General features: G+C 68.2%; 54 protein-coding genes and 1 pseudogene. 26 read left to right on the forward strand and 29 right to left on the reverse strand.

The annotated features are described in order from the left end of the window. The 5 genes and pseudogenes from F1599_RS18955 to F1599_RS18975 form a co-directional block, all read left to right on the forward strand. A pseudogene (locus F1599_RS18955) lies at positions 1-608 on the forward strand (ABC transporter ATP-binding protein); the annotation flags it as partial. Continuing rightward, positions 601-1,716, forward strand: a complete 1,116-nt coding sequence (locus tag F1599_RS18960; protein WP_149317938.1) for an ABC transporter permease — start codon at positions 601-603, stop codon at positions 1,714-1,716. The pseudogene F1599_RS18955 and the gene F1599_RS18960, both read left to right, overlap by 8 nt. Before the next feature lie 26 nt (positions 1,717-1,742). Further along, positions 1,743-2,663 (forward strand): ABC transporter permease, encoded by a 921-nt coding sequence (locus F1599_RS18965; RefSeq protein ID WP_150084128.1) that lies wholly within the window; start codon positions 1,743-1,745, stop codon positions 2,661-2,663. 143 nt (positions 2,664-2,806) lie between these two features. After that, positions 2,807-3,958 (forward strand): BMP family ABC transporter substrate-binding protein, encoded by a 1,152-nt coding sequence (locus F1599_RS18970; RefSeq protein WP_150084129.1) that lies wholly within the window; start codon positions 2,807-2,809, stop codon positions 3,956-3,958. Positions 3,959-4,259: 301 nt separating this feature from the next. Further along, positions 4,260-4,553, forward strand: coding sequence for a YkvA family protein (locus F1599_RS18975; protein WP_149317935.1), 294 nt, complete (start codon positions 4,260-4,262; stop codon positions 4,551-4,553). Between the two features lie 169 nt (positions 4,554-4,722). Here F1599_RS18975 and F1599_RS18980 read toward each other — a convergent pair whose 3' ends face one another. From F1599_RS18980 to F1599_RS18995, 4 genes are all read right to left on the reverse strand, one after another. Beyond that, positions 4,723-5,697: a quinone oxidoreductase family protein gene (locus F1599_RS18980; RefSeq protein ID WP_149317934.1), complete on the reverse strand. Its 975-nt coding sequence runs from the start codon at positions 5,695-5,697 to the stop codon at positions 4,723-4,725. Positions 5,698-5,763: 66 nt separating this feature from the next. Continuing rightward, positions 5,764-6,180, reverse strand: coding sequence for a methylglyoxal synthase (locus F1599_RS18985; RefSeq protein ID WP_150084130.1), 417 nt, complete (start codon positions 6,178-6,180; stop codon positions 5,764-5,766). A gap of 8 nt (positions 6,181-6,188) precedes the next feature. Continuing rightward, entirely contained in the window at positions 6,189-6,977 is a 789-nt protein-coding gene (locus tag F1599_RS18990; protein ID WP_150084131.1) for an SDR family oxidoreductase, read from the reverse strand. Between the two features lie 85 nt (positions 6,978-7,062). After that, positions 7,063-8,004: a DMT family transporter gene (locus tag F1599_RS18995; protein WP_149317931.1), complete on the reverse strand. Its 942-nt coding sequence runs from the start codon at positions 8,002-8,004 to the stop codon at positions 7,063-7,065. A 346-nt stretch (positions 8,005-8,350) separates the two neighbouring features. Here F1599_RS18995 and upp point away from each other — a divergent pair, with 346 nt between their 5' ends. Further along, the gene (upp, locus tag F1599_RS19000) at positions 8,351-9,001 is read left to right on the forward strand and encodes a uracil phosphoribosyltransferase (RefSeq protein WP_006577223.1); all 651 of its coding nucleotides are present in this window, start codon (positions 8,351-8,353) and stop codon (positions 8,999-9,001) included. Positions 9,002-9,059: 58 nt separating this feature from the next. Here upp and F1599_RS19005 read toward each other — a convergent pair whose 3' ends face one another. Further along, complete coding sequence (locus F1599_RS19005; RefSeq protein ID WP_150084132.1) at positions 9,060-10,619, reverse strand: helicase HerA-like C-terminal domain-containing protein; 1,560 nt, start codon at positions 10,617-10,619, stop codon at positions 9,060-9,062. 349 nt (positions 10,620-10,968) lie between these two features. On the opposite strand from F1599_RS19005, the gene F1599_RS19010 reads away from it, so the two are divergent. The 9 genes from F1599_RS19010 to F1599_RS19050 all read left to right on the forward strand — a co-directional run bounded on the left by F1599_RS19010 (position 10,969) and on the right by F1599_RS19050 (position 19,541). Continuing rightward, positions 10,969-11,694: a YebC/PmpR family DNA-binding transcriptional regulator gene (locus F1599_RS19010; protein WP_149317928.1), complete on the forward strand. Its 726-nt coding sequence runs from the start codon at positions 10,969-10,971 to the stop codon at positions 11,692-11,694. A 95-nt stretch (positions 11,695-11,789) separates the two neighbouring features. Next, complete coding sequence (purD, locus tag F1599_RS19015; RefSeq protein ID WP_149317927.1) at positions 11,790-13,058, forward strand: phosphoribosylamine--glycine ligase; 1,269 nt, start codon at positions 11,790-11,792, stop codon at positions 13,056-13,058. 238 nt (positions 13,059-13,296) lie between these two features. After that, the gene (hemF, locus tag F1599_RS19020; protein ID WP_150084133.1) at positions 13,297-14,208 is read left to right on the forward strand and encodes an oxygen-dependent coproporphyrinogen oxidase; all 912 of its coding nucleotides are present in this window, start codon (positions 13,297-13,299) and stop codon (positions 14,206-14,208) included. A 9-nt stretch (positions 14,209-14,217) separates the two neighbouring features. Continuing rightward, positions 14,218-14,952 carry a nicotinate-nucleotide adenylyltransferase gene (locus tag F1599_RS19025; RefSeq protein ID WP_150084134.1) on the forward strand — a complete coding sequence of 245 codons (735 nt, stop codon included), beginning with the start codon at positions 14,218-14,220 and terminating at the stop codon, positions 14,950-14,952. Between the two features lie 100 nt (positions 14,953-15,052). After that, on the forward strand, positions 15,053-15,883 hold the full coding sequence (gene rsfS, locus F1599_RS19030) for a ribosome silencing factor (RefSeq protein WP_190286409.1): 831 nt from the start codon (positions 15,053-15,055) through the stop codon (positions 15,881-15,883). Positions 15,884-15,914: 31 nt separating this feature from the next. Beyond that, complete coding sequence (gene rlmH, locus F1599_RS19035; RefSeq protein WP_150084135.1) at positions 15,915-16,385, forward strand: 23S rRNA (pseudouridine(1915)-N(3))-methyltransferase RlmH; 471 nt, start codon at positions 15,915-15,917, stop codon at positions 16,383-16,385. A 70-nt stretch (positions 16,386-16,455) separates the two neighbouring features. Continuing rightward, on the forward strand, positions 16,456-17,061 hold the full coding sequence (locus F1599_RS19040; protein WP_150084136.1) for a Maf family protein: 606 nt from the start codon (positions 16,456-16,458) through the stop codon (positions 17,059-17,061). A 169-nt stretch (positions 17,062-17,230) separates the two neighbouring features. Beyond that, positions 17,231-18,694 carry a ribonuclease G gene (rng, locus tag F1599_RS19045; protein WP_149317922.1) on the forward strand — a complete coding sequence of 488 codons (1,464 nt, stop codon included), beginning with the start codon at positions 17,231-17,233 and terminating at the stop codon, positions 18,692-18,694. Positions 18,695-18,965: 271 nt separating this feature from the next. Further along, positions 18,966-19,541 carry a hypothetical protein gene (locus tag F1599_RS19050; RefSeq protein ID WP_395896451.1) on the forward strand — a complete coding sequence of 192 codons (576 nt, stop codon included), beginning with the start codon at positions 18,966-18,968 and terminating at the stop codon, positions 19,539-19,541. Between the two features lie 160 nt (positions 19,542-19,701). Here F1599_RS19050 and F1599_RS19055 read toward each other — a convergent pair whose 3' ends face one another. From F1599_RS19055 to F1599_RS19075, 5 genes are all read right to left on the reverse strand, one after another. Further along, positions 19,702-19,974 carry a hypothetical protein gene (locus tag F1599_RS19055; protein WP_223819805.1) on the reverse strand — a complete coding sequence of 91 codons (273 nt, stop codon included), beginning with the start codon at positions 19,972-19,974 and terminating at the stop codon, positions 19,702-19,704. A gap of 201 nt (positions 19,975-20,175) precedes the next feature. After that, the gene (locus F1599_RS19060; protein WP_223819763.1) at positions 20,176-20,826 is read right to left on the reverse strand and encodes a peroxidase-related enzyme; all 651 of its coding nucleotides are present in this window, start codon (positions 20,824-20,826) and stop codon (positions 20,176-20,178) included. A gap of 170 nt (positions 20,827-20,996) precedes the next feature. Further along, positions 20,997-22,721 (reverse strand): lipid A export permease/ATP-binding protein MsbA, encoded by a 1,725-nt coding sequence (gene msbA / locus F1599_RS19065; RefSeq protein ID WP_190286410.1) that lies wholly within the window; start codon positions 22,719-22,721, stop codon positions 20,997-20,999. An 86-nt stretch (positions 22,722-22,807) separates the two neighbouring features. Beyond that, entirely contained in the window at positions 22,808-23,587 is a 780-nt protein-coding gene (locus F1599_RS19070) for a glycosyltransferase family 25 protein (RefSeq protein WP_223819764.1), read from the reverse strand. After that, positions 23,578-24,834 (reverse strand): O-antigen ligase family protein, encoded by a 1,257-nt coding sequence (locus F1599_RS19075; protein WP_223819765.1) that lies wholly within the window; start codon positions 24,832-24,834, stop codon positions 23,578-23,580. The genes F1599_RS19070 and F1599_RS19075 overlap by 10 nt, the downstream gene beginning before the upstream one ends. Positions 24,835-25,025: 191 nt before the next feature. Between F1599_RS19075 and F1599_RS19080 the strand changes: the two genes are divergently transcribed. After that, positions 25,026-25,790 (forward strand): glycosyltransferase family 2 protein, encoded by a 765-nt coding sequence (locus F1599_RS19080; protein ID WP_149317920.1) that lies wholly within the window; start codon positions 25,026-25,028, stop codon positions 25,788-25,790. A 4-nt stretch (positions 25,791-25,794) separates the two neighbouring features. After that, positions 25,795-26,868, forward strand: a complete 1,074-nt coding sequence (locus F1599_RS19085; protein WP_150084491.1) for a glycosyltransferase family 4 protein — start codon at positions 25,795-25,797, stop codon at positions 26,866-26,868. Positions 26,869-26,890: 22 nt separating this feature from the next. Here F1599_RS19085 and dnaE read toward each other — a convergent pair whose 3' ends face one another. Further along, on the reverse strand, positions 26,891-30,403 hold the full coding sequence (gene dnaE / locus F1599_RS19090) for a DNA polymerase III subunit alpha (protein ID WP_150084138.1): 3,513 nt from the start codon (positions 30,401-30,403) through the stop codon (positions 26,891-26,893). 431 nt (positions 30,404-30,834) lie between these two features. Between dnaE and F1599_RS19095 the strand changes: the two genes are divergently transcribed. Beyond that, positions 30,835-31,719, forward strand: coding sequence for a sulfurtransferase (locus F1599_RS19095; RefSeq protein WP_149317918.1), 885 nt, complete (start codon positions 30,835-30,837; stop codon positions 31,717-31,719). Positions 31,720-31,755: 36 nt separating this feature from the next. On the opposite strand, the gene F1599_RS19100 is transcribed toward F1599_RS19095, so the two are convergent. Further along, positions 31,756-32,436, reverse strand: coding sequence for a CoA pyrophosphatase (locus tag F1599_RS19100; protein ID WP_149317917.1), 681 nt, complete (start codon positions 32,434-32,436; stop codon positions 31,756-31,758). A gap of 70 nt (positions 32,437-32,506) precedes the next feature. Between F1599_RS19100 and F1599_RS25960 the strand changes: the two genes are divergently transcribed. Beyond that, positions 32,507-32,671 carry a hypothetical protein gene (locus F1599_RS25960; protein WP_190286411.1) on the forward strand — a complete coding sequence of 55 codons (165 nt, stop codon included), beginning with the start codon at positions 32,507-32,509 and terminating at the stop codon, positions 32,669-32,671. 58 nt (positions 32,672-32,729) lie between these two features. On the opposite strand, the gene rplS is transcribed toward F1599_RS25960, so the two are convergent. The 4 genes from rplS to rpsP all read right to left on the reverse strand — a co-directional run bounded on the left by rplS (position 32,730) and on the right by rpsP (position 35,064). Next, a complete protein-coding gene (rplS, locus tag F1599_RS19105) occupies positions 32,730-33,119 on the reverse strand; it encodes a 50S ribosomal protein L19 (RefSeq protein WP_053821338.1) in 390 nt (129 codons plus the stop codon). Between the two features lie 75 nt (positions 33,120-33,194). After that, positions 33,195-34,013: a tRNA (guanosine(37)-N1)-methyltransferase TrmD gene (gene trmD / locus F1599_RS19110; RefSeq protein ID WP_150084139.1), complete on the reverse strand. Its 819-nt coding sequence runs from the start codon at positions 34,011-34,013 to the stop codon at positions 33,195-33,197. Between the two features lie 75 nt (positions 34,014-34,088). Beyond that, entirely contained in the window at positions 34,089-34,781 is a 693-nt protein-coding gene (gene rimM / locus F1599_RS19115) for a ribosome maturation factor RimM (protein WP_149317914.1), read from the reverse strand. A gap of 28 nt (positions 34,782-34,809) precedes the next feature. Further along, positions 34,810-35,064 carry a 30S ribosomal protein S16 gene (gene rpsP / locus F1599_RS19120; RefSeq protein WP_149317913.1) on the reverse strand — a complete coding sequence of 85 codons (255 nt, stop codon included), beginning with the start codon at positions 35,062-35,064 and terminating at the stop codon, positions 34,810-34,812. 164 nt (positions 35,065-35,228) lie between these two features. Here rpsP and F1599_RS19125 point away from each other — a divergent pair, with 164 nt between their 5' ends. The 5 genes from F1599_RS19125 (at position 35,229) to F1599_RS19145 (ending at position 38,937) form a co-directional block, all read left to right on the forward strand. Next, the gene (locus F1599_RS19125) at positions 35,229-36,344 is read left to right on the forward strand and encodes a PQQ-dependent sugar dehydrogenase (RefSeq protein ID WP_370639566.1); all 1,116 of its coding nucleotides are present in this window, start codon (positions 35,229-35,231) and stop codon (positions 36,342-36,344) included. A gap of 199 nt (positions 36,345-36,543) precedes the next feature. Next, positions 36,544-36,948: a hypothetical protein gene (locus F1599_RS19130; RefSeq protein ID WP_150084140.1), complete on the forward strand. Its 405-nt coding sequence runs from the start codon at positions 36,544-36,546 to the stop codon at positions 36,946-36,948. Between the two features lie 388 nt (positions 36,949-37,336). Then, positions 37,337-37,546, forward strand: a complete 210-nt coding sequence (locus F1599_RS19135; RefSeq protein ID WP_149317909.1) for a hypothetical protein — start codon at positions 37,337-37,339, stop codon at positions 37,544-37,546. Between the two features lie 436 nt (positions 37,547-37,982). Further along, positions 37,983-38,420 carry a TM2 domain-containing protein gene (locus tag F1599_RS19140; RefSeq protein ID WP_149317908.1) on the forward strand — a complete coding sequence of 146 codons (438 nt, stop codon included), beginning with the start codon at positions 37,983-37,985 and terminating at the stop codon, positions 38,418-38,420. 298 nt (positions 38,421-38,718) lie between these two features. Further along, positions 38,719-38,937, forward strand: a complete 219-nt coding sequence (locus F1599_RS19145; protein ID WP_149317907.1) for a hypothetical protein — start codon at positions 38,719-38,721, stop codon at positions 38,935-38,937. Between the two features lie 4 nt (positions 38,938-38,941). On the opposite strand, the gene phaZ is transcribed toward F1599_RS19145, so the two are convergent. From phaZ to F1599_RS19160, 3 genes are all read right to left on the reverse strand, one after another. Beyond that, positions 38,942-40,165, reverse strand: a complete 1,224-nt coding sequence (phaZ, locus tag F1599_RS19150; RefSeq protein ID WP_150084141.1) for a polyhydroxyalkanoate depolymerase — start codon at positions 40,163-40,165, stop codon at positions 38,942-38,944. Between the two features lie 119 nt (positions 40,166-40,284). Continuing rightward, the gene (locus tag F1599_RS19155) at positions 40,285-41,559 is read right to left on the reverse strand and encodes a PA0069 family radical SAM protein (protein ID WP_150084142.1); all 1,275 of its coding nucleotides are present in this window, start codon (positions 41,557-41,559) and stop codon (positions 40,285-40,287) included. A gap of 1 nt (position 41,560) precedes the next feature. Next, positions 41,561-42,064, reverse strand: a complete 504-nt coding sequence (locus F1599_RS19160) for an Lrp/AsnC ligand binding domain-containing protein (protein ID WP_149317904.1) — start codon at positions 42,062-42,064, stop codon at positions 41,561-41,563. Between the two features lie 109 nt (positions 42,065-42,173). On the opposite strand from F1599_RS19160, the gene F1599_RS19165 reads away from it, so the two are divergent. Then, on the forward strand, positions 42,174-43,466 hold the full coding sequence (locus F1599_RS19165; RefSeq protein WP_149317903.1) for a D-amino acid dehydrogenase: 1,293 nt from the start codon (positions 42,174-42,176) through the stop codon (positions 43,464-43,466). Between the two features lie 123 nt (positions 43,467-43,589). On the opposite strand, the gene F1599_RS19170 is transcribed toward F1599_RS19165, so the two are convergent. From F1599_RS19170 to F1599_RS19205, 8 genes are all read right to left on the reverse strand, one after another. Continuing rightward, the gene (locus F1599_RS19170; RefSeq protein WP_150084143.1) at positions 43,590-45,374 is read right to left on the reverse strand and encodes an acyl-CoA dehydrogenase; all 1,785 of its coding nucleotides are present in this window, start codon (positions 45,372-45,374) and stop codon (positions 43,590-43,592) included. Positions 45,375-45,552: 178 nt separating this feature from the next. Further along, entirely contained in the window at positions 45,553-46,488 is a 936-nt protein-coding gene (locus F1599_RS19175; RefSeq protein WP_006577021.1) for an electron transfer flavoprotein subunit alpha/FixB family protein, read from the reverse strand. Positions 46,489-46,508: 20 nt separating this feature from the next. Further along, positions 46,509-47,258 carry an electron transfer flavoprotein subunit beta/FixA family protein gene (locus tag F1599_RS19180; protein ID WP_053821326.1) on the reverse strand — a complete coding sequence of 250 codons (750 nt, stop codon included), beginning with the start codon at positions 47,256-47,258 and terminating at the stop codon, positions 46,509-46,511. Positions 47,259-47,524: 266 nt separating this feature from the next. Next, positions 47,525-48,322 (reverse strand): MetQ/NlpA family ABC transporter substrate-binding protein, encoded by a 798-nt coding sequence (locus tag F1599_RS19185; RefSeq protein ID WP_149317901.1) that lies wholly within the window; start codon positions 48,320-48,322, stop codon positions 47,525-47,527. A 101-nt stretch (positions 48,323-48,423) separates the two neighbouring features. Further along, the gene (locus F1599_RS19190; RefSeq protein ID WP_053821324.1) at positions 48,424-49,077 is read right to left on the reverse strand and encodes a methionine ABC transporter permease; all 654 of its coding nucleotides are present in this window, start codon (positions 49,075-49,077) and stop codon (positions 48,424-48,426) included. After that, positions 49,067-50,101, reverse strand: coding sequence for a methionine ABC transporter ATP-binding protein (locus tag F1599_RS19195; RefSeq protein WP_149317900.1), 1,035 nt, complete (start codon positions 50,099-50,101; stop codon positions 49,067-49,069). Before F1599_RS19195 ends, F1599_RS19190 begins: the two co-directional genes overlap by 11 nt. 198 nt (positions 50,102-50,299) lie before the next feature. Continuing rightward, positions 50,300-51,106, reverse strand: a complete 807-nt coding sequence (locus F1599_RS19200) for an enoyl-CoA hydratase (RefSeq protein ID WP_150084144.1) — start codon at positions 51,104-51,106, stop codon at positions 50,300-50,302. A gap of 133 nt (positions 51,107-51,239) precedes the next feature. Further along, entirely contained in the window at positions 51,240-52,163 is a 924-nt protein-coding gene (locus F1599_RS19205) for a histone deacetylase family protein (RefSeq protein WP_149317898.1), read from the reverse strand. Positions 52,164-52,361: 198 nt separating this feature from the next. On the opposite strand from F1599_RS19205, the gene mltB reads away from it, so the two are divergent. Continuing rightward, positions 52,362-53,474 (forward strand): lytic murein transglycosylase B, encoded by a 1,113-nt coding sequence (gene mltB, locus F1599_RS19210; protein ID WP_149317897.1) that lies wholly within the window; start codon positions 52,362-52,364, stop codon positions 53,472-53,474. A gap of 148 nt (positions 53,475-53,622) precedes the next feature. On the opposite strand, the gene cysM is transcribed toward mltB, so the two are convergent. Continuing rightward, positions 53,623-54,525 (reverse strand): cysteine synthase CysM, encoded by a 903-nt coding sequence (gene cysM / locus F1599_RS19215; protein ID WP_149317896.1) that lies wholly within the window; start codon positions 54,523-54,525, stop codon positions 53,623-53,625. A gap of 204 nt (positions 54,526-54,729) precedes the next feature. Beyond that, positions 54,730-56,028, reverse strand: coding sequence for a solute carrier family 23 protein (locus F1599_RS19220; RefSeq protein WP_149317895.1), 1,299 nt, complete (start codon positions 56,026-56,028; stop codon positions 54,730-54,732). Between the last annotated feature and the right edge of the window lie 232 nt (positions 56,029-56,260).

Consider the following 56,260-nt stretch of genomic DNA (forward strand, 5'->3'; position numbering starts at 1 on the left):
CGGTCGGCCGGCTCGACGCGCGCGCACGGCGGCGCGCGGGCCTGGCCTTCGTGCCCGAGGAGCGCCTGGGCCGCGGCGCGGTGCCGGGCATGAGCCTGGCCGACAATACGCTGCTGTCGCACCAGGACCCGCCCTATGTGCGGCGCGGCCTGGTCTCGCCCAAAGCGGCGGCCGGGCTCGCGGCCGCGATCATCCAGCGCTTTCGCGTCAAGGCAGGCGGCCCGGACGCGCTGGCGCGCAGCCTGTCGGGCGGCAACCTGCAGAAGTTCATCGTGGGCCGCGAGATCGAGAGCGGCCCCGGCGTGCTGATCGTCGCGCAGCCGACCTGGGGCGTCGACGTCGGCGCCGCCGCGCAGATCCACAACGAGCTGCTGGCGCTGAAGGCGACCGGCTGCGCGATCCTGGTCGTCTCGGAGGAGCTCGACGAGCTGTTCGCGATCTGCGACCGGTTGCACGTGATCGCCAAGGGGCGGCTGTCGCCGTCGATTCCGGTGGAAGACGCCACGCGCGAACAGATCGGCCTGTGGATGAGCGGGCTGTGGCAAGGCGGACCGGGCGGCCACGACGAAGGCCGGCATGACGTCGCGGAGGCACGCGTCCATGGCTAAATCGCTCGGCTTCGTCTTTCCCCTGTCGCTGGCCCCGCGCGGCCTGCCCTCGCGCCCGATGGCCTATGCCTCGCCGGTGATCGCGCTGGCACTGACCCTCGCTTTCGGCGCGCTGCTGTTCGTGCTGCTCGGCAAGGACCCGATGGCCGCGCTGAAGGTCTTCCTCGTCGATCCCGTCAAGGACAAGCGCGCGCTCGGCGAGGTGCTGCTGAAAACCGTGCCGCTGGTGCTGTGTGCGCTCGGGCTGTCGGTCTGCTACCGGGCCAACGTCTGGAACATCGGCGCCGAGGGACAGCTGATCCTCGGCGGCATCTTCGCCGCGGCGACGGTGCTGTGGTTCGATGTGCCGGGCCACCAGGCGAGCGCCACGAGCGGCACGGCCGTGCTGGTGCTGGCCTCGCTCGCCGGCATCGCCGGCGGCATGCTGTGGGCCGGCATCACCGCGCTGCTGCGCGACCGCTTCAACGCCAACGAGATCCTGGTCTCGCTGATGCTGACCTATATCGCGCAGCAGCTGATCCTCTACGTGGTCAACGGCCCGCTGAAGGATCCGCAGGGCATGAATTTCCCGCAGTCCAAGGTGTTCTCGTCCGAGTTCCTGCTGCCCAACCTGATGTCGGGCTCGCGGCTGCATGCCGGCTTCGTCGTGATGCTGGTGCTGGTGGCGGTGATGACGGTGTTCCTGTTCCGCAGCTTCGCCGGCTACCGGCTGCAGGTCGGCGGCACCGCGCCGTCCGCGGCGCGCTACGCCGGCTTCTCGGCGCGCGCCTCGCTGTGGATGGCGTTGCTGATCTCGGGCGGCTTTGCCGGGCTGGCCGGGGCCTTCGAGGTGGTGGGGCCGATCGGCCAGCTGCTGCCTTCGATCTCGCCGGGCTATGGCTTCACCGCGATCATCGTCGCCTTCGTCGGCCGGCTGCATCCGGTCGGCGCGGTGTTCGGCGGCATCGTGATGTCGCTGTTCTATATCGGCGGCGAGATGGCGCAATCGCGCCTGGGCCTGCCGTCGGCCATCGGCTGGGTGTTCCAGGGGATGCTGCTGTTCTTCCTGCTCGCCTGCGACAGCCTGATCGACCACCGCCTGCGCTGGCGCGCGGCGGCCGTCCGATAGTCCCCCGGCCCCCCACCGATATCCCCATGGAACAATTCGCTCCCCTTGTCGCCACCGCGATCAATGCCGGCACCCCGCTGCTGCTGGCCGCGCTGGGCCTCTTGATCAACGAACGCGCCGGCGTGCTGAACCTGGGCGCCGAAGGCATGATGCTGGTCGCCGCGGTGTTCGGCTTCATGGTCGGCTACCAGACCCAATCGCCGCTGCTCGGCTTCGTCGCCGGCGCGCTGGCCGGCATGGCGATGGCCACGCTGTTCGCCTGGCTGGCGCTGGTGCTGGCCACCAATCAGGTCGCCACGGGCCTGGCGCTGTCGATCTTCGGCACCGGCCTGTCGGCCTTCATGGGCCAGCGCTTCGTCGGCCATGCGATGCCCGCGCAGGGCAGCAAGGTGCCGGGCCTGGCCGACCTGCCCTTCGTCGGCCCGGCCTTCTTCCAGCATCACTGGATGGTCTATGTCAGCGTGCTGCTGTGCCTGGCGATCATGTGGTTCCTGTTCCGCACGCGCGCCGGGCTGACGCTGCGCGCGATCGGCGAATCGCCCGAGTCGGCGCACGCGCTCGGCTATCCGGTGCGCTGGATCCGTTTCGCCGCGCTGCTGTTCGGCGGCGGCTGCTGCGGGCTGGCGGGCGCCTACCTGTCGCTGGTCTATACGCCGATGTGGGTCGAGAACCTGGTCGCCGGACGCGGCTGGATCGCGCTGGCGCTGACCACCTTCGCCACCTGGCGGCCCGGCCGCGTGCTGGTCGGCGCCTGGCTGTTCGGCGGCGTGACGATCCTGCAGTTCTATCTGCAGGGCATCGGCGTCTCGGTGCCGTCGCAGATCCTGTCGATGCTGCCGTACGCGGCCACCATCGTCGTGCTGGCGCTGATCTCGCGCAATCCGGCGTGGATCCGCCTGAACATGCCGGCGTCGTTGGGACGGCCGTTCCGCCCCGGCAACGCCTGAACCGTTTCGATCGGCGGCGCGGCGAACAGGGGTCGCCGCGGGGCCGCGCCCGCCGTCTGCAAGCAGAGCCAACCCGCCTGGCATCCCGCATGCTTCCGCATATGTCCCGCATGCATTCGCACATTCAACACAAGGAGAAATCGATGAACGTCACGCGCAGGAAGTCCCTCGCGACGCTGGCCGCCACCACGCTGCTGGCGGTCGCCACGCTGGCCGGCTGCGGCAAGAAGGAGGCAGAGCAGCCCGCGCCGGGCGCCGCCTCGGCCCCGGCCGCCGCGGGCCAGGCGGGCGAGCCGCTGAAGGTCGCCTTCGTCTATATCGGACCGGTCGGCGACGCCGGCTGGACCTATGCGCACGACCGCGGCCGCAAGGCGGTCGAGGAGAAGTTCGGCGACAAGGTCAAGACCACCTACGTCGAGAACGTGCCCGAGTCGGCCGCCGACGCCGAGCGCGTGTTCCGCGACCTGGCCAGCCAGGGCAACAAGCTGATCTTCGGCACGACCTTCGGCTACATGGAGTCGATGCTGAAGGTCGCCCGCGAATTCCCGGACGTCCGCTTCGAGCACGCGACCGGCTTCAAGACCGCCGAGAATCTCGCCCAGTACGACGTGCGCACCTACGAGGGCGCGTACCTCGCCGGCGTGGTCGCGGGCAAGATGAGCAAGACCGGCAAGATGGGCGTGGTCGCCTCGGTGCCGATCCCCGAGGTGATCCGCAACATCGACTCGTTCGCGCTCGGCGCGCGCAGCGTCAATCCGAACGCAACCGTCAAGGTGGTCTGGGTCAACAAGTGGTTCGATCCGGGCAAGGAGCGCGAGGCCGCGACCACGCTGATCGGCCAGGGCGTCGACATGCTGATGCAGAACACCGACTCGGCCGCCGTGGTGCAGACCGCGCAGGAAAAGGGCGTGCACGCGTTCGGCTGGGACAGCGACATGAGCAAGTTCGGTCCCAAGGCCCATCTGGCGGCGTCGGTGATCTCGTGGGGCGTCTACTACAACAAGGTGGTCGGCGACGTGCTCGGCGGCCAGTGGACCAATGGCACCACCTGGTGGGGCCTGAAGGAAAACATGATCGACCTGACCGGCTTCAACGCCGACGTGCCCGAGGACGTCAAGGCGCTGGTCGCCGAGCGCCGCCGCGGCATCATCGAGGGCAGCTCGCCGATCTGGAAGGGCCCGATCAAGGACAACACCGGCAAGGAGCAGCTCGCCGAAGGCCAGGTCGCCGACGACAAGTTCCTGCACGGCATCAAGTTCTACGTCGAGGGTGTGGAGGGGCAGATTCCGGGTTGATGGCGATCGACAGCGCTGGCCGTCGTAGTTCCCCCTCGTAGTTCTCCCCTCTCCCGCCAAGGCGGGAGAGGGGTCGGGGGAGAGGGCGAACTGCGCTGGCACACGCTGGCGCCGCTCGCATGACGACCTGCCTTTCCCTCTCCCCCAGCCCCTCTCCCGCGCGCGGGAGAAGGGAGCAAACCCTCCCCTGCCTTCACCACATCGCCGCGGGGAACTTGAACCCCGCCCGATCGGCCCAAGCTATCCTGTTGTCGTGCCGCGCATTTCCAGCCGCGGGTGCACAGTGTGAAGGAGGCCTCTCATGTGGAAACGATTCTCGGCGCTTTGGACGCTCGCGCGGCGCGATGGGCGCCTGCTCTGGCATGCGCTGCGGCACCCCGACGCGCCAGGCTGGCTCAAGCCGGCGGTGATCGGCGTGGTGCTGTACGCGCTGTCGCCGATCGACCTGATCCCCGACGTGGTGGCGGGACTGGGCATCGTCGACGACCTGGTGCTGATCCCGCTGGCGGTTCACCTGATCCTCAAGCGCCTGCCGCCGCATATCCTGCGGCAAGCGCAGATGCGGTCGGCAGCGACCACGGTCCGGCCGCGCTGAGCACGCGATAAGAGCAAAAGAAGCAGCAAGAGAAAAGGGCGCCACTGGCGCCCTTTCTCGTTGCGGCCCGACTGCGGCCCCTGCTGCGGCCCGACTGCGACCCCTACTGCGACCCCTACTGCGGCCTGATTGCCGCCTGATCGCAGCCTGATCGCCGCCTGCCGCGCGCTTACGGAATCAGCACGGTCGACCCGGTGGTCTTGCGCGCTTCCAGTTCGCGATGCGCCTGCGCGACCTCGGACAGCGGATAGCGCTGGCGCACCTCGATCTTGACCTTGCCGCTGCGCACGATGTCGAACAGCTCGGCCGCCATCGGCTCGAGCAGGTCGCGCTGCGTGACATAGGTCATGATGGTCGGCCGCGTCAGCTTCAGCGAGCCCTTGGCGCCCAGCACCGAGATATCGACCGGCGGCACCGGGCCCGAGGCATTGCCGAAGCTGACCATGGTGCCGCGCGGCGCCAGGCAGTCCAGCGAATCGTTGAAGGTGTCCTTGCCGATCGAGTCGTAGACCACCGCGACGCCCTTGCCGCCGGTGATCTCCTTGACGCGGTCGAGGAAGGACTCGCGCGTGTAGACGATGGTGTGGTCGCAGCCGTGCGCGCGCGCCAGCGCGGCCTTGTCGTCGTTGCCGACCGTGCCGATCACGGTGGCGCCCAGCGCCTTCAGCCATTGCGAGGCGATCAGGCCGATGCCGCCGGCGGCGGCGTGCAGCAGCACGGTGTCGCCCGGCTGCACGCGGTAGGTGTCGCGCACCAGGTATTGCACCGTCATGCCCTGCAGCATCATCGCCGCGGCCTGCTCGAACGAGATGTCGTCCGGCAGCCTGACGACGATGTCGGCCGGCATCACGCGCACCTGCGCATAGGCGCCGGTCGGACGACCGGCATAGGCGACGCGATCGCCCACGCTCAAGTGCGTCACGCCCGGCCCGACCGCCTCGACCACGCCGGCCCCTTCCATGCCGATCCCGCCGGGCAGCGGCTGCTTGTACAGCCCGGTGCGGAAATAGACGTCGATGTAGTTCAGGCCGACCGCCTCCTGCCGGATGCGGATCTCGCCCGGGCCGGGCTCGCCGACCTCGACGTCGACCCACTGCATCACTTCAGGACCGCCGTTCTCGAAGATGCGGATGGCTTTGCTCATGGTTCGGTTCTCCTTGGGGATGATCGGATGGAAGCGCCGCGGGGTCCCGGCGACCCCGCGCCCGGCTCAGCCGGCCGGCGCCTCGGCGCGGCGCCGCATTTCGGCGATCAGCATGTCGGCGGTCGCCACATTGGTCGCGCACGGCACGTCGTGCACGTCGCAGGCGCGCACCAGCGCGTTGATATCGGGTTCGTGCGGCTGCGGCGTCATCGGGTCGCGCAGGAAGATCACCGCGGCGACGCGGCCCTCGGCGAGCTGCGCGCCGATCTGCAGGTCGCCGCCCCACGGGCCGGACAGCATGCGCGTGACCTGCAGTCCCACCTCGTCGATCAGCCGGCCGCCGGTGGTGCCGGTGGCCAGCAGCTCGCAGTGCACGAGGAAGTCGCGGTGGCGGCGGGCGAAGGCGACGATGTCGTCCTTCTTGCGGTCGTGCGCGATCAGCGCGATGCGCGGCGGTACCGCGGCGACAGGGGTGGTCGTCATGCGCGCGCTCAGAAGGTGCCGGGGTAGGCGCCGCCGTCCAGCAGGATGTTCTGCGCGGTGATGTACGCGGCCTGCTTGCTGCACAGGAAGGCGCAGGTGGCGCCGAACTCGGCCGGATCGCCGAAGCGGCGCGACGGATTCTGCACGGCGCGGCGCTGGGCGACCTCGTCGACCGTCAGGTTGGCCTTCTTCGCCGCGCCTTCCATGGTCTTGTACAGGCGGTCGGTATTGAACGGCCCCGGCAGCAGGTTGTTGATGGTCACGCCATGCTGCGCGACCTCGCGCGCCACGCCGGCGACGAAGCCGGTCAGGCCCGAGCGCGCGCCGTTGGACAGGCCCAGCACGTCGATCGGCGCCTTGACCGCGCCGCTGGTGATATTGATGATGCGGCCCCACTTGCGCGCGATCATGCCGTCGACGGTGGCCTTGATCAGTTCGATCGGCGTCAGCATGTTGGCGTCCAGCGCGGCGATCCAGTCCTCGCGGTTCCAGTCGCGGAAGTTGCCCGGCGGCGGGCCGCCCGCGTTGTTGACCAGGATGTCGAGGTCGCCGAGCTTGGCCGCGGCGTCGAGCGCCTGCCGGCGGCCTTCCGGCGTGGTGATGTCGGTCGCCACCGCGATCACGCGGCGGCCATGGCGCGCGCGCAGGTCGGCGGCGGCCTTGTCCAGCGCCTCGGCGCCGCGCGCCACGATCACCACGTCGACGCCCTCGGCGGCCAGCGCATCGGCGCACGCAAAGCCCAGTCCCTTGCTGGCGCCGCACACCAGCGCATGCTTGCCTCGCAGTCCGAAATCCATGCTCCCTTCTCCTTGATTCGCTAATTGTCCAAGCTTGTTCGAGCGCGCGCCGTTGCGTGGCTCACGCGCTCGCCGTCACGTCGATTCAGCCGCGCGCGGTCTTGCCGCGCGACAGCAGATAGATGCCGCCCATCACCAGCGCGCTGCCGGCCAGCTGCACCACGGTGATCGGCTCGCCCAGCAGCCAGAAGCCGAGGAACAGCGTCGACACCGGGCCGATCATGCCGGCCTGCGAGGCCATCGGCGCGCCGATGCGCGCCACCGCCATCATCGTCAGCGACACCGGCAGCACGGTGCAGAACACCGCGTTGATCACCGACAGCCACATCACCGGCGCCGGCTGCAGCAGCTCGCCCCACGGGCGCCCCAGCACCAGATATTGCACCACGCAGCAGGCGGTGGACACGCACATCGCATAGGCGACCAGCCGCAGCGAGCCGATGCGCGCCACCAGCTCGCCGCTGGCGATCAGATAGACCGCGTAGCTGAGCGCGCTGCCCAGCACCAGCGCGGCGCCGAGCCAGACCTGGCTGCCGCTGACGTCGAGATCGTGGGCCAGCACCAGCACGATGCCGGCATAGGCCAGCAGCAGCGAGATCCATTGCTGGCGGCTGATATGACGCTTGAAGCCGAAGGCGGTGGCCAGCACGACGAAGGACGGCGTCAGGAACAGGATCAGCCGCTCCAGCCCCGCGGTGATGTACTGCAGACCGAGGAAATCGAGAAAGCTCGACAGGTAGTAGCCGATGAAGCCGAGCATCAGCACGCGGCCGCGATCGGCCCACGACAGCGGCGGCAGCCGCATCGACTGCCACCAGCCGATCGCCATGAACAGCGGCACCGCGAACAGCATGCGCAGCGTGATCACCATCACCGCGTCGACGTTGTAGCGGTACATCAGTTTGGCGACGATGGCCTTGCCGGAGAACAGCACCGCGCCGATGGCGGCGACGGCAAGCCCGGTGCGCTGCCGCGCGCCGGCGGAGGCGCCGGCGGGGCTGGCGAGGGATTTCTGGGAAGCGGGCACGGGTATGGTGCAAACGGCCTGTCCGCGCGCGGTCGCCGACAGGCGGGCGCGGCAAGGCATGACGTCGGGAAATTTTGTTTGGCATTGCCGCCCGACAATGCCGCCGGACAGACGCGAGGATTGTATGTCAAAAGGCGCAAAGGCATCGGACGGGGCTTCGTCGCCGCCCCTCAGGCGGGCCCCGGCGTCCGATGGTTCGACCCGCAGCGTTTGTGGCGTTGCCAGGCACCGTGTCCCCGCTTTCGCGCGGACCGGGGGACGACCCGGAGCCCATCCATTACAATCCGGCACCACCGGGGCGATCCCCCGGATTCCGCCCTGCCCTCACCGCCAGCCGCTACCCGCCATGAAGCAAGATCCGCGTTTCCCCAACCTGTTCATCCTCGACCACCCGCTGATCCAGCACAAGCTGTCGCACATGCGCGACCGCGACACGTCGACGCGGACCTTTCGCGAGCTGCTGCGCGAAATCACGCTGCTGATGGGTTACGAGATCACGCGCAGCCTGCCGCTGACCACGCGCCATATCGACACGCCGCTGGTCAGCATGGACGCGCCGGTGATCGCCGGCAAGAAGCTGACCATCGTGCCGGTGCTGCGCGCCGGCGTCGGCATGAGCGACGGCCTGGTCGAGCTGATCCCGTCGGCGCGGATCGGCCATATCGGCGTCTATCGCGACGAGCATCATCGTCCGGTCGAATACCTGGTGCGGCTGCCCGACCTGGAGGACCGCAGCTTCATCCTGTGCGATCCGATGGTCGCCACCGGCTATTCGGCGGCACATGCGGTCGACGTGCTCAAGCGCCGCGGCGTCAAGGACGAGGCGATCACCTTCGTCGCGCTGGTGGCGGCGCCCGAGGGCGTCGAGGTCTTCCAGAAGGCCCACCCGAACGTGAAGCTCTACGTGGCCTCGCTCGACAGCCATCTGGACGAGCACGCCTACATCGTGCCGGGCCTGGGGGATGCGGGCGACCGGCTGTTCGGCACCAAGAACTGATGCGGGGGCGGGGGCGGGGGCGGGGGCCGATGCCGGGGCCGGCCCCCGCCGCCGCGCCTTAGCGGCGCTTGCGCCCCGACCCCAGCAGGCTGCCCAGCACACCGCGGATCAGCTCGCGGCCGACCTGCGAGCCGACCGTGCGGGCGGCCGACTTGGCCATCGATTCGAGGATCGAATCGCCGCGGCCGCTCTTGCCGGTGCCGCGCGTCAGGCCGCCGAACAGATCGCCGGCCTCGTCGAGCCAGCCGCGTTCGCCGGCCTGCTGCGGCGCGGGCTGGCCTGCGCCCTGCCCGCCGTTCTGCGCACCGTTCTGCCCCTGCCCGGCCTGCGCATCCGCCTCCTGCGCGGCCCTGCCCTTGAGCCGCTCGTAGGCCGATTCCCGATCGACGGCCTTCTCGTAGGTGCCCGCCACCAGCGACGAGGCCAGCAGCTGCTTGCGCTCGGCCTCGTCGATCGGGCCGATGCGGCTGCCCGGCGCCAGCACCCACGCGCGCTGCGTGATGCCGGGCGTGCCCTTGGCGTCGAGCAGCGAGATCAGCGCCTCGCCCACCGCCAGCTCGCCGATCGCCTTCTCGACGTCCAGCTCGGGATTGGCGCGCATCGTGGTGGCGGCCACCTTGACCGCCTTCTGGTCGCGCGGCGTGAACGCGCGCAGCGCATGCTGGACGCGGTTGCCCAGCTGCCCCAGCACGGTGTCCGGAATATCGATCGGATTCTGCGTGACGAAGTACACGCCGACGCCCTTGGAACGGATCAGCCGCACCACCTGCTCGATCTTCTCGAGCAAGGCCTTGGGTGCGTCGTTGAACAGCAGGTGGGCCTCGTCGAAGAAGAACACCAGCTTGGGCTTGTCGAGGTCGCCCGCCTCGGGCAGCTTCTCGAACAGTTCCGACAGCAGCCACAGCAGGAAGGTCGCATACAGCCGCGGCGCGTGCAGCAGCTTGTCGGCGGCCAGGATATTGACCATGCCCAGACCCTTGTCGGTCTGCATGAAGTCGTCCAGGTTCAGCATCGGCTCGCCGAAGAACACGTCGGCGCCCTGCGATTCGAGCGCGACCAGGCCGCGCTGGATCGCGCCGATCGACGCGGCCGAGATATTGCCGTACTCGGTGGTGAACTGCGAGGCGTTGTCGCCGACGTGCTGCAGCATCGCGCGCAGGTCCTTGGCGTCGAGCAGCAGCAGGCCATTGGCATCGGCGATGCGGAACACCAGGTTCAGCACGCCCTGCTGGGTGTCGTTGAGCTCGAGCATGCGCGACAGCAGCAGCGGGCCCATGTCGGACACGGTGGCGCGCACCGGATGGCCCTTCTCGCCGAACACGTCCCACAGCGTGGTCGGGCACGCGCCCCAGACCGGCTCGGGCAGGCCCAGGTCGGCCAGCCGCCTGGCGAGCTTGTCGGACAGCTGGCCGGGCTGCGAGATGCCGGTCAGGTCGCCCTTGACGTCGGCCATGAAGACCGGCACGCCGAGCCGCGAGAAGCCCTGCGCCAGCGTTTGCAGCGTCACGGTCTTGCCGGTGCCGGTGGCGCCGGTGATCAGCCCGTGGCGATTGCCCATCTGTGGCAGCAGGGCCAGTTCTTGCTGGGCGTTCTTGGCGATAACGATGGGGTCGGCCATGCTGGGGCTCCGGTGAATAAGGACGCGATGACGAGGCGATGATGAAGCGATGGTGCCGGGATAGTGCGGCGATGGTGCGGTGCCACGAAGCCCGCCCGGCCCGGCGCGGCAAGGGCCGGGCCTGCGGTCTGGCACGCAGGGCCGCGTGATAAAATCCCGGGCTGATTATATCCAGCAGTGATTGCCAGCAGTCATGGCCTGCCGCTGATGATTCCATCACCGGCGCGTGCATCGCAACAGGCCGCGTGGGCGCGCTCAAGCGCCCGCCGGTCCGGCCGCCAGCCTTCGGCCATGCTGCCCTTGCCGCGCTGCACGCGCCTCGCGTACCTGTTCCGCCTCGGAGAGAAACATGGCCGGTCATTCCAAATGGGCCAATATCAAGCATAAGAAAGCCGCAGCCGACGCCAAGCGCGGCAAGATCTGGACCCGCCTGATCAAGGAAATCACCGTCGCCGCCAAGCTCGGCGGCGCCGATGCCGATTCGAATCCGCGCCTGCGCCTGGCCGTGGACAAGGCCATGGACGCCAACATGCCCAAGGACAACATCCAGCGCGCGATCCAGCGCGGCGTGGGCGGTCTGGAAGGCGCCAGCTACGAGGAAATCCGCTACGAGGGCTACGGCCTGTCGGGCGCCGCGATCATCGTCGATTGCCTGACCGACAACCGCACCCGTACCGTCGCCGAAGTGCGCCACGCCTTCTCGAAGCACGGCGGCAACATGGGCACCGAGGGATCGGTGGCCTTCATGTTCACGCACTGCGGCCAGTTCCTGTTCGCGCCGGGCACGCCCGAGGACAAGCTGATGGAGGCCGCGCTCGAGGCCGGTGCCGACGACGTCGTCACCCACGAGGACGGCTCGATCGAGGTCACCTGCCCGCCCAACGATTTCGGCACCGTCAAGACGGCGCTGGAAGCGGCCGGCTTCAAGGCCGAGGTCGCCGACGTCGTGATGAAGCCGCAGAACGAGGTCAGCTTCACCGGCGACGACGCCGTCAAGATGCAGAAGCTGCTCGACGCGCTGGAAAACCTCGACGACGTGCAGGAAGTCTTCACCAACGCAGTGATCGAGGACTGAGCCGGCGCTTCCGCCCCCTCCCCTCTCCCCGGCGGCCGTCGCGACATCGATGCAGCGGCCGCCCTCCCCAAAGCTTTATCTTCTGGCAGTGGATCATGAAAGTATTGGTTGTCGGCTCGGGCGGACGTGAACACGCGCTGGCCTGGAAACTGGCCCAGTCGCCCAAGGTGCAGGTCGTCTACGTGGCGCCGGGCAACGGTGGCACGGCGCTGGACAAGCGGCTGCAGAACGTCCCGGTGACCGACCCGGTGGCGCTGGCGGACTTCGCCCGCCAGGAGAACGTGCATTTCACCGTGGTCGGTCCCGAGGCGCCGCTGGCGGCCGGCATCGTCGACGTGTTCCGCGCGCAGGGCCTGCGCATCTTCGGCCCGAGCAAGGCGGCCGCGCAGCTGGAGTCGTCGAAGGACTTCGCCAAGGCCTTCATGCACCGGCACCAGATCCCGACCGCCGCCTACCAGACCTTCGCCGACGCCGGCCAGGCGCACGCCTACATCGACGCGCAGGGCGCGCCGATCGTGATCAAGGCCGACGGCCTGGCCGCGGGCAAGGGCGTGGTGGTCGCCACCACGCTGGAAGAGGCGCACGCCGCGGTCGACATGATGCTGGCGGACAACAAGCTCGGCGATGCCGGCGCGCGCGTCGTCATCGAGGAATTCCTGGAGGGCGAGGAAGCCAGCTTCATCGTGATGGTCGACGGCGCCAACGTGCTGGCGCTGGCCACCAGCCAGGACCACAAGCGCCTGCTCGACGGCGACGCCGGCCCCAATACCGGCGGCATGGGCGCCTATTCGCCGGCGCCGGTGGTCACGCCCGCGCTGCATGCGCGCGTGCTGCGCGAGATCATCATGCCGACCGTGCGCGGCATGGAGAAGGACGGCATTCCGTACACCGGCTTCCTGTACGCCGGCCTGATGATCGACCGCGACGGCAATCCGAAGACGCTGGAATTCAACTGCCGCATGGGCGATCCCGAGACCCAGCCGATCATGGCGCGTCTGAAGACGGACCTGTTCGACGTGATGGAGCACGCGGTCAACGGCCGGCTCGACGCGGTCGAGCTCGACTGGGACCGCCGTACCGCGCTGGGCGTGGTGATGGCCGCGCACGGCTATCCGGACGCACCGCGCAAGGGCGACCTGATCACCGGCATTCCGGCCGAGACCGACGACAGCGTGACCTTCCACGCCGGCACCACGCTGGCCGACGGCAAGCTGCTGACCAATGGCGGCCGCGTGCTGTGCGTGGTGGGCCTGGCCGATACCGTCAAGGCGGCGCAGCGCGCGGCCTATGCGGCGGCCCAGCAGATCCACTTCGACGGCATGCAGTACCGCTCGGATATCGGGTATCGCGCGATCAAGCGCTGAGGTCCCTGTCCCTTGGGCCGGCTCCGCCTTGTTCTCCCTCTCCCCCTTCACGGGGGGAGGGCCGGGGACAGGGGGTGGTCTCAAACCACGTCGGCGATAGCGATGCCCTTGCCCCCTCCCCCGCCCCTCTCCCGCAGGCGGGAGAGGGGAGAAATGCCCTGAGGCTGTCCTGACGCTCCCCCGCGTGCCGGCCCCGCCGCACCATGACGGGGCAGCGGCTACAATCCTGACCATGCTCATGATCGATTCCCAGGCAGTCCGCGCCTATCTGCTGGATCTGCAAGACCGCATCACGGATGCCGTCGCCGCCATCGACGGACAGCCGTTCGCCACCGATGCCTGGGAAAAGCCGCCCACCGAGCGCCTGCGCGGCAGCGGCCGCACCCGCATCCTCGAAGGCGGCGCGGTGATGGAGCGGGCCGGCGTCGGCTTCTCGCACGTGCGCGGCGACGCGCTGCCGCCCTCGGCCAGCGCCAACCGGCCCGAACTGGCCGGACGCGGCTTCGAGGCGATGGGGGTCTCGCTGGTGTTCCATCCGCGCAATCCCTACGTGCCCACGGTCCATATGAACGTGCGCTGCTTCCTGGCGGTCAAGGAAGGCGCCGAGCCCGTCTGGTGGTTCGGCGGCGGCATGGACCTGACGCCCTACTACGGCAATGCCGACGACTGCCGGCATTTCCACACCACCTGCAAGCGCGCGCTCGATCCGTTCGGCGCCGAGCTGTATCCGCGCTTCAAGCGCTGGTGCGACGAGTATTTCTTCCTGAAGCATCGCGGCGAGGCGCGCGGCGTCGGCGGCGTGTTCTTCGACGACTTCTCCGCGCTCGGCTTCGACGACAGCTTCGCGATGATGCGCGCGGTCGGCGACGGCTTCCTCGACGCCTACCTGCCGATCCTGCAGGCGCGCAAGGACACCCCTTACGGCCCGCGCGAGCGCGACTTCCAGGCCTATCGCCGCGGCCGCTATGTCGAATTCAACCTGGTGTTCGACCGCGGCACGCTGTTCGGCCTGCAATCGGGCGGCCGCACCGAATCGATCCTGATGTCGATGCCGCCGCAGGCCGCCTGGCGCTACGACTGGCAGCCCGAGCCGGGCAGCGCCGAAGCGGCGCTGTACACGGATTTCCTGCCGGCGCGCGACTGGGTCTGAACCTCACCGATGAACATCACTGCCCCCGCCGCCAGCGCGCCGAACCGGCCTGCCCAGGCCGACGATCCGGATCCCGCCCGGCACGGCCGCCCCTGGCGCCTCGGCATCCTCGGCGGCACCTTCGATCCGCCCCATGTCGGCCACCTCGCGCTGGCGCGGCTGTGCATCGACCATCTGCAGCTGGACGAGCTGCTGTGGATCCCTACCGGCCAGTCGTGGCAGAAAGGCAACGACGTGACGCCGGCCGCCGACCGGCTGGCGATGACCGAGCTGGCCGCCGCGGCGCTGGCCGACGCGCCGGCGCGGGTCCACGCCAGCCGCATGGAGGTCGATCGCGCCGGCCCGAGCTACACCATCGACACGGTGCGCCAGCTGCGCGAGCAATACGGCCCGGAAGCCTCGCTGGCCTGGCTGATGGGCGCCGACCAGTTGCTGCGCCTGCACACCTGGCATGGCTGGGAGGATCTGCTCGACTACGTCCATCTGTGCGTCGCGACCCGGCCCGGCTTCGCGCTGGACCGGCTCGACGGCCCGGTGCGCGACGCGCTGGCCCAACGCCGCGCCGACGCGCACCTGATACAATCCACGCCCTCCGGCCGGATGTGGATCGACCAGACGCTCGCCGTCGACCTCTCCTCCACCGCCCTGCGCCAGCGCCTCGCCGCCGGCCAGCGCGCGGATGACCAACTCCCCCCGGGCGTGGCACACTACATCGCCACCCACGGACTCTATCGCCAGGACTGAGCAGGACCGTGGAACCGGGCCGGCCGTTGGCAATGGCCCGGGACGCGGCCACGGCCACCGATCCCTCGCTGACAAAATACAAGGGCACCACCAAGGCACCATGGATATTCGCAAACTGCAACGCGCCATCGTCGATGGCCTCGAGGACGTCAAGGCACAGGACATCAAGGTGTTCGACACCACGCACCTGACCGAACTGTTCGACCGCGTGGTGATCGCCAGCGGCACCTCGAACCGGCAGACCAAGGCGCTGGCCGCCTCGGTACGCGACACCGTCAAGGAAGCCGGCGGCCACATCGTCGCGGTGGAAGGCATGGAGACCGGCGAATGGGTGCTGGTCGACTGCGGCGACGCGGTGGTGCATATCCTGCAGCCGCAGCTGCGCCAGTACTACAACCTGGAAGAGATCTGGGGCGACAAGCCGGTGCGGATCAAGCTCGGCAGCACCGGCAAGGGGCTGATCAAGGCCAGCGAGCCGATGGACGACGAGGACGACGAGGACGCAGGCCAGAAGGCGCCGCGCGCCCGCGCCACGCGCCGCGCCGCCGGCGAACGCCCGGCGCTGGCCCGCCTGCCCGAAGGCATGAAGGAGCCTTCGCCGCCGATGGGCCACGAGGACACCGATCCGGACGCGATCGCCACGCAGCGCAAGCCGGTCGCCCGCCCCCGCACCACCAGCAGCAGCGGCGCCGCGCCGGCGCGCAAGGCCCCGGCCCGCACGGGTACCGGCAGCGGTACCGGCGCCGCCCGCAAGGCCGCGGCCAAGACCGCCACCAAGACTGCTACGAAGACCGCTGCCAAGACGGCGGCCAGGACGGGAACCGGCACCGGCACCGGCACCGGCACCCGTACCGCGGCCAAGAGCACCGCCACGCGCAGCGCCGCCGCCAAGACCGCGGCACCGCGCAAGCGCGCCACGCGCTCGGCCTGAGCCGGGTCCCATCCCGCAGCAGCGCGTCGCCGTGCAGTTGCTGATCGTCGCGGTCGGACACAAGATGCCGGCCTGGATCGAGGCGGGCTTCGCCGAGTATGCCAAGCGCATGCCGCCGGAGCTGCGCATCGTGCTGCGCGAGATCAAGCCCGAGGCGCGCACCGCCAGCAATAACGCCGCGACCGTGATGCAGCGCGAGGCCGCGCGCATCGAGGCCGCGCTGCCGCGCCAGTGCCGCATCGTCGCGCTGGACGAACGCGGCCGCGACCTGACCACGATGCAGCTGGCCGAGCAGCTGACCGGCTGGCAGCGCGAGGGCGGCGACGTCGCCTTCCTGATCGGCGGCGCCGACGGGCTCGACCCCGCGCTGAAGGCGCGCGCGCAGACGCTGCTGCGGCTCTCGAGCCTGACGCTGCCGCACGGCATGGTGCGCGTGCTGCTGGCCGAGCAGCTGTACCGCGCCTGGACCGTCACGCAGAACCACCCTTACCATCGGGTCTGATCCCTGCTCGCCCGGTCTGAACCGTCGTCCCACCCTTGTCCCTGAGCGCGCCCGCCGCGCCCGTGCCACCGTGCTCCACGACGTCCTCTACCTCGCCTCCCAAAGCCCCCGCCGCCGCGAACTGCTGACCCAGCTCGGCGTGTCCTACCAGCTGCTGCTGCCCGACGACGACGAAGACGCCGAGGCGCTCGAAGCGGTGCTGCCCGGCGAGACGCCGGACGACTACGTGCAGCGCGTCTGCGCGCTGAAGGCCGAGGCCGCGCTGCGCCGCCGCGAGCGCCGCGCGCTGCCCGATGCGCCGATCCTGACCTCCGACACCACGGTCTGCCTGGACGGCCGCATCCTCGGCAAGCCCCAACATGCGGACGACGCCGCGGCGATGCTGGCGGCGCTGTCCGGCACCACGCACCGCGTGCTGACCGCGGTGACCGTGGCCTCGACGCTCGGCGCGCACCATGCGCTGTCGATCTCCGAGGTCAGCTTCCGCGCGATGCGCGAGGACGAGATCGCGCGCTACGTGGCCAGCGGCGAACCGCTCGGCAAGGCCGGCGCATATGGCATCCAGGGCCGCGCCGCCGAGTTCGTGCAGCGGATCGCGGGAAGCTATTCGGGTATCATGGGCCTGCCCCTGTTCGAGACGGCAGCGCTGTTGCGACAGGCCGGCCTGCGCTTCTGAGGCGCGGCGCCGGAACGCCGCAACGCCACGACGCCACAACGCCGGGCAAGCCGAACATGGCGCCGGTCCCCCACCGACCGCGCCGCCCGGCATCCAGGGGACCAACCTGCTCCGCCGCGACGGACAACCGTCGACGGAGCCAGCCAGCCGGCGACGGATCGCACAAAACATGACCGAAGACATCCTCGTCAATATCACCCCGCAGGAAACACGCGTGGCCATCGTGCAGCAGGCCGCGGTGCAGGAGCTTCATGTGGAGCGCACGCTGACGCGCGGACTGGTCGGCAATATCTATCTGGGCAAGGTGGTGCGCGTGCTGCCCGGCATGCAATCGGCCTTCATCGACATCGGGCTCGAGCGGGCCGCGTTCCTGCACGTCGCCGATATCTGGCACCGGCGCGAGCCGGACCGCAACGGCAGCACGCAGCTGGCGATCGAAAAGACGCTGTTCGAGGGCCAGGCGCTGATGGTGCAGGTGATCAAAGACCCGATCGGCACCAAGGGCGCGCGGCTGTCGACCCAGGTCAGCATCGCCGGCCGCACGCTGGTCTATCTGCCGCAGGACCCCCATATCGGCATCTCCCAGCGGATCGAGGGCGAAGTCGATCGCGAGGCGCTGCGCGCGCGCGTGCAGGGGCTGGTGCCGGAGGAGGAGCGCGGCGGCTTCATCGTCCGGACCATCGCCGAGGAGGCGACCGACGAGGAGCTGGGCAACGACATCGCCTACCTGCGCAAGATCTGGGGCGCGATCCGGCTCAATGCGACCACGCTGCCGGCGCCGAGCCTGCTGTACCAGGACCTGAGCCTGGCCCAGCGCGTGCTGCGCGATTTCGTCAATGACGCCACCGGCGTGATCCAGGTCGATTCGCGCGAGAACTACCAGAAGCTGGTCGAGTTCGCGCAGGAATACACGCCGGCGGTGCTGCCGCGGCTGTCGCACTACACCGGCGAGCGGCCGATCTTCGACCTGTTCAATATCGACGCGGAAATCGAGCGTGCGCTGTCCCGGCGCGTCGACCTGAAGTCGGGCGGGTATCTGATGATCGACCAGACCGAGGCGATGACGACGATCGACGTCAACACCGGCGGCTATGTCGGCGCGCGCAATTTCGACGACACGATCTTCAAGACCAACCTGGAGGCGGCGCACACGATCGCGCGCCAACTGCGCCTGCGCAATCTCGGGGGCATCATCATCATCGACTTCATCGACATGGAGAACGCCGAGCACCGCGACGCGGTGCTGTCGGAACTGAAGCGCGCGCTGTCGCGCGACCGCACCCGCATCACCGTCAACGGCTTCTCGCAGCTGGGCCTGGTCGAGATGACGCGCAAGCGCACGCGCGAATCGCTGGCGCACGTGCTGTGCGAGCAGTGCCCCGTCTGCCAGGGCAAGGGCCAGGTCAAGACGCCGCGCACGGTGTGCTACGAAATCCTGCGCGAGATCATGCGCGAGTCGCGCCAGTTCAATCCGCGCGAGTTCCGCATCCTGGCCTCGCAGGAAGTGATCGACCTCTTCCTCGAGGAGGAAAGCCAGCATATGGCGATGCTCGGCGACTTCATCGGCAAGCCGATTTCGCTGCAGGTCGAATCGACCTTCCATCAGGAGCAGTACGACATCATCCTGATGTAGGCCTCGATGTCGGCGTTGATGTCGGCGTCGATGTCGGCGCGGCCCGCCCGCGTTCCGCCCGGAACGCGCCCTCAGGGTCAGACCGCATGCCATCCCCGCACCAATCTTCTATAACGATTAGGAGGATGGCGCGCGCCTGGCGCGGCGGCGGGAGCGGACGATGACACGCTGGAATGACGCAATGGCCCAAGGGCCGTCGGCGCGGCGGATCGCGCCATGGGCAGGCCCGCTGCTTCCCGGACTACCGGCAGGAATACGGGCAGGAATACCGGTGCGATTAGCGGCGGGACTGGCGGCAGGACTGGCGGCAGGACTACCGGCGCGAGCGGCAGCGAGGCTACCGCAGGCACTACCGGCGGCACTGCTCGCGGGACTGCTGGCCTTGCCGGGCTGCACGCCCGTGCAGGAACTGGCCAAACGCGCGCCCTCGTTGCCGCCGGCCGCGCCCGAACGGCAGGTCACGCCCGCCCCTCCTCCACCGATTCCCTCGCGCGTGATCGAGCTCGCCGGCTATTGCAGCCGCACCGAGGACGACGGCTTTCGGGAAGAGGCGCGCGTGCGCGTCGCCGCGAACGAGGTCCAGGCGTTGAACTGGAAGCTGTGGGTGCCCCGGCGACGCGGCTCCTGCGCCTTCGATCTGAGCGAATTCAGGCAGGTCCAGAAGGCCCCGCATATCGAACTGGTGGCGCGCGACGACAGCGGCTGCAAGCTGATGGTGTGGCAGGACCCGCGGCGCGTCACGCTGGCCCATGCCAATTGCCAGAAGCGCTGCACGCCGGGAATCTACGAAGAAGCGTGGCCGGTGATGTTCGACCCGGCCAGCGGCATGTGCGCGCAGGTCAAGTAGGCCGGCCACACAACACGCCGCACGCTACACGCTGCTCGCCGCAAGCCCCAGGCCATCGGTCACAAGCCACCCACCGGACGACACCGGACGGCGCGCGGCGCGCCACGCGCCATACGACTGCGGCGCCGGCCGGCGCGCCGCCACGCCCGCGCCTGGCATTTCAGCCGCGCTTGACCCAGACCACCAGGCCGCCCGCGATGCCGAGCGTGCGCCGGTCCGGACGATAGTCCATGGTGCCGGGGAACTGCTGCGCGTCGCGCTGGCCGATGCGCCAGGCGCAGCCATCCAGCAGCGCGATCGCCTCGGCCTCGGGCTTGCCGACCAGCGCGTCGTCGGCCAGCTTGTCGGCGGCGCAGCCCTGCGGCGTGGCGGCGCCTCCCATCGGCGGCGGCGGCGGGCCCGGCGGCGGTTCGCTGGCGCAGGCGGTCAGCATGGCCGCGCCGGCAGCGGCGCCAGCCAGCCGGCCCGTGCGGGTCAGACGAGGCAGCAGCGGGTAACGAAGCGCGGAAACAAGCGCGGAAAGAAGCGAGGTAAGACGCGATCGGTCGACGATCCTTGGCATGCAATCTCCTTGCAGGTCGGGAGCGGACGGCATCCGCCGTCCGCGGGCGAGACGGCCGGTCCCGGCACCGGATTACGGCTTGGCCTTCGGCACACGTCCCATCAGGAAGAACTCGTCGTTGGGACGCATGCCGATGGTGTTGGCCATCCGGTTGGACAGGCCGAAGAAGGCGGTGATGGCGGCGATGTCCCACGCGTCCTCGTCGGAGAAGCCGTGCGGGCGCAGCGCCTCGAAATCGGATTCGTCGATCTCGTGCGAGGCCTGGCAGACCTTCATCGCGAAATCGAGCATCGCGCGCTGGCGCGGCGGCAGGTCGGCCTTGCGATAGTTGACCGCGACCTGGTCGGCCAGCAGCGGCTTCTTCTCGTAGATGCGCAGGATCGCGCCGTGCGCGACCACGCAATACAGGCACTGGTTGACGCCGGAGGTGGCGACCACGATCATCTCGCGCTCGCCCTTGCTCAGTCCGCCCTCCTTGTCCATCAGCGCGTCGTGATAGGCGAAGAAGGCGCGGAACTCGGCCGGCCGGTGCGCCAGCGCGAGAAAGACGTTGGGAACGAAGCCGGCCTTCTCCTGCACCGCCAGGATGCGCTCGCGGATATCGTCCGGAACCTGCTCCAGCGTCGGCACCGGATAGCGGCTGATCGGCTTGCTGTCGACACTGCCGCCGGACTTGCCGGCTGCCGCGCCCTGCGCGGCACGGCCTTGCTGCGATTCGCTCATCGTGGTCTCCTCGGTTGATTCCGGTCCATCCGTCCGCCGGCATGGCCGTCGCGCGGCGCGCGAGGCATGCCACAGTATCGGCCAGCCACGGCGGCACGCCAAGCGAGGCCGGCCGGTGGCGCACCGCACCGCACCGAATCGCACCGCGGCACGGCGCCCCCGCGGCAGGCTTACTGCGTCGCGAACTGGATCCGGTGCAGCCCGGCGTACAGCCCGTTCGCGGCCAGCAGCTCGGCATGGGTGCCGTGCTCGGCGATGCGTCCCTGATCCAGCACCGCGATGCGGTCGGCGTTCTCGATGGTCGACAGGCGGTGCGCGATCACCAGCGTGGTACGGCCGACCATCAGCGATTCCAGCGCGGCCTGGACCTGGCGCTCGGACTCCGAATCCAGCGCCGAGGTGGCCTCGTCCAGGATCAGGATCGGCGCGTCCTTGTACAGCGCGCGCGCGATCGCCAGGCGCTGGCGCTGTCCGCCCGACAGCTTCATGCCGTTGTCGCCGATATTGGTCTGCAAACCCTCTGGCAGCCCCTTGACCACGTCGGTCAGGTAGGCGGCCTCGAGCGCGCGTTCGACCCGCGCCATGTCGATCTGGTCGGCCGAGTGCACGCCGTAGGCCACGTTGGCGGCGACGGTGTCGTTGAACAGCACCACGTCCTGGCTGACGAAGGCGATCTGGCGGCGCAGGTCCTTCAACGCCAGCGCATCGAGCGGCTGGCCGTCGAGCAGGATGCGCCCTTCGGTCGGGTCGAAGAAGCGCGGCACCAGGTTGACCAGCGTGGTCTTGCCGCTGCCGGACGGGCCGACCAGCGCCAGCACCTCGCCCGGGCTGACCTGCAGCGACACGTCCTGCAGCGCCGGGCGCCCGGCGTCGCCATAGCGGAAGCCGACGCGCTCGAACACCAGCTCGCCGCGCGCGCGGTCCAGCGGCAGCCCGCCCTGCTGCGGCTCCACCGGCTCGTCGATCAGCCGGAAAATCATCTCGGCGGCGGTCATGCCGCGCGTCAGCGGCTGGTTGATGTCGGTCAGGTGCTTCAGCGGCGAGATCAGCAGCAGCATCGCCATCACGAAGCCGGTGAAGCCGCCGATGGTGGTCTGGTTGCCCTGCGCCTGCACCATCGCGATGGTGATGATCACCGACAGCGCCAGCGCGGCCAGGAACGCAGTGACCGGCTGGTTCAGCCCGCCCGCGACCGCCATCCGCATCGAATAGTTCTTCAGCCGCTCGGCCATCGCGCGAAAGCGCGCCAGCTCGTAGGTCTCGCCGCCGTGCAGCTTGACCACCTTGAAGCCGCCCGCCGCTTCCTCGACGACATAGGCGGCGCTGTTGGTCAGCGTCTGGTGCTCGCGGTTGAGCTTGCGCAGGCGCCGGTTGATCTTCGACATCAGGTAGCCGATCACCGGCAGGATCACCGCGACGATCAGCGTCAGCCGCCAGTTCGTGTAGAACAGGTAGATCAACAGCGCGACCACCGTCAGCGAATCGCGCACCAGCGTGATGAACACGCTGGTCAGGATCTGCAGCACCTGGTTGACCTCGAAGATCACCGCATTGATCAGCGACGCCGCGGTATTGCGATGGAAGAACATCGCCGGCACATGCAGCATGCGCTCGAACATCTGCAGCCGCATCTTCAGCAGCACGCGGTTGGAGATCAGGCTCAGCAGATAGCCGGAGGCGAACTGCGCCAGGCCGCGGATCAGCGCGACGCCGGTCAGGATCGCCGGCACATGCCACAGCTTGCCGGCGTAGTCGCCGCCGAAGCCCTTGTCCAGCAGATCGTTGACGACCTTGGGGATCACCCCTTCGCTGGCGGCCACGACGGCCATCGCGACGATGGCGGCGATGAAGATGCGCAACTCCGGGCGCAGGTAGGACCAGAGTCGTCTCGCCATATTGTTCTGTGGCGCGGAAGCTTCAAGGGGAGTGTGAGTTGCCATGGAGTACTGAGGCGAGGAATCGGGAACTGGCGCGTCGTGCGCTACCAGTTGCGTTTCTGTTTTGCCACGCGCAGGAACGGACGGACAAAGAGCTGGAACAGGAAGCGCTGGACAAGATAGCGCCGCAGATAATAGCCGATGCTCCGCCGAGCCTTGTCGGTTGCGTCCAGTGGCGCACGGTGATCCTCGAGCGACGATGCGGCGGCCAGTTCCGTCAGGCCGATGCAATATGGCACCACCGCGCGCACTTCGATCAGGCCGCGCCGCTCGAAGGCGGACCAGTAATCGGCGGCGCACCAGACCGGCTGCAGGCCTTCCAGCAGACGCTGCGCCGCAGCCCTGCTAATTACGTAACCGTGCGCGCGCCACCATTCGCCGTAGCGACGAACGAGCTGCCGTTGTCCATCGAGCGGCACTCGACCCCACTGCGTGAACTTATCGACGTGGGACAGCAGCACGGCAACCGGTTCCGCTGGGTCGAGCGTGCGTGCCAGCGCGTCCAGCGTCGCGGGCAGGGCATCGCCGAGCGCTGCATCGTCCTCGAGCACGAGCGCGAAAGGCGAACCATCTTCGAGCATCTGGCGATAGACGCCGAGATGACTCAACGCACAACCCAGTTCTCCGCGCGACAAGGGCCGATATTCGGTGCGTGCCGCGGTCTCGTTGTAGTGCTTCGCGACTTCCCCGTCATCGAGCCGTCGTCCATCGACTGCGTGGAAGAGCCGGTATGGCACGCCAAGCTCGTCGAGCTGGGCGCCGATGCGCGCGCGCCGCTCGGCGGCATGCTCCATATTGATGACATAAGCGGGGATCACGGACACACGGCCTCGCTTTGCCCTTTGCGGCCCACCACCAAGGCGAAGCATGCGGCCATGTTGACGACGTAGAAGGCATTGGTCATCGCGATATAGAACATGCTTTCGGTCAGTCCGAAGACGAGGAAGCCGACGGCGGTAGCGAGCCCCATGGCGGCGGCGATGCTGGCGGTGCCGTCCGGACAGCGCAGGTGCCGCAGAAAGTAGGCCATCGGCACCAAATACAGCGCAAGGACGGCAATCAGGCCCGGCACGCCAAGCGTCGCCGCGGCGTACAACAGGTCATTGTGGGAATGATCGAAGGCAGCAGCCGTCGGCGTCACCACCCCGCGCCGCACAAGTTCGGACAAAGCGGCGGCCCAATTGTCGGGACCGACCCCCGTCAGCGGATGTTCGGCTAGCAGTAGCATCGAGCCGCGCCACAGTTGCAGCCGGATGCCCTCCGAGGTGTCCCGCACATTGGCTTCCATGTACCCTGCCAAGCTGCGCACCGCGTCATGCACCCGTGTGGTCACGACCTCGCTGCTATAGCCAAGTACGCCAATAACCGCCAGCAGCAACAGCAGCAAGCGCCAGCGGTTGCGCACCGTCAGGCGGCGCGAGGACATCAGCACGATCAGCAGCAGGATGGGAATCGCGATCCAGCTTCCCCTGGTCGCGCTGAGGTAGGACGTGTAGATTGCAGCCAGCCCCGCAAACACCTTCAACGCAATCTGCAGCCACTCGTCGCGGCGGTTCCAGCCGATTGATATCCAAGCCAGGATACCCATGGTCAGCGACAGGTTGGCGAAAGGAATGACATTGTTCACGCCGACATGACTCGGCCGGCCGTGGGCAGCCGCGACATGGATCCAAACGGCGGAGCCGATGGCCCCGACCACCAGTCCCCATTGCATCAGGCGCACGGCGCCGCCCAGCCTTAGAAAGCCGCAGGCCAGCAGGGCGAACAAAGCGAAACGCGAATAAACGTAAGGGATGCCGGGTATTCCCTGCCAGTGGACGAGTTGATGGAACAGAAGGGCCACGGGCAAGCCCGCCATGCCGACCACCATCGGCCAATGGCATCCAACCAGGCGCCACTCCCGCTCGCCATTACGCGGTGGGACGACGAGCACCCAAAGTCCCCAGACCAACAGTACGGTAAAGCCAGTGTTTGCTGCGGACGGGAATCGCAGCAACAGCGCTGGAAAAGCGACCAGGGCGGCACAGGCTATTGCGGACCAAATTTTCTCCACCCCGCCGAGGCGGGACATCGGGGCAATCGTCATCAATACGGTTTGGCGTTGGACGGCGCGCGTCGAGTGATCGGGACACACGGCCGGGCAGCCGCAGGATGCGCAATATCGCTGCGGTAGAATCAGCGCTTTCTCAAGCGCAGGCAGTCCCTGGAGCTGATCCGGCCCTGCGCATATCTGATCCGCCCACGCGACGGAATCTGTTGGTTATGAAAATCTCGGTGGTCATCATCACCAGGAATGAATCGCGCAATATCGCGGCGTGCCTGGACAGCGTTGCCTGGTGCGACGAGCGGATTATAGTGGATTGGTCTAGCGAGGACGACACGGTCGCCCTAGCACGTGCCGCTGGCGCCACTGTCATCCAGACGGAGGACTGGCCGGGCTTCGGTCCACAGAAGAATCGCGCCATCGCCGCAGCCACGGGGGACTGGATCCTGAGCATCGATGCCGACGAGCGTGTCACCCCCGCTCTACGGCGGGAAATCGAGACGCATCTGGACGATGGCAGTGGCGCCGCGCTGGCGCTGCCGCGCCTGTCCGCGTTCTGCGGCACCTTCGTCCGCCATGCCGGCTGGTATCCCGATTACGTGACCCGGGTGTTCCGCCGCAACCGGGGTCGCTTCACCGACGATCTGGTGCACGAGCACCTGCGAGTCGAAGACCCCATCGTCCGGCTGCGCGAACCGCTGATCCACCACAGCTATCGAAGCTACGCCGATGTGCTGCGCAAGATCGACACCTATTCCAGCGCGGGGGCCCAGCAGGCGTTCCAGCGGGGCAAGCGCAGCTCGATCGCCGGTGCGGCGGGGCACGGTCTCTGGGCCTTCGTTCGCACCTATCTGCTCAAGCGTGGCTTTCTTGACGGCGCCGCCGGCTTTGGGGTGGCGCTGATGAACGCCCAGGCGAGTTACTACAAGTACGCGAAGCTCGTGCAATTGCATGAACAAACCCGGAACCCCCATGACGGCTGATTCGCTGAAATTCGGCATTGCATGCAACCGCTTTGGCGCCGGTGGTGGGCTCGAGCGCTACGCCTTGGACATCGCCGCCGCCATAGCGGCCCGCTCTCCCCGGCCGGTGGCGGTCTACGCGCGCAAGTTCGATGCCGCAGAGGCCGGTGGCAAGACCATCGAAGGACACCGGATCAACGTATCGATGCTGCCCGGTAAATGGCGCGACCATGTTTTCTCGTGGCGTCTGCAGACGTTGAAGCGCCACAGCGACGTACTGATCGGGTGCAACCGCGTACGCGGCGCCGATCTGGCGATTTGCGGCGGCACCCATCGAGGCTATCTTGCCGCGCGCGGCAAAGCCCCGAGTCTGGCTGACCGCTGGCAAATCCGGCTCGAGAGCGATCAGTACGCGGGCGCCAGCACGGTGGTGGCGCACTCGGCGCTGATGCGCAGCGAGCTGGTATCCCTGTATGGCATCGCCGAGGACCGCATCGCGCTGCTGTACCCGCCAGTCGATACGCGCCGCTTCACCCCGGTGGACGCGTCCCAGCGACAGTCGCTCCGCCGCAAGCACGGCTTTGCCGATGACGAGTTGGTCTTCCTCTTTCCTTCGTCAGGCCACGCGCGCAAGGGCCTGGACCTGCTGGCCCGGCATTTCGCCATATTACACGCGGAGTCGAACCTCCCTGTCACCCTTGCCGTAGCCGGCCGACCTGTAGGACGGCCGTTGCCACGCGTGCGCGAAATGGGCTATGTCAGCGATATCGAATCCCTGTATCGGGCAGCAGACTACACAGTCCTCGCATCCGACTACGAGCCGTTCGGTCTGGTCGGCGTGGAGTCGGTGCTGTGTGGCACGCCACTGGTGTTCGCCGACAACATCGCATGCCTGGAAGTCATCGCGCCGCAAGCGGTGCTCCCGTTCTCGCGGACGGACGACGACAGCGTCGCCGCCGCGCTGCGCGAGGCCGTCCGGCGCGTACGCGACGGACAGGCCCGCATCGACGTGCCACTGAGCTTGCTGCGCTACGATCCGGACGTCGGCCGCCATGCCGAGGCACTGATGGCGCTGGCCGAAAAGGCGCGCCAGCGTTGAAGCGCCAGCCCGCCTGACTGCCTCACTCGTACAGCGTACTGACACACTCCGGCGACAGCGCCGCCCGCAACGCCGCCAGCGTGTCGTCCGACGGCACCACCTGCCACGCCTGGCCCAGCACCGCCTCGCAGACCGCCGAGGCGCTGGCGTACTGGATGCAGACCGGCAGCCCGGGGCTGCCCGCCGACGCGGCCAGATGCGGGGTCAGCAGCTCGCGCAGCATCGCGGTCGACGAATTGCCGTTCAGCGACAGCTTCAGCGCGCGCGCGTTGCGGATCCGCGCGGTGGTCAGGTCCATCACGGTTTCCGCGGTGAAGCGCACCCCGCCGGTGAAGGTGTCGTGGCGGGCATTGCCCTGCGCGATCAGCAGTTCGTCCTCGCGGAACATGTGCCGGTTGGCGTCGAACAGCTCGTTGAACACCGTCATCTCGATCTGCCCGGTGCCGTCGTCGAGCAGCACGATCAGCATCTTGCCGCGCTGCGTCATCTGCGTGCGGATGCCGGTGATCACGCCGGCGACCATCTTGCCGCGCACGTCGCGACCGTAGCCGCCGCCGTTGCCCTGCACTTCCTTTTCCAGCGACGCCAGCGTGCCCTTGACGAAGCGCCGCACCTCGTCGCGATAGGCGTCGAACAGGTGGCCGGAGAAGTAGTAGCCGAGCGCCTGCTTTTCCTCCTGCAGCATCCGCTTCGGCGTCCAGGCCGGCTCGTCGATCAGCTCCGGGCGGTGCGCATCGCCGTCGTCGGCCATCAGGTCGAACAGCGACACCTGGTTGGCCGACTCGGCCTTCTGCTCCGCGGCCTCCATCGCGCGCGGCACCGAGGCCAGCAGCTGGGCGCGGTTCGGATGCAGCGTGTCGAAGGCGCCGGCGCGGATCAGCGCCTCGATCGTGCGGCGGTTGACCTGGCGGCGGTCGACGCGCTCGCAGAAGTCGAACAGGTCGGTGAACGGCCGTTCCTCGCGCGCGCGCAGGATGTCCTCGATCGCGCCCTGGCCGGAACCCTTGATGCCGCCCAGGCCGTAGCGGATCGTCTTCGCATCGGTCGGCGCGAAGCGGTATTCGCTGGCGTTGACGTCCGGCGGCAGCACGCGCAGCCCGTTGGCGCGGCAATCCTCGTAGAGGATCTTGACCTTGTCGGTGTCGTCCATCGCCAGCGACATGTTGGCCGCCATGAATTCGGCCGGATGGTGCGCCTTCAGCCAGGCCGTGTAGTACGCCAGCAAGGCATAGGCGGCCGCGTGCGACTTGTTGAAGCCGTAGCCGGCGAACTTCTCCATCAGGTCGAAGATCTCGTCGGCCTTGTCGGCCGACAGCCCGTTCTTCGCCGCGCCCTCGCGGAACAGCTCGCGATGCTTGGCCATCTCCTCGGGCTTCTTCTTGCCCATCGCGCGGCGCAGCAGGTCGGCACCGCCGAGCGAGTAGCCGCCGATGATCTGCGCCATCTGCATCACCTGCTCCTGATAGACCATGATGCCGTAGGTCTCTTTCAGGACGGGTTCGACGCGCGGGTCCGGATATTCCACCTTCTCGCGGCCGTGCTTGCGCGCGCAGAAGCTGGGGATCAGGTCCATCGGGCCGGGGCGGTACAGCGACACCAGCGCGATGATGTCCTCGAAGCGGTCGGGCTTGGCGTCCTTGAGCATGCCCTGCATGCCGCGGCTTTCCAGCTGGAACACCGCCACCGTGTTGGCGGACTTCAGGATGTCGAAGGCGGCCGGATCGTCGAGCGGGATCTGGCTGCAGTTCCAGTCGGCCTTGCCCGGATCGAGCCGGCGGATGTAGCGCTCGGCCCAGTCGAGGATGGTCAGCGTGGTCAGGCCCAGAAAGTCGAACTTGACCAGGCCCGCCGCCTCGACGTCGTCCTTGTCGTACTGGCTGACCACGCCGCTCATGCCGTCGTTCTGGCCGCCCTGCGTGTACAGCGGGCAGAAGTCGGTCAGCTTGCCCGGCGCGATCAGCACGCCGCCGGCGTGCATGCCGACGTTGCGGGTCATGCCTTCGACGCGCTGCGCCAGTTCGAGCAGCTGGCGCACTTCCTCTTCGTTGTTTTCGCGCTCGGTCAGCAGCGGCTCTTCCTTCTTGGCCTCCTCGATCGTCACCAGCTTGCCCGGCTTGAACGGGATCAGCTTGGCCACGCCGTCGACGAAGTTGTAGCCCAGGTCGAGCACGCGGCCGACGTCGCGCACCGCGGCCTTGGCGGCCATGGTGCCGAAGGTGGCGATCTGCGACACCGCGTCCTTGCCGTACTTCTCCTTGACGTACTGGATCACGCGATCGCGGCCGTGCTGGCAGAAGTCGATATCGAAGTCGGGCATCGACACCCGCTCCGGATTCAGGAAACGCTCGAACAGCAGCGCGTACTTGAGCGGATCGAGGTCGGTGATGCCGAGCGCGTAGGCGACCAGCGAGCCGGCACCCGAGCCGCGACCCGGGCCGACCGGCACGCCGTTGCTCTTGGCCCAGTTGATGAAGTCCGCCACGATCAGGAAGTAGCCGGGGAACCCCATCTTGATGATGATGCCGGTCTCGAATTCCAGCCGCGCGTAGTACTCGGGGCGCCTGGCCTCGCGCGTCGCCTCGTCGGGGAACAGCACCTCCAGACGGCGCTCCAGCCCCTCCTTCGACATGTGCACGAGATAGTCGTCAAGCGACATGCCGTCCGGCGTCGGGAACAGCGGCAGGCGCGGCTTGCCGAGCTCGAGCGTCAGGTTGCAGCGGCGCGCGATCTGCACCGCATTCTCGAGCGCGGACGGGATGTCGGCGAACAGCGCGCACATCTCGTCCTGCGTCTTGAAATACTGGTCGGTGGTGAAGCGGCGCACGCGGCGCGGATTGGCCAGCAGCTCGCCCTCGGCGATACAGACGCGCGCCTCGTGCGCGGTATGGTCGTCGGGGGTCATGAACTGCACCGGATGCGTCGCGACCACCGGCAGCTGCAGCGCCGCGGCCAGCTGCACCGCGCGTTGCACATAGGCCTCGGTGCCCGGATGGCCGGCGCGCTGCAGCTCGATGTAATAGCGCTGCGGGAAGACCGTGGCCCAGTGCCGGGCGGCACGCTGCGCGGCGGCGTCGTTGCCGTTGGCCAGGGCCTGGCCGACGTCGCCGCCCATCGCGCCGGACAGCGCGATCAGGCCCGTCGACAGCGGCAGGCCGTCCTCGCCGGGTTCCTCGAGCCAGGTCGGCTCGAGCTCGGCGCGGCCGCGGTACTGGTTCGACAGCCAGGCGCGCGACAGCAGCACGCACAGGTTCAGGTAGCCGCGCCGGTCCTGCACCAGCAGCAGCATGCGCGCGGGCTTGTCGCGATCGTCGGCGTTGGTCAGCCAGACGTCGGCGCCGACGATGGGCTTGACGCCACCGCCGCGCGCCTCCTTGTAGAAGCGGATCAGGCCGAAGGCGTTGGCGAGGTCGGTCAGCGCAAGCGCGCCCATGCCGTCGGCGGCGGCGGCCTTGACCGCATCCTCGAGGCGGACGATGCCGTCGACGATCGAGTATTCGGAATGGAGGCGGAGATGTACGAAGCGGGGCGAAGACATGGGCGCCATTGTACCGGCGCGAGCTCGCGGCCGGGCCGCCGGCGGGCGACGAAATCCGCTGCGGCACGCCAGGCGATGGCGAGGCGATGGCGGTGCGAGGCGGGCGGCGGTGTCGGGCACGGTGGCAGGGTGCGGTGGCTGCGTGCGGTGGGTGGGTGCTGTGGGTGGGGGCTGTGGCTGGGGGCTGTGGCTGGGGGCTGTGGCTGGGGGCTGTGGCTGGGGGCTGTGGCTGGGGGCTGTGGCTGGGGGCTGTGGCTGGGGGCTGTGGTTGGGGGCGGTGGTCGGGCGCGATCCCGCGCGCCGGGCCGACCCGCTATAATTTCGTGTTTCCCATCAGGCAGTCATGGCGGCACGCGATGCCCACGGCGCCGCGCGACGCGCGGACCGATCCCCGCACGCGCCCCATCCCGCCACGCCGTGCTCCGCAGTCCATGCAGATCGTCAATATTTCCGCCTACAAGTTCGTCACGCTGAACGACATCGAGACGCTGCGCGCCGCCTTGCGCGAGCGCTGCGAGGCGGCCGCGCTCAAGGGCACCGTGCTGCTCGCCCCGGAAGGGATCAACCTGTTCCTGGCGGGCAGCCGCGAAGGCATCGACGATGTGGTGGGCTGGCTGCGCGCCGATCCGCGCTTCGCCGATCTGGAGCCGAAGGAGAGCCTGTCGGAGACCCAGCCATTCAAGCGGATGCTGGTGCGGATCAAGCGCGAGATCATCACGATGAAGATGCCGCTGATCCGGCCCGAGGAAGGCCGCGCGCCGTCGGTGCGCCCTGCCGACCTCAAGCGCTGGCTCGACCAGGGCCATGACGACGAAGGCCGGCCGGTGGTGATGCTCGACACGCGCAACGCCTTCGAGGTCGCGGTCGGCACCTTCGAGCAGGCGGTCGACTACGGGCTGCAGAAGTTCAGCGACTTCCCGGCCGTGGTGGCGGAGCACAAGGACGAGTTCGCCGGCAAGACCGTGGTGTCGTTCTGCACCGGCGGCATCCGCTGCGAGAAGGGCGCGATCCACATGCAGCAGGCCGGCATCGAGCGCGTCTATCAGCTCGAGGGCGGCATCCTGAAGTACTTCGAGGAGGTCGGCGGGAGCCACTATCGCGGCGACTGCTTCGTCTTCGACTACCGCACCGCGCTCAATCCCGAGCTGCAACCGGCCGGACCCAAGCAGTGCTTTGCCTGCCGTGCGGTGGTCACGCCGGAGGAGCAGCAGAGCCCGCACTATGTGGTCGGCGTCAGCTGTCCGCACTGCCATCCGCAGCGCGCGGCGCAGGGCGAGTCCGAATCGAAGCAGGAAGGGAAAGCGGCGCAGGCCTGATCGGCGCCTCGCCGTCGTCAGGGATGCGGCTGTGCGCTAGGCCGCCAGCAGATGGTACAGATTGCGCAGCATGCCCGCGGTCGCACCCCAGATGAAGCGATGTCCCCCGCCTTCGCGCGGATACGGCATCGCATAGAACATCCGCTCGCCGTCGACCCAGCGGAACAGCCGCCGCTGGTGGTGCGACGGGTCCATCAGGAAGGCCAGCGGCACCTCGAACACATCGGCCACCTCGCGCGCATCGGGGCGCAGCGCGAAGCCGTCGCGCACCAGGCCTACCACCGGACTGACATGGAAGCCCGTGCCGGTGATGTAGTCCGGCAGCGCGCCCAGCACCTCGACGTAATCCCGGTCCAGCCCGATCTCTTCCTCCGTTTCCCGCAGCGCGGTGGCGACCCGATTGATGTCCTCGGGCTCCCAGCGGCCGCCCGGAAAGCTGATCTGCCCCGCGTGGGCGCTCAGGTTCGCATTGCGCTGCGTCAGCAGCACGGTCAGGCCGTCGGCGCGCTGCACCAGCGGCACCAGCACCGCGGCGTCGCGCAGGCTCTGCTTGGGGTCGTAGGCGCGCGACTCGTCGGTCAGCTCCGGCTGCCAGGCCGGCGGAGTCAGGAAGCGATGGCGGATGAAGTCCGGCCGCAGGCGCGGCTCGGAAAGCGGTGGGTGCTGGCTGTCGACCGAGACGATCGGCAGCGATTCGGGATCGAAGGCGGGGCGCATAGCGGCACAAGTATGACAGACCTCGCCGCGGGGCATCGGCGGGGCCGGCGGCATGCGAGGCGCGTCCGGCATGCCGGGCATGTTCGGCGTGCTCGGCATGTTCGGCGTGCTCGGCGGGCTCGGCGGGCTCGGCGTGCTTGGCGTATGCAGCGGGCTCGGCATGCTGGCCGCACGCATGCCCCATGCCGTCACCCTGCGGCCACCATGCAAAAAGGGCACCCGAAGGTGCCCTTGAAGACGGAGCGCGAACCCCGTCCATCGCTCCGGCCGGCGTGCCGGCCAGGCGCTGCGTCTTACTCGGCAGCCGCGACCTTGGAGGCCTTGGTGACGAGCTTTTCCTTGATGCGAGCGGACTTGCCCGAACGCTGGCGCAGATAGTACAGCTTGGCGCGGCGCACATCGCCGCGGCGCTTGACTTCGATGCCGGCGATCAGCGGCGAGTACAGCTGGAACGTACGCTCCACGCCCTCACCCGACGAGATCTTGCGCACGATGAAGGACGAATTCAGGCCACGGTTGCGCTTGGCGATCACCACGCCTTCGTAGGCCTGCACGCGCTTGCGGTTGCCTTCGACCACGTTCACGTTGACGACAACGGTGTCGCCCGGCGCGAATGCGGGGATGGTCTTGTTCGCGGTCAGACGCGCGATCTCTTCCTTCTCGATCTGCTCGATGATGTTCATCGTTTCTTCTCCTGTGCCATCGTGACGGCGTTGCATGCCTCGCCTTCTGGCGTGGCCCCGACAGAGGATGGGGTTTCAACTGGCGGAGGCTTGCCCCCGCCCTTCCTTCGCCGCCCACTCCGACAGGAATTTCTCGTCGGCCTTGGTCAGCAAACCTTGGCGGCGCGCGGACTCGATCAGGTCGGGCCGCTTGCGCGCCGTATTGGCCAGCGCCTGGTGGCGCCGCCATTTTTCGATCTCGGCATGATGGCCGCCGAGCAGTATCTCGGGGACCCGCATGCCTTCGTATTCCTCGGGCCGCGTGTAATGCGGACAATCGAGCAGCCCGTTGACGAAGCTGTCCTGCACCGCCGACTGCGCGTCGCCCAGCACGCCGGGCAGCAGACGCACCACCGCGTCGATCAGCGCCATCGCCGGCAGCTCGCCGCCCGACAGCACGAAATCGCCGAGGCTGATTTCCTCGTCGACGCGACGGTCGATCAGGCGCTGGTCGATCGCCTCGTAGCGGCCGCAGATCAGCACCAGACCGGGACGCCGCGCCAGCTCGACCACCTTGGCGTGCGTCAGCGGCGCGCCCTGCGGCGACATCAGCACCACGTGGGAGGCGCTGGCACCGTCGCCGGTACCTGGATCGGCACCGGCACCGGCAAAGGCATCGGCCTGCGCCGCGACGGCGGCGTCGATCGCGTCCTCCAGCGGCCTGGCCAGCATCACCATGCCCGGTCCGCCCCCATAGGGACGGTCGTCGATGGTGCGGTAGTTGTCCGTGGTGAAGTCCCGCGGATTCCAGCTGCGCAGCGTATAGCGCTGCTGCTTGGCGGCCCGGCTGGTGATGCCCCAGTCGGTCAGCGCGCGGAACATCTCCGGGAACAGCGTGATCACGTCGAACTGCATCGGTCTCACTCCTGTTCCGTTGCCTGCCGTTGCCTTGCCCTTGCCTTGCTGCTGTTGCTGCTTTTGCTGCGGCGGCTAGTAGTCCAGCCCCCAGTCCACCACGATGCGCCGCGCCTCGATATCGACGTGCCGCAGATAGGCGTCGACGAAGGGAATCAGACGCTCGCCGGGCTTGCCGTCCGGCAGCGCGTAGGCAACCTGCAGGATCTGGTGGGCGCCGTTGTCGATCAGCCCGGCGACTTCGCCCAGGGCTTCGCCCTGCTCGTTGCTCACCGTGCAGCCGATCAGATCGACCCAGTAAAACTCGTTCTCTTCGGGCGCGGGGAAATCCTCGCGCCGGATCCAGACGCGACGCCCCTTGAGCGCCTCGGCCAGATTGCGGTCCGCCACACCGGACGCCTGCGCCACCACGGTGCCGCTATGCTCGCGCGACTGCGCGATCTTCAGGCACAGCGGCCCCGCTTCGCGGGCCGCCGACTGGGCCACCGGCCGCGAAGCCGGAGCCTCGGGCTGCAGCAGCCACCAGCGCCGCGCATGCAGCAAGGCGCCGGCATCCTGCGCATGGGGCTGGACCTTGATCCAGCCGCGCACGCCATAGGCCGCGGCGACATAGCCGACCTCGATCAGGTCGTCGGGCAGGGCCTGCCCATACACCAGCGCGGCCGGGATGCGGGCCTCGCGTGGCGTGCCGGTCCCTGTTCCGGGCCCGGTGGCACCGGGCGGCACGTTCAACGGCCGCCGTTGCGCGCCGCGCGCGGACGTGGTCACGGCAGACTACCGGTAGCGGCAGCGTAAATCAGGCAGCGGCCTTGGCGGCGTTCTGCTTGACCAGACGGGCAACGGTCGGCGACAGTTGGGCGCCAACGCCTTGCCAGTAGGTCAGGCGGTCTTGCGCCAGGCGCAGACCTTCTTCGCCTTGCGAAGCCAGCGGGTTGTAGAAGCCGATACGCTCGATGAAACGGCCGTCGCGGCGGTTGCGCGAGTCGGCTGCAACGATATTGAAGAACGGGCGCTTCTTGCTGCCGCCACGGGCCAGACGGATTACGACCATGGGTGAATTCCTCGAAAAACGGGGTGTGCGAACACGAAACGCAAGAGTATAGCCCAAATACTGAGGCCAAACAAACACTTAGGGTGGCCGACGGCGGGGCAGGCCAATTGACGGCCGCGTCACGCCTCGGCATCGTGGCAAAAACACCAAACGCAGGAGGGGTCGTGCGCTACCTTAGTCACTTTTCCACCGTCCTGGCCGGGCTTGCCGCCCTGCTGTCCCAGGCGATCACGCCAGCCGCGCACGCCGAATCGCTCGAGCAGATCCAGCTGCCGCCGGGCTTTCGCATCGAGCGGCTGACCGACGCCGTGCCGGAAGCGCGCGGCATGACCTTTTCGCCGGGCGGCACACTGTACGTCGGCAGCCGCGGCGCCGGCAAGGTCTACGCGGTACAGGCGCCGCTGAGCGGCAAGCCGGTGGTCCACACCGTCGCCAGCGGCCTGACGCTGCCGATCGGCGTGGCCTGGCGCGACGGCGCGCTCTATACCTCCTCGGTCTCGCGCATCCTGCGCCTGGACGGCATCGAACAGCGCCTGTCCAACCCGCCCAAGCCGGTCGTCATCAACAACCAGCTGCCCAGCGAGACCCACCACGGCGGGCGTTTCATCGCCTTCGGCCCCGACGGCTACCTGTACGTGCCGATCGGCGCGCCGTGCAATGTCTGCGCGCGCGACGAGGGCCGCTACGCCAACGTGATGAAGATGAAGCCGGATGGCTCGGACCTGCAGGTCGTGGCCAAAGGCGTGCGCAACACGGTCGGCTTCGACTGGCATCCGACCACAGGCGAGCTGTGGTTCACCGACAACGGCCGCGACTGGCTCGGCGACGACCAGCCGCCGGACGAACTGAACCGGGCCCCGCGCGCGGGCATGCACTTCGGCTTTCCGTATTGCCACGCCGGCGACCTGCGCGATCCCGAATTCGGCAAGCAGCGGCCCTGCTCGTCGTTCGAGCCACCGGTGGCCCGGCTCGGCCCGCACGTGGCGGCGCTGGGCATGCGCTTCTACACCGGCACGCAGTTCCCCGCCGAATATCGCAACAACATCTTCATTGCGGAGCACGGCAGCTGGAACCGCAGCGAGCGCATCGGTTATCGCATCACGCGCGTGGTGCTCGACGACAGCGGCAAGGCGGTCAGGCAGGAGGTGTTCGCCCAGGGCTGGCTGCAGGACGGTCAACCGTGGGGCAGACCGGCCGATGTCGAGGTCGCGCCCGACGGTTCGTTGCTGGTCAGCGACGATATGGCCGGCGCGATCTACCGCATCCGCTATGCGCCCTAGCGACGCGCGGCGACCGCCCGCGCACCGCCTCGGGCAACGCTCGCGCAGGCGTCGCCGAAGATGAGAACAGACCGCATTCGCAAGCGAAACAATCCGTTACACCGGTAACGGGATTGGCATAGGCGCCTGCTGGCAGCGCTGCGTACCATGATCCCAATCTTCTCGACAACGACAGCAAGCGAAGGCTCTGGGATTCCGCATGCTTTTCCGCTCTCTCCTGCGCGACGCCGCGGCCGCCACCGTGCTGGTGGCGTCGGTGCTCGGCCTTGCGGCCCTGAGCCATGCTCAGGGCGGCTGGTCGCGGCAGGGCGCCGACATGCGGGACGGCTTCGGGGCGCGGCTGCTGCCGACCGGCATGGAGCGCACCGTGATGCGTGCCGAGAGCCCGGACCATGTGCGTGCGCAGATCGAGCGGATGGAAGCCCGAGCACGCGCCGACAGCCGGCTGAACGGGCGCCCCAACCCGCCCAGCGACCGCGGCGCGCCCGAACGTACCCAGACTTCCGAGCGCAGCGCGCAGAACGGCAGCAGCGTGTCCGGCGACAACCGCCCCGCCAATGTCGGACCGGGCTGGCAAGGTTCGGGTCGGGAAACCACCCGCTAGTCCGGATACTTCCCCGCTTTATCGTTTGAAACGGCGACGGCGCTGCGATGACGCTTGCCGTCGCGCGTTTTTGTCGCGCGGCCCGTCGCAGGCTTGCTACTGCCGTTCGCCCTTTGCCGTTCGCCCTTTGCCGTTCGCGCTTTGCCGTTCGCGCTTTGCCGTTCGCGCTTTGCCGTTCGTCGCCGCCGTTCGCCGTCGCCCGTTGCGGCGGCTGGCAAGCGCCTTCGCCGATCGCGATGGCGTCAGAAGCCCGCGCCGGAACTTTCCCCTCCTTTGCAAGGTCAAATAGCTCGTGGCGGCAGAAGCTGCGCCGCCACCTGGCTGCCGCCCGGCGCTGACCGGTGTTCAGCAGCGTGCCGTCGATCGCAGGCGGCGAACGCACACTGACATGCCCTTTCCTTCGGATCGTGTCGCGATGGGCGCGGCCTTCGTCCAACCAACCGACGAGGTTCGTATGCTATCCATGCTGACCGACCTGGCTCGACACGCGGGCCAGCTCACTCTGACCGTGCTGTTCATGGGAATTCTGGCCGCCGTGCTGTACGGCGAAACCAATCTCGGCGTCCTGCTGGGCGTCGTGTCGAACGCGCCGCGCTGACGGCAATCGGACGCTGCTGCAAGACAGGACATCGCAGGTTTTGCACCAGCGCCCCCGGCCGGTGATCGAAAGCCACGATCCGCCGGCCTTCAACTGGGTCATCGAAGCGGGCGGTGCGGCGTACAATGTGCGCTGCACTGCCCGCTTCCATCGTATGGTCCGGTCGCAGTCTCGGCCGCCGTTCCGGTGCTGATTCCGGTGCTGATTCCGGTGCTGATTCCGGTGCTGATTCCGGTGCTGATTCCGGTGCTGATTCCGGTGCTGATTCCGGTGCTGATTTCGATGCTGATCTCGGTGCTGGGTTTGGTTCCGATCCCGGTCGCCTTCCGGCAGGTTTTCCCTTCCCACGTTCACGCCCATGTCCGCCGCTCCGTCCTCTGCTTCGCCCGTCTCGTCAGCCTCCCCCGCCGCCGCCACCGGCACGGATCGCGCGCCGATGCGCAAGTCGAAGCTGCTGACCGTGGCGCTGGCTTTTCTGCTCGGCAGCCTCGGCGCGCACCGCTTCTATCTCGGCGGCCTGCGCGACCGCTATGGCTGGCTGCACCTGCTTGCCACGCTGGCCGGCGCGCTGGGCATCGCCTCGATGGTGCTGCACGTCGGCGCGCCCGCGCTGAACTGGACCTTCGCGGTGGCGGGCGGCGCCTCGGTGATCAGTGCGTTCCTGGCGGCGATCGTCTACGGGCTGCGGCCGGACGAGCGCTGGGACGCGCGCTTCAATCCGGATGGCGAACCGACCCGCTCCGGCTGGCCGGTCGTGATCCTGGTGATCCTGTCGCTGCTGATCGGCACCGGCCTGTTGATGGCGGGGCTGGCCATCAGCTTCCAGACCTTCTTCGAGTCGCAGGTGGAAGCGGCACGCGAGCTGTCGCAATGATCTGCTGAAAGCAGCCCACGAAATCCGCTGTTGCAATCAGATGCCGAATTCAGCCGCTGAATTCAGCCGCCGAATTCAGCTGGGCGACAAGAACGGCGGGCTGCCACCGACACGGCGCGGACGCGCCACGGGTACGCTGCGGATACGTTCACCCCGCGAGTGCGCCCTTCGATTTCCTGATCCACGTCAACCCCATTCCGGCGTTCGTCAACCATACTGAACCGGTTGTTTCCAACGTCGCGCGCCGCGGCGCTTCGCCGGCAGTGCGCGACTGGTCGGTCGAATTCCAGGAGTGGACATGAACGTTCCCAGCTATGAAGTGGGCCGGGTGGCCGCCTTGACCGTCAGATTGATGCGCGCGTCCGGCCTGTCGCACGACGATGCCGTCGCCGCGCTGGATCTGGCCTGCAGGATGATGGACGACGAGATGGCCCCGCGATCGCCGGCGACAGGCCCCGTGCGGCCGGGCGGTGTGCGGCCCCCTGCCACGGCGAACGCTGTCCGGCCCAACCGGTAACCGGCTAGGCCGCCTCCAGCCAGCGGCGCACGGCGGGATGCACCGTCTCGCGCCAGCGTGCGCCGCTGAACAAACCATAGTGGTCGCAGCGCTCGATCGTCAGCCGTTCGCGGCATCGCGTCGGCAGGCCGCTGCACAGCCCCTGCGCCGCATGCGTCTGTCCCGGTCCCGAAATATCGTCGCGATCGCCCTCGACCGTCAGCAGCCGGGTGCGCCGCAGGCAGTCGGGACGCACCATCTCGCCGCCGACCCGCCACATCCCCTTGGGCAGCAGCATCTGCTGGAACACCACGCGCAACGTGTCGAAGAAGAATTCCGCGGTCATGTCGAGCACGGCACCGTATTGCGCGACCGCGCGCTCGATCTCGCGCGCGGTATCGGCATCGGCCGCCTGGCGCCGGCATAGCCAGTCGAACATCAGCGTCGCGTGGCGATCCGGCTGCGCCGCGACCAGCGCCGGATATTGCAGGAAGCCCGGATAGATGCGCCGCCCCGCGCCGGCATAACCGCTTGGTACCACGTCGATCGCGGTCGCCTCGAGCCACGGCAGCGACAACGTGGCCGCGACGCGATCGAGCGTGGTCGGGCCGAGCCGCGGATCGATCGGCCCGCCCATCAGCGTCAGCGTCGCCGGCTCGGCGCGATCGGCCTGCGCCACGCGCGAGACCGCGGCCAGCGCCGGCACCGTCGCCTGGCAGACCGCCAGCACATGCAGCCCGGCCGGATCGAGCAGCCGGATGAAACGCTCCACCAGCAGCACGTAATCGTCGAGGCCGAAGCTGCCGGCGTCGCGCGGTACGTCGCGCGCATCGGCCCAGTCGGTGACGTAGACGTCCGCATGCGGCAGCAGCGCGGCCACGGTATCGCGCATCAGCACCGCGCGATGCCCGGCCAGCGGCGCGCACAGCAGCACGCGCGGGCGCGGCTTGCGGCGGGTTCGTGGTGGACTCTGGAACGCCCGCAGCGTGCAGAACGGCGTCACCGACACGGTGCTTTCGCTGACCGGCATCCGCACGCCATCGGCCTCGATGTCATCGAACTCGAAGCGCGCCGTGCCGAACGGCCCCAGCCAGGCCTGGAACCAGCGGTAGTAGTGCTCGAAGCGGCGGCGGTGCGACGCCGCGGCCAGCGGGTATGGCCCGGCGGCGAGCGCCTGCTGGGTCAGTTCGCCCCACACCACGACCGGATCGAAGGCTGCGCGGCCGCCCTGCTGCATCAGATGGATCATGGCTTCCCCAAGGCGACGCCGAGGCGGTCAGGGGCGCGAGTGCGCCAACCGCGGCGGCGTGCGCGGCGGATCGAACCGCCATTATGGACAGCGCGCCGGACTTGTACAAACCCGCAAGTTCAGAACAGCGAACCTTGCGCGTCGTCCTCGGGTTTGCGGGCACCGCGCGCGCCGCGTCGCACGCCGGCCGGCGGCGCGGGCGGGACGAATTGCGACGTGTCCAGATCGAAGCGGTGGTAGCGAAAGCCCAGGCGATCGGCCGCCTTGTGGAAGCGCTGCCGCATCAGGTCGGCCCAGACGCCGGTACCGCGCATGCGCGTGGAGAAATCGGAATCGTAATCCTTGCCGCCGCGCATCTCGCGAACGCGATTCATCACGCGCTCGGCCCGGTCGGGGAAATGCGCCTCCAGCCATTGCTGGAACAGGGGCGCCACCTCCCACGGCAGCCGCAGCACGATGTAGTTGGCATAGACCGCCCCCGCCTCGCGCGCGGCCTCGAGCACCCGCTCCAGGTCCGGCTCGGTGATGAAGGGAATCACCGGCGCGACGCTGACCGCGACGGGAATACCCGCTTCCGACAGCGTACGGATCGTGCGCAGCCGCCGCGACGGCGTGGCGGCGCGCGGCTCCAGCGTGCGCGCGATGTCGGCATCGAGCGTGGTGATCGTGATCGCCGCCACCGCGAGGCGCCGGGCGGCCATCGGCGCCAGCAGATCGATGTCGCGCTCGATCAGCGACGACTTGGTGATCAGCGCCACCGGATGGTGGCATTCGTGCAGCACCTCCAGCACGCCGCGCGTGATGCGCTGGGTCCGTTCGATCGGCTGATAGGCGTCGGTGTTGACGCCAAGCGCGATCAGCTCGCATTGGTAGGACGGCCGCGAAAGCGCCTCCCGCAGCCGCTCGGCCGCATTGGCCTTGGCGAACAGTTGCGTCTCGAAATCCAGCCCCGGAGACAGGTCGAGATAGGCGTGCGTCGGCCGGGCGAAGCAATAGATGCAGCCGTGCTCGCAACCGCGGTAGGGGTTCAGCGAAACGCCAAACGGAATATCCGGCGAGGCATTGCGGCTGAGGATGGAGCGCGCCTGCTCCTGCGTGACGCGGGTGATCAGCTTCGGCGGCGCGGACTCCAAGGCGGCGCCTTCGCTGCCCGCTTCGCTGCCCTCTCCGCGCGCGGCATCGTCCTGCGCGGCGATCTCCGGCGGACCCCAGCCGTCGTCGAAGGGCTCGCGGCTATCGCGCTCGAAGCGCCCCTGCAGATTGCTGACCGCGCCGCGGCCCTTCAGCGGCCGCGGCGACGGCCGCAACGGCGCCGGCTCGCCGGGGATGTCATCCGCCGGCAGCTCCGCTTCGCGCCGGCCGAGGTGGCGCCCCTTGCGCTCAATGTCCCTCATCTCATGCAGGCTGGCTCTTCTCGTCGACGGGAATGGCCAGCGTCTCCTTGATCTCTTCCATCACGACATAACTCTTGGACTGCGCGGCGCCCGGCAGTTGCAGCAGGATGTCGCCGAGCAGCCGGCGATACTCGCCGATCTCGCGGATGCGCGCCTTGATCAGATAGTCGAAGTCTCCGGACACCAGATGGCATTCCATCACCTCCGGAATGCGCAGCACCTCGCGCCGGAACTGCTCGAACATGTTGCCGGCCTTGTTGTTCAGCGTGATCTCCACGAAGACCAGCAGCGCGCTGCCCAGCAGGGCCGGATTCAGGCGGGCGTAGTAGCCCATGATGACACCGTCGCGCTCCATCCGCTTGACCCGCTCGATGCACGGCGTGATGGTCAGGCCGACCGCCTCGGCGAGGTCCTTCATCGAGATGCGGCCATCGGCCTGCAGCAGCGCCAGGATGCGGCGATCGAGGCGGTCAAGGCCGCGTACCGGTTGGCGGGTCGTTCTCATGAATTTTTCCTTTTTCTTGGAAATTTTCGGTAATTATGACTGGATTGATTCCAATACCATAGCGGATATACCTTCATACAATCGACATCCTGGTTGGGGTCCCATCGCAATGCGTGTTCTCGTTCTTGGCAGTGGCGTGATCGGCGTCACCAGCGCCTGGTATCTGGCCAGGGCCGGCCATGAGGTCACCGTGATCGACCGCGAAGCGGCGCCGGCGCTCGGCACCAGCTTTGCCAATGCCGGGCAGATCTCGCCCGGCTATGCCTCGCCGTGGGCGGCGCCCGGCGTGCCGCTGAAGGCGATCAAATGGATGTTCCAGCAGCACGCGCCGCTGTCGATCCGGCCCGATGGCACGCTGTTCCAGCTGCAGTGGATGTGGCAGATGCTGATGAACTGCAGCGCCGACCGCTACGCCGTCAACAAGGAGCGCATGGTGCGGCTGGCCGAATACAGCCGCGACTGCATCCGCGCGCTGCGCGCCGAAACCGGCATCGCCTACGAGGGCCGCCAGCAGGGCACGCTGCAGGTCTTCCGCACCGACGAGCAGCTCGAAGGCGCGGCCAAGGACATCGCCGTGCTCGAGGAAGCCGGCGTGCCCTATCAATTGCTGTCGCGCGAGGATCTCGCCGCGAGCGAACCGGCGCTGGCCGCCGTCAGCCACAAGCTGACCGGGGGCCTGCGCCTGCCCAACGACGAAACCGGGGACTGCCAGCTGTTCACCCAGCGGCTGGCGGCCATGGCCCAGGGTCTGGGCGTGCAGTTCCTGTACAACCGTTCGATCGACAGCCTGATGACGCAGGGCACCGCCGTGACCGGTGCCATCGTCGGCGGCGAGCCGATCTTCGCCGACGCCGTGGTGGTGGCGCTGGGCAGCTGGTCGACCCCGTTCATCAAGGACTTCGTGCGGATTCCGGTCTATCCGCTGAAGGGGTTCTCGATCACCGTGCCGATGACCGACGCGGCGCGCAGCCCGGTATCGACGGTGCTGGACGAGACCTACAAGGTGGCGATCACGCGCTTCGACGACCGCATCCGCGTCGGCGGCATGGCGCAGATCGTCGGTTACGACCGTTCGCTCGATCCGGCCAAGCGGCGCACGCTGGAACATGTGGTGACGGACCTGTTCCCCGGTGCCGGCGACGTGGCCCGTGCCTCGTTCTGGACCGGCCTGCGTCCGATGACGCCGGACGGCACGCCGATCGTCGGCCCCACCCCGGTCAAGGGACTGTGGCTCAATACCGGCCACGGCACGCTGGGCTGGACCATGGCGTGCGGCTCCGGCAAGCTGCTGGCCGATCTGGTGTCCGGCGCCTCCCCGGCGATCCGCGCTGACGATCTGTCGGTGGCGCGCTATCTGCAGCAGCCCCATCGGCGTCCGGTGCCACGTCCCGCCACGGCATAAGGCTCCAGGCGTCAGCGTCCACGCGTAACGGGCGAGGCGCGCCGGGCGCAAGCCCGACGAAACGCCCCAACAAAAAAGACGGCCAGGCGGCCGTCTTTTTTGTTGCCTACGCCTGCACTGCCGTCAGAACTGCGCCTCGCTCAACGCCAGCGCCGCCGGCGCACCCGACACGATGGCATCGCGAATGCCTCCGGCCTGCGACAGCACGTGTTCGGCGAAGAAATGCGCGGTCGCGATCTTGGCCTCGTGGAAGGCCGGATCTTCGGCACGGCGGGCATCGGCGGCCAGCATCGCGCGTCCGAGCTGCCAGCCCGAGAACACGATGCCGCACAGCTTCAGATACGGCACGCTGCCGGCAAAGGCGGCGTTGGGATCGGTCTTGCCGTTGGTGACGATGAAGTCGATCGCCTGCTCTAGCGCGGCGCGACCCTTGGCCAGCTGCGCCTGCATCGCGGCGAACGGCGCGCCGCCGTGCGCGGCCAGCGCGGCCTCGGTCTCGGCAATGCGCGCGCAGATGCCGCGCGCCACGGCGCCGCCATCACGCACCGTCTTGCGGCCGACCAGGTCGTTGGCCTGGATCGCCGTGGTGCCCTCGTAGATCGGCAGGATGCGCGCGTCGCGATAGTGCTGCGCGGCGCCGGTCTCCTCGATGAAGCCCATGCCGCCGTGGACCTGCACGCCCAGGCTGGTCACATCGATCGACAGCTCGGTGCTCCAGCCCTTGATCACCGGCACCAGGAATTCGTAGAACGCCTGGTTCTCGCGGCGCACCGCTTCGTCGGGATGCTGGTGCGCGATATCGCAGGCCGCCGCGCCGACATAGGCCAGCGCGCGCGCGCCTTCGGTCAGCGCGCGCATCGTCATCAGCATGCGCTTGACGTCGGGATGATGAATGATGGTGACCGCCTGCCGCGCCGAGCCGTCGACGGGGCGGCTCTGCACGCGCTCGCGCGCATAGGCCACGGCCTGCTGATAGGCGCGCTCGGACACCGCGATGCCCTGCATGCCGACCGAGAAGCGGGCCGCATTCATCATGATGAACATGTACTCGAGGCCGCGGTTCTCCTCGCCGACCAGCGTGCCGATGGCGCCGCCATGGTCGCCGAACTGCAGCACCGCGGTCGGGCTGGCCTTGATGCCGAGCTTGTGCTCGATCGATACGCAATGCACGTCGTTGCGCGCGCCCAGCGAGCCGTCCTCGTTGACCAGGAACTTCGGCACGATGAACAGCGAGATGCCCTTGACCCCTTCCGGCGCGTTCGGCGTCCTTGCCAGCACGAGATGGACGATGTTTTCCGCCATGTCGTGCTCGCCGTAGGTGATGAAGATCTTGGTGCCGAACAGCTTGTAGGTGCCGTCGCCCTGCGGCTCCGCGCGCGTGCGCACCGCGGCCAGGTCGGAGCCGGCCTGCGGCTCGGTCAGGTTCATCGTGCCGGTCCACTGGCCCGAGATCAGCCTGGGCAGGTAGGCCTGCCGCTGCGCGTCGCTGCCGGCGGTCAGCAGCGCCTCGATGGCGCCGTCGGTCAACAGCGGGCACAGCGCGAACGACAGATTGGCCGAGTTCAGCATCTCGTTGCAGGCGGTGGCGATCAGCTTGGGCAAACCCTGGCCGCCGAATTCCTGCGGATGCAGCACGCCCTGCCAGCCGCCCTCGCCGAACTGGCGGAACGCATCCTTGAAGCCGGGCGTGGTGGTGACCGCGCCGTCCTTCCAGCTGCTCGGCTCGATATCGCCGGTGCGGTTCAGTGGCGCGATCACCTGCTCGGTGAACTTGGCCGCCTCCTCGAGCACCGCCTGCGCGGTGTCGGCCGTCGCTTCCTCGAAGCCCGGCAATTGGCTGATGGCATCCAGCCCGGCCAGTTCGTTGATCGCGAACAGCATGTCCTTGAGCGGGGCGCGGTAGGTCATCGAAGTCTCCGTTATCGCAATGGGTCGCGGCAGTTGGCTGAGGGCGACCGTTCGATGCAGCGTATAAAAAAGCCGCTCGCGGGCGGGCCCGGAACGGCTTGTCTTGGCTTTTCTTTTTCTTGTGTCGGCTGGCTCGATCCTGCCGCGGCACCGGGCGGCGCCGCGGCAGGGCTGGCGATCAGCCCAGGGCCGCCACCAGCTCCGGCACCACGGTGTTCAGGTCGCCCACCAGGCCGTAGTCGGCGACCGAGAAGATCGGCGCCTCGGCGTCCTTGTTGATCGCGACGATCACCTTGGAGTCCTTCATGCCGGCCAGATGCTGGATCGCGCCCGAGATACCGACGGCGATATACAGCTGCGGCGCGACGATCTTGCCGGTCTGGCCGACCTGGTAATCGTTCGGCACGAAGCCGGCGTCCACCGCGGCACGCGAGGCGCCCAGCGCGGCGCCCAGCTTGTCGGCCAGCGGGGTCAGCACCTTGGTGTAGTTCTCGCCCGAGCCGACGCCCCGGCCGCCCGACACGATGATCTTGGCGGCGGTCAGTTCCGGACGATCGCTCTTGGTCACTTCACGCGACACGAATTGCGAGATGCCGGCATCGGCCACGGCGGGCACGGTGTCGACCGAGGCCGAGCCGCCTTCCGCGGCGGCGGGATCGAACGCGGTGCCGCGCACGGTGATCACCTTGATCTTGTCCGACGACTTGACCGTGGCGATCGCGTTGCCGGCATAGATCGGGCGCTCGAAGGTGTCCGGGCCGTCGACCTTGGTGATGTCCGACAGCTGGGCCACGTCCAGCTTGGCGGCGACGCGCGGCAGCACGTTCTTGCCGTAGGCGGTGGCCGGAGCCAGGATGTGGCTGTAGTCGCTGGCGATCGCCAGCACCTGCTCGGCGACGTTCTCGGCCAGGCCTTCGCCGAAGTACGGCGCATCGGCCAGCAGCACCTTGGCGACGCCGGCGATCTTCGCGGCGGCTTCGGCGGCGGCCTGGGCGTTGGCGCCGGCAACCAGCACGTGGACGTCGCCGCCGCACTGGGCCGCGGCGGTCACGGTGTTCAGGGTCGCGCCCTTGATCGATTGATTGTCGTGTTCAGCAATGACGAGTGCAGTCATGTTCGTATCTCCTGGCGCGCTTAGATGACCTTGGCTTCGTTCTTGAGCTTCTGCACCAGCGTCGCGACGTCCGGCACCATCACACCCGCGCTGCGCTTGGGCGGCTCGACGACCTTCAGCGTCTGCAGACGCGGCGCCACGTCGACGCCCAGGTCTTCCGGCTTCACGGTTTCCAGCGGCTTCTTCTTGGCCTTCATGATGTTCGGCAGCGTGACGTAGCGCGGCTCGTTCAGGCGCAGGTCGGTGGTCACCACCGCCGGCAGCTTGACCGACAGCGTTTCCAGGCCGCCGTCGACTTCGCGCGTCACCGAGGCCTTGCCGTCGGCGATCACGACCTTCGAGGCGAAGGTCGCCTGCGGCAGGCCGGCCAGCGCGGCCACCATCTGGCCGGTCTGGTTGGAGTCGTCGTCGATGGCCTGCTTGCCCAGGATCACCAGCTGCGGCTGCTCCTTGTCGATCAGCGCCTTCAGCAGCTTGGCCACGGCCAGCGGCTGCAGGTCTTCGCTGCTCTCGACCAGGATGCCGCGGTCGGCGCCGATCGCCATCGCGGTGCGCAGCGTTTCCTGGCATTGCGCCACGCCGCAGGAGACCGCCACGACCTCGGTGGCCACGCCGGCTTCCTTCAAGCGGACCGCCTCTTCCACGGCGATCTCGTCGAACGGGTTCATGCTCATCTTCACGTTGGCCAGGTCGACGCCCGAGCCATCGGACTTCACACGGACCTTGACGTTGTAGTCAACCACGCGCTTGACTGCGACGAGTACTTTCATGCGCTCACTCCACTGATTGTCAGAAATTTGGTTCGCTCGCCATTATAACCACCGGGTCGGCGGCGCCCGGAATTTTCGAACGACCGTACTATTTTATAGGCAAAGAATTGCCGGGCATAGCCCGGCAGGCGATTTCGGTCGATGACTTCGCCGATCACTGAGCCGCTTGTTGACCGGTATTGTGCCGCAGAAAACCCTTCACGGCACAGACGTGACGGCCGGTTTCGAGGTTTTGTTCGATACCCGGCCGCACGTGCGGGGCCGGCTTACCAGGCCGTGATCACCGACTCCTTGAACGTCTTGGTGACGTAGTCCTTGATCTCCGGCGAGTGGTAGGCCTTGATCAGCTTGGCGACCCACGGCTTGTTCTTGTCGGCCTCGCGCACGGCGATCAGGTTGGCGTACGGACCCTTCGGACCTTCCATCGCGATCGCGTCCTTGGTCGGCGACAGGCCGGCCGATTCTGCGTAGTTGCCGTTGATCGCGGCGGCATCCAGGTCGTCCAGCGAGCGCGGCAGCTGCGCGGCGTCCAGTTCGACGATGCGGATCTTCTTCGGATTCGCGACGATGTCCAGCGGCGTGGCCTTCAGGCCGGCATCCGCACGCAGCTTGATCACGCCCTTGCTCTGCAGCAGCAGCAGGCCGCGGCCGCCGTTGGTCGGATCGTTGGGCACGCCGACGCGGGCGCCCTGCTTGAGCTGGTCCAGCGACTTGATCTTCTTCGAGTAGACGCCCATCGGGAACGTGACGGTGTAGCCGACGTTGGCGAACTTGTAGCCGCGGTCCTTCATCTGCGCCTCGAGATACGGCAGATGCTGATAGCTGTTGGCGTCGAGGTCGCCGGCGGCCAGCGCGGCGTTCGGCTGGATGTAGTCGCTGAACTCGACGACCTGGATATTGAGGCCATCCTTGGCGGCGACCTTCTTGACCTGTTCCATGATCTGGGCGTGCGGACCGCCGGTCACGCCGATCTTGATCGGCTTGTCCTGCGCCACCGCGGCGGTGGCGAGGCTGGCACCGAGCGCGGCGCCGATGATCCATTGCAGCAGGCTACGACGTTGCATGTCTGACTTCCTTTGCGATGCGTTCTGGGTTGAGTCTGGGATAAAGCAAAACGAAACGGGAAACGAAACGATACCGGCCGATGCCGATGCTGACGAGGCGCTCAGCGATGGCTGATCCGGCGGACCAGCCAGTCGCCGAAGCTCTGCACCGCCTGCACCAGCACGATCAGGATCAGCACCACCGCCACCATCACCTCGGTGATGTAGCGCTGGTAGCCATAGCGGATGCCGAGGTCGCCCAGGCCGCCGCCGCCGATCGCGCCGGCCATCGCCGAATAGCCGACCAGGCTGACGAAGGTGATGGTCAGGCCGGCAACGATGCCGGGCATGGCCTCGGGCAGCAGCACCTTCCAGACGATCTGGCCGGTGCTCGCGCCCATCGATTGCGCCGCCTCCACCAGGCCCTTGTCGACCTCGCGCAGCGCGCTCTCGACCAACCGCGCGATAAACGGAATCGCCGCGATCGTCAGCGGCACCACCGCCGCCGCGGTGCCGATCGACGAACCGGCCAGGAAGCGGGTGAACGGGATCACCACCACCAGCAGGATGATGAACGGGATCGAGCGCACCGCGTTGACGACCACGCCGATCAGCCGGTTGAACAAGGGGTGCGCCAGCGGGCCGCCCCGGTCGGTCAGATGCAGCACCACGCCGAGCGGTACGCCAAGCAGCGCGCCGATCACGCCCGAGATGCCGACCATCACCAGGGTCTCGCCCAGCGAGGTCACAAACAGGTCGAACAGCTCAGACCACATGCTCGTATTCCTCCACCACCACGCCCTGCTCCTGCAGGAATGCCATTGCCGCCCGGACGTTCTCGGTCTCGCCGGTGGCCATGATGGCCAGCGAGCCGAAGGCCTGTCCCTGGATCTCGTCGATATGCCCGTGCAGGATGTTGAAATCCAGCCCGTAGCGGCGGATCGCCTGCGCCAGCACCGGCTGGTCGACGCCCTCGCCGGTGAACGCCAGACGGTAGACATGGTCGCGCCCGTTGCCGAGCCGGCTCTCGACGCGCTTGAGCACGCTCGGCGGCAGCTCCTGCGCGATCACGTCGCCGATCATCGCGCGCGTGACCGCGTGCTGCGGCCGCAGGAAGACATCGATGACCTGGCCCTGCTCGACCACGCAGCCGGCATCGAGCACCGCGACGCGATCGCAGACCTGCTTGATGACCTCCATCTGGTGCGTGATCATCACGATGGTCAGCCCCAGGTCGCGATTGATCTGCTTGAGCAGGTCGAGGATGGACCGCGTGGTTTCCGGGTCGAGCGCCGAGGTGGCCTCGTCCGACAGCAGCACCTTGGGCTTGCTGGCAAGGGCCCGCGCAATGCCGACGCGCTGCTTCTGGCCGCCGCTGATCTGCGCCGGATAACGGTCCTTCAGCGCCGACAGGCCCACCAGGTCCAGCAGCGGCAGCACCGTCGCCGCGATCTCGTCGCGGCTCTTGCCGGCCAGTTCCAGCGGCAGCGCCACGTTGTCATAGACGGTTCGCGAGGACAGCAGGTTGAAATGCTGGAAAATCATGCCGATGTCGCGGCGCGCCAGCCGCAGCGCGGACGAGTCCAGCGCGGTTAGATCCTGCCCGGCGACGATCACGCGGCCGGCGGTCGGACGGTTCAGCAGGTTGATGGCGCGCACCAGCGTACTTTTGCCGGCGCCGCTGCGGCCGATGATGCCGAAGATTTCGCCGGCCGCGATGGACAGGCTGACATCCCGCAAAGCGTGCACATCCCCGGTCGCACCGGGGAATCGCTGCGAGAGACCTTGCAGTTCGATCATGAGACAGAGCGAAAAGAAAACGGCAACAGCCGGGACGGGGTCTCCAGCGCTGCTGCCGCATTTATCGTTTTTGGATGTAACGGGCTATTTTAAGCGATCCGCTTCTTACCAGAAACGACTTTTTGCCGATGTCTTTAGACGAAAAGGGAATAAGGCCCCGTTTCCGAGTGCCGAGATGTCAACTCTGGATCCTCTGGATCAACCCGAACGCCAGGACGGCGGCCGCTTGTCGATGAATGCCTGCACGCCCTCCAGCGCCGATTCGTCCATCATGTTGCACGCCATGGTCTGCCCGGCAAGCTGATAGGCGGCCTCGACGCCCATTTCGAGCTGGCGGTAGAACAGCCCCTTGCCGGCCGCGATGGCTGCCGCCGGCTTGGCGCAGATGCTGGCGGCCAGCTTCGCCACCTCCCCATCCAGTTCGGCGGCCGGCACCACGCGATTGACCAGGCCGCGCGCCTGCGCCTCGTGGGCGCCGATCATCTCGCCGGTCAGCAGCATCTCCAACGCGTGCTTGCGATGCAGATTGCGCGACAGCGCCACGCCGGGCGTCGAGCAGAACAGGCCCAGGTTGACGCCCGACACCGCAAAGCGCGCGTCGTCGGCGGCCACCGCCAGGTCGCACATCGCCACCAGCTGGCAGCCGGCCGCGGTGGCGATGCCGTGCACGCGCGCGATCACCGGCTGCGGCATGCGCTGGATCGCCAGCATCATGCGGGTGCAGCGGTCGAACAGGCGGCGGTAGTAATCGTGCGAAGGCTGGGCGCGCATCTCGCGCAGATCGTGCCCGGCGCAGAAGGCGCGCCCCGCGCCGGCCAGCACCACGACCCGCACGGCGGGATCGGCGGCGATGCGGGTCAGCGCCTCGGTCACCGCGTCGATCAGCGCCTCCGACAACGCGTTGAAGGCGTCGGGACGTTGCAGCGTCAGGCGCAGCACGCCCGGGGCATCTTCGCTTTGCGCCAGCAGCGCACTGGCGGCTTGGGCTTGTTCCGATTCGGCCATGATCGTCTCCTGGTCTGCTGTTGTCCTGCTGCGGTGGCGCTTGCTGGAATCCGACTTGTCGAAACCGGCTTGTCGAAACCGCCGTGTTCAAACCGGCTCGTTGAAAACCCGCCCATCGCTGGGCCGGCTCGCCCTAGCGCTCCAGCAGCACCTTCAGATGCGCCAGCACGCTGCGCCCCAGCGCGCTGAGGTTGTAGCCGCCTTCGAGGCAGCTGACGATGCGTCCCTGCGCGTGCAGCCGCGCCAGCGTCATCAGCTCGGCCGTGATCCACGCATAGTCCTGCTCGACCAGCCCCATCTGGCCGAGGTCGTCCTCGCGATGCGCGTCGAAGCCCGCCGAGATGAACAGCATCTGCGGGCGGAAGGCCTGCAGCCGCGGCATCCAGATGGTCTCGACCACCTCGCGCACCGCCATGCCGTTGGTATAGGCCGGCAGCGGAATATTGGCCATGTTGTTGGCCACGTGCTCGGTGCCGCTGTACGGGTAGAACGGATGCTGGAAGAAGCTGCACATCAGCACGCGCTCGTCGCCGCGAAATGCGGCCTCGGTGCCGTTGCCGTGATGGACATCGAAGTCGATGATCGCCACGCGTTCGAGCCCGTGCGCGTCGAGCGCATGGCGGGCGGCAATGGCGACGTTGTTGTAGAAGCAGAAGCCCATCGCGCGATCGGGCTCGGCGTGGTGGCCCGGCGGCCGCACGCAGCAGAAGGCGTTCTCCAGCTCGCCGGCGATCACCGCGTCGGTGGCCGCCACCGCGGCGCCCGCCGCATGCGTGGCCGCCGCCAGCGTATGCGCGTTCATTGCGGTATCGGGATCGATCGCATGGTAGCCGCTGGCGGGACTGGCTTCGTGCAGCCCGTCGACATAGCCGGGCAGATGCACGCGCTCGATCTGCTCGCGGCTGGCCGCGGGCGCCTCGCGGCGGTCCAGCAGGCCGTCGATGCCGTGCGAGATCAGATGGTCTTCGATGGCGGTCAGGCGTTCCGGGCACTCGGGATGGAACTGCCCCATCTCGTGCAGCAGGAATTCGGGATGCGTGTAGTAGCCGGTCGGCATGGGAATTCGGCGCGTTTATCGAGGCGTTGTTGGGCGCGTGGCGGGCACTTCGTCGAGTGCGCCGCTGTCTCCATCCCCGTACGTTAGCACAGCGGATGGCCCGCAACGCGATGGCCGCTCGCGGCGCCGGTCGTATCGTTCCGTGATGTTTTGCGCCGGATGCGTCCGCTATACTCGGTCCGACTTGCAAAGGACACCATGACCGAACACACGCGTACCCTGCGCCGCCCTCTGCTGGGCGCCGCGCTCTGCTCCGTGGCGCTTGGCCTGTGCGGCGCCACCCCTTCGCTGCTGGCGGCCGGCAAGCGCCGCGTCAGCTTCCAGGAAGAAGAAATCGATCCCGGCCGCTATCGCAACGGCAGCAACCCGCAGGCGGCCGCCTTCATCGACGAGATGGTCGCGAAACACGGCTTCTCGCGCGCGACCCTGAACGACTGGTTTGGACAGGCGGTCTATTCGGCCACGGTGGCGCGCCTGATCATGCCGCCGGCCACGCCGGGCCGCAAAAGCTGGCGCGCCTACCGCTCGCGCTTCATCGAGCCGATCCGCATCAACGCCGGCGTCCGCTTCTGGGAGCAGCACCGCGACACGCTGCGCCGCGCCGAGGCCGAGTTCGGCGTGCCGGCCTCGGTGATCGTCGGCATCATCGGCGTCGAGACGATCTACGGACGCGACATGGGCAGCTTCCGCGTGCTGGACTCGCTGTCGACGCTGGCCTTCGATTATCCCGATACGCCGAACCGCGCCAGCCGCTCGGCACTGTTCCGCGCGCAGCTGCAGGACTACCTGCTGTGGTGCCGCGAGACCCGTACCGATGTGTTCTCGGTGCTGGGCTCGTACGCCGGCGCGATCGGCATTCCGCAGTTCATGCCGACCAGCCTGCGCGAATACGCGACCGACTACGATCGCGATGGCCACATCGACCTGCGCAACAGCCCGGTGGACGCGATCGGCAGCGTCGGCCGCTTTCTGCAGCTGCACGGATGGGAGGCGGGCCGGCCGGTGGTGTGGCGGCTGGCGCAGGACGAAGGCAGCCGCGGCATCGCGGCGGCGGCGGCCGACGGCGAACCGTGGCCGACGCGCACACTCAATCAGCTGACGCGCGCCGGGCTGCGGCTGGACGAGCCGATCGACGCGGCGCGCGAAGGCGAGACCGGGGTGCTGGTGGTGGACCTGCCGACGCCCGATGCGCCGACCGAGTACATGCTCGGATTGCGCAATTTCTATGTGCTGACGCGCTACAACCGCAGCTTCTTCTACGCGCTGGCGGTCTATCAGCTGGGCGAGGCCGTCAAGGCCGCGATGATGTAAGGACCGATCGGTCCGGCCGGCGCTGCTGTGGTTTCAGCAGGCAGCGCCGGCGTTCATCGGCTGGGGTTCATGACGCAGGTTCGTTGACCCGCGTTCATTGCCCCGGATGATTGCCCGGGATTCATGCCCCGGGTTCATTGACCCAGGTTCAGGCGGGGAAGACGCCGGTCGACAGATAGCGATCGCCGCGGTCGCAGACCACGAACACGATGGTCGCGTCGCGGACTTCTTCCGCGATCCGCAGCGCGACGCACAGCGCGCCGGCGGCCGAGATGCCGCAGAAGATGCCTTCCTCGCGCGCCATGCGGCGGGCCATGTGTTCGGCGTCGGCCTGGCTGACCGGCTCGGTGCGGTCGATGTAGCGCGCATCGTAGATCTTCGGCATATAGGCTTCCGGCCATTTGCGGATGCCCGGAATGCGCGAGCCTTCGGCCGGTTGCGCGCCGATGATCTGGATCGCCGGATTCTGTTCCTTCAGATAGCGCGACACGCCCGTGATCGTGCCGGTGGTGCCCATCGCCGAAACGAAATGCGTAACGCGGCCTTCGGTGTCGCGCCAGATCTCGGGACCGGTGGTCTCGTAGTGGGACTGCGGATTATCGGGATTGGCGAACTGGTCGAGGATGACGCCCTTGCCGTCGCGCTCCATCGAATCGGCCAGGTCGCGCGCGTATTCCATGCCGCCCTTGACCGGGGTCAGGATGATCTCGGCGCCGTAGGCCGCCATGCTCTGGCGGCGCTCCACGCTCAGGTCCTCCGGCATGATCAGCACCATCTTGTAGCCGCGGATCGCGGCTGCCATCGCCAGCGCGATGCCGGTATTGCCGGACGTCGCTTCGATCAGCGTGTCGCCGGGCTTGATGCGGCCGCGCGCTTCGGCACGCGCGATCATCGACAGCGCGGGCCGGTCCTTGACGGAGCCAGCCGGATTGTTGCCTTCGAGCTTGCCCAGAATCACATTGCCACGCTCGGCGTTGGCGGCTCCGGGAATACGCTGCAATTGCACCAGCGGCGTATTGCCGATGGTGTCTTCGATCGTCTTGTAGGCCATGATGGGGCGAGTCCAAATGTCGGCGCCCATTGTAATGCAGTCGTCATGACCCTGCCGCCGGCGGGGCGGCGGGCGGTGCAAGCACTGCCAGAACGGCGAAGGGCTGCGGCGCTGGGAGGCAGCGAGGCAGCGAGGCAGCGAGGCAGCGAGGCAGCGAGGCAGCGAGGCAGCGAGGCAGGATCGCCCGCCCCGCTGCCAGGTTCCTCAGACGCGCGTGCGGCCCTTGCCGAGCAGGTGGTACAGCAGGATCGCGCCGAAGGTGGCGGTGCCGATGCCGCCCAGCGTCATGCCGCCGAAGCGCAGCGTCAGGTCGCCGGCCGCGACCGTCAGCGTGGCGCCGACGGTGATCAGGTTGCGCGAATCGGAGAAGTCGACGCGGTTCTCGACCCAGATCCGGCCCGCGGTAGCGGCGATCAGGCCGAACACCACGATGGTCAGGCCGCCGATCACCGGGCCCGGAATGGTCAGGATCAGCGCACCGAACTTGGGCGAGAAGCCGAGCAGGATCGCCACCAGCGCGGCCACCACGAAGATCAGCGTCGAGTAGATCCGGGTCACCGCCATCACGCCCATATTCTCGGCATAGGTGGTCACACCGGTACCGCCGCCGGCGGCCGACAGCATCGTCGCGACGCCGTCGCCGATAAAGGCGCGGCCGATATACGGGTCCAGATTGCGGCCGGTCATCACGCCGATCGCCTTGATATGGCCAAGGTTCTCCGCCACCAGCACGATCGCCACCGGCGCGATCAGCAGCATCGCGTTCAGTTCGAACACCGGCGTGGTAAAGGCCGGCAGGCCGAACCAGCTGGCGCTGGCGACGCCGGAGAAGTCGATCGGCTTGCCAAGGCCGAACGCATTGGCGCACACCCAGTAGGCCAGATAGCCGATCAGCCCGCCGATCAGCACCGGCAGCCGGCCGATCATGCCGGGCGCGCGCACCGCCACCAGCCCGACGGCGACCACGGTCAGCAGGCCGATCCAGGTATCGAGCGCGGCCGCGCTGACCGCCTTGACCGCGACCGGCGCGAGATTCAGCCCGATCGCGGCGACGATGGCACCGGTCACCACCGGCGGCATCAGCCGTTCGACCCAGCCATAGCCGGCGGCCTGCACCACCAGGCCGATCACGGTGTAGAGCAGGCCGGCGGCGATGATGCCGCCGAGCGCCAGCGGAATATTCGGATTCGGGCCGCTGCCGGCATAGCCGGTGGCCGCGATCACGACGGCGATGAAGGCGAAGCTGGAACCGAGATAGCTGGGCACGCGGCCGCGCACGCACAGGAAGAAGATCAGCGTGCCGATGCCCGAGAACAGGATGGCGATATTGGGATTGAAGCCCATCAGGATCGGCGCGATCGCGGTCGAGCCGAACATCGCCACCACGTGCTGGATGCCGGCCAGCACGGTCTGCCCGGTGGGCAGCCGTTCATCCGGCGCAATCACGCCCTCGGTCTTCAGTGTCCAGCGCGGCAGGAATCCCGCCTCGTCGCCATTCGCCATCGTTCAGCTCCCGTTCTGAGGTGGCCGCTGGCGCGCCGCGCCCGGCCGTTCTTGGTGATGTGTTGGTGATGTGTTGTGGCCGGCAGGGCTTGCCGCACGCCGCGGCGTGCGCCCCCGGTGGCTCCCGGACCGCGCATCGCGCGCCGCCAGCCCCTTCCCTCCCCATGGAGAGACGAACGAGGCGCCCTGCCGCAGCGCCCGCATCATACTCCCTGGCCCAGGGCCTGCGAAG

It is taken from the genome of Cupriavidus cauae, from assembly GCF_008632125.1.
Lineage (GTDB): Bacteria > Pseudomonadota > Gammaproteobacteria > Burkholderiales > Burkholderiaceae > Cupriavidus > Cupriavidus cauae.

Coding starts and splice junctions, on each gene's coding strand:
- F1599_RS18960 (WP_149317938.1), top strand. CDS start 601: ATGGCTAAATCGCTCGGCTTCGTCTTTCCCCTGTCGCTGGCCCCGCGC.
- F1599_RS18965 (WP_150084128.1), top strand. CDS start 1,743: ATGGAACAATTCGCTCCCCTTGTCGCCACCGCGATCAATGCCGGCACC.
- F1599_RS18970 (WP_150084129.1), top strand. CDS start 2,807: ATGAACGTCACGCGCAGGAAGTCCCTCGCGACGCTGGCCGCCACCACG.
- F1599_RS18975 (WP_149317935.1), top strand. CDS start 4,260: ATGTGGAAACGATTCTCGGCGCTTTGGACGCTCGCGCGGCGCGATGGG.
- F1599_RS18980 (WP_149317934.1), bottom strand. CDS start 5,697: ATGAGCAAAGCCATCCGCATCTTCGAGAACGGCGGTCCTGAAGTGATG.
- F1599_RS18985 (WP_150084130.1), bottom strand. CDS start 6,180: ATGACGACCACCCCTGTCGCCGCGGTACCGCCGCGCATCGCGCTGATC.
- F1599_RS18990 (WP_150084131.1), bottom strand. CDS start 6,977: ATGGATTTCGGACTGCGAGGCAAGCATGCGCTGGTGTGCGGCGCCAGC.
- upp (WP_006577223.1), top strand. CDS start 8,351: ATGAAGCAAGATCCGCGTTTCCCCAACCTGTTCATCCTCGACCACCCG.
- F1599_RS19005 (WP_150084132.1), bottom strand. CDS start 10,619: ATGGCCGACCCCATCGTTATCGCCAAGAACGCCCAGCAAGAACTGGCC.
- F1599_RS19010 (WP_149317928.1), top strand. CDS start 10,969: ATGGCCGGTCATTCCAAATGGGCCAATATCAAGCATAAGAAAGCCGCA.
- purD (WP_149317927.1), top strand. CDS start 11,790: ATGAAAGTATTGGTTGTCGGCTCGGGCGGACGTGAACACGCGCTGGCC.
- hemF (WP_150084133.1), top strand. CDS start 13,297: ATGATCGATTCCCAGGCAGTCCGCGCCTATCTGCTGGATCTGCAAGAC.
- F1599_RS19025 (WP_150084134.1), top strand. CDS start 14,218: ATGAACATCACTGCCCCCGCCGCCAGCGCGCCGAACCGGCCTGCCCAG.
- rsfS (WP_190286409.1), top strand. CDS start 15,053: ATGGATATTCGCAAACTGCAACGCGCCATCGTCGATGGCCTCGAGGAC.
- rng (WP_149317922.1), top strand. CDS start 17,231: ATGACCGAAGACATCCTCGTCAATATCACCCCGCAGGAAACACGCGTG.
- F1599_RS19055 (WP_223819805.1), bottom strand. CDS start 19,974: ATGCTGACCGCCTGCGCCAGCGAACCGCCGCCGGGCCCGCCGCCGCCG.
- F1599_RS19060 (WP_223819763.1), bottom strand. CDS start 20,826: ATGAGCGAATCGCAGCAAGGCCGTGCCGCGCAGGGCGCGGCAGCCGGC.
- msbA (WP_190286410.1), bottom strand. CDS start 22,721: ATGGCGAGACGACTCTGGTCCTACCTGCGCCCGGAGTTGCGCATCTTC.
- F1599_RS19075 (WP_223819765.1), bottom strand. CDS start 24,834: ATGTCCCGCCTCGGCGGGGTGGAGAAAATTTGGTCCGCAATAGCCTGT.
- F1599_RS19080 (WP_149317920.1), top strand. CDS start 25,026: ATGAAAATCTCGGTGGTCATCATCACCAGGAATGAATCGCGCAATATC.
- dnaE (WP_150084138.1), bottom strand. CDS start 30,403: ATGTCTTCGCCCCGCTTCGTACATCTCCGCCTCCATTCCGAATACTCG.
- F1599_RS19095 (WP_149317918.1), top strand. CDS start 30,835: ATGCAGATCGTCAATATTTCCGCCTACAAGTTCGTCACGCTGAACGAC.
- F1599_RS19100 (WP_149317917.1), bottom strand. CDS start 32,436: ATGCGCCCCGCCTTCGATCCCGAATCGCTGCCGATCGTCTCGGTCGAC.
- F1599_RS25960 (WP_190286411.1), top strand. CDS start 32,507: ATGCCGGGCATGTTCGGCGTGCTCGGCATGTTCGGCGTGCTCGGCGGG.
- rplS (WP_053821338.1), bottom strand. CDS start 33,119: ATGAACATCATCGAGCAGATCGAGAAGGAAGAGATCGCGCGTCTGACC.
- trmD (WP_150084139.1), bottom strand. CDS start 34,013: ATGCAGTTCGACGTGATCACGCTGTTCCCGGAGATGTTCCGCGCGCTG.
- rpsP (WP_149317913.1), bottom strand. CDS start 35,064: ATGGTCGTAATCCGTCTGGCCCGTGGCGGCAGCAAGAAGCGCCCGTTC.
- F1599_RS19130 (WP_150084140.1), top strand. CDS start 36,544: ATGCTTTTCCGCTCTCTCCTGCGCGACGCCGCGGCCGCCACCGTGCTG.
- F1599_RS19135 (WP_149317909.1), top strand. CDS start 37,337: ATGCCCTTTCCTTCGGATCGTGTCGCGATGGGCGCGGCCTTCGTCCAA.
- F1599_RS19140 (WP_149317908.1), top strand. CDS start 37,983: ATGCGCAAGTCGAAGCTGCTGACCGTGGCGCTGGCTTTTCTGCTCGGC.
- F1599_RS19145 (WP_149317907.1), top strand. CDS start 38,719: ATGAACGTTCCCAGCTATGAAGTGGGCCGGGTGGCCGCCTTGACCGTC.
- phaZ (WP_150084141.1), bottom strand. CDS start 40,165: ATGATCCATCTGATGCAGCAGGGCGGCCGCGCAGCCTTCGATCCGGTC.
- F1599_RS19155 (WP_150084142.1), bottom strand. CDS start 41,559: ATGAGGGACATTGAGCGCAAGGGGCGCCACCTCGGCCGGCGCGAAGCG.
- F1599_RS19160 (WP_149317904.1), bottom strand. CDS start 42,064: ATGAGAACGACCCGCCAACCGGTACGCGGCCTTGACCGCCTCGATCGC.
- F1599_RS19165 (WP_149317903.1), top strand. CDS start 42,174: ATGCGTGTTCTCGTTCTTGGCAGTGGCGTGATCGGCGTCACCAGCGCC.
- F1599_RS19170 (WP_150084143.1), bottom strand. CDS start 45,374: ATGACCTACCGCGCCCCGCTCAAGGACATGCTGTTCGCGATCAACGAA.
- F1599_RS19175 (WP_006577021.1), bottom strand. CDS start 46,488: ATGACTGCACTCGTCATTGCTGAACACGACAATCAATCGATCAAGGGC.
- F1599_RS19180 (WP_053821326.1), bottom strand. CDS start 47,258: ATGAAAGTACTCGTCGCAGTCAAGCGCGTGGTTGACTACAACGTCAAG.
- F1599_RS19185 (WP_149317901.1), bottom strand. CDS start 48,322: ATGCAACGTCGTAGCCTGCTGCAATGGATCATCGGCGCCGCGCTCGGT.
- F1599_RS19190 (WP_053821324.1), bottom strand. CDS start 49,077: ATGTGGTCTGAGCTGTTCGACCTGTTTGTGACCTCGCTGGGCGAGACC.
- F1599_RS19195 (WP_149317900.1), bottom strand. CDS start 50,101: ATGATCGAACTGCAAGGTCTCTCGCAGCGATTCCCCGGTGCGACCGGG.
- F1599_RS19200 (WP_150084144.1), bottom strand. CDS start 51,106: ATGGCCGAATCGGAACAAGCCCAAGCCGCCAGTGCGCTGCTGGCGCAA.
- F1599_RS19205 (WP_149317898.1), bottom strand. CDS start 52,163: ATGCCGACCGGCTACTACACGCATCCCGAATTCCTGCTGCACGAGATG.
- mltB (WP_149317897.1), top strand. CDS start 52,362: ATGACCGAACACACGCGTACCCTGCGCCGCCCTCTGCTGGGCGCCGCG.
- cysM (WP_149317896.1), bottom strand. CDS start 54,525: ATGGCCTACAAGACGATCGAAGACACCATCGGCAATACGCCGCTGGTG.
- F1599_RS19220 (WP_149317895.1), bottom strand. CDS start 56,028: ATGGCGAATGGCGACGAGGCGGGATTCCTGCCGCGCTGGACACTGAAG.